The following is a 46,712-nucleotide window of genomic DNA, read 5'->3' as shown; positions in this document are numbered from 1 at the left end:
AGATTGAAGATTTTTGCCTGGCGGCAATAGCGCAGTGGAACCACCTGACCCCATGCCGAACTCAGAAGTGAAACGCTGTAGCGCCGATGGTAGTGTGGCATTCGCCATGCGAGAGTAGGACACTGCCAGGCACCCAATTAAACGGTGATGTGAAGAATCACATGACTGGCTGCGAGGATGACACCTCAGAATAAGCGGCAAAAGATTTAGCGAAAGCTAACCGAATGCGGAGCGGTAGTTCAGTCGGTTAGAATACCGGCCTGTCACGCCGGGGGTCGCGGGTTCGAGTCCCGTCCGCTCCGCCACTAAATTGAAAGGCCTTCCCTGACGGGAAGGCCTTTTTGCTTTCTGGCGTCTGGATAAGAGATTAGGGAACAAGAGGCAACCACCAGGGCTGCGACTTGCCACTGGCAACTCGATCCTGCTCTGTTGTCCCTTGTGCTTGAGCCGGATTTTGTCCGTCCCTGCGTCCGTTATGCCACTAACAAGAAGCCCAGTCGACAGACTGGGCTTTTTTTCGTCTCCACGGTCTCCTCTTCGATCTTCGCAGCAGAAGCATTGCCTTCTTGAGCCGTGAGCTTGCTAGTAATAGACGCAGAGCCAGACGGTTGTCTCGGTCGGATGGGTCCACTCCACCCTGTGCTGAAGGTGCGCCGGGATGTTGATGTAATCCCCCGGCCCCAGATGGACGCGTTCCTGTACCCCGGTATCCGGTGTGATGAAGACCAGGATGGCCTCTCCCTGCACCAGCAATACCCATTCGTGTTCATCCTGATCGAACCACTCTCCGGTAGGGGTCTGCTGCCCCTGGGAGAGAATGCGCTCGATACGAACATTGTTGGTACTGACCAGATCCGCGAACACTTCACTGGGCAGGGGGGAGGGGATCTGGCCAAGCAGGTTGCCTGTGTGCATGGGCTTCTCTCCGGTAGATGGGAACGTGGCTAGCTAAGAGTGTAGAAGCTTGGGATGGGCCGCTCTCATGGAAAATGAGGCCTCCAACGAGCCCTTTTATGAAAAACTTCGGGGAAATGGGGGCTTATCCGCTGCAATCTCGCCAAATTCTTGCTATTTTGCGCGCCAGCAAGCAAACGATTTCCTTCACACTTTCAGGATGAACTATGGCAACGCAACAAACGACGGCCCGCGCCGGCAATGGCGGGTTTCTGGATTCCTATTTCTCCATCAGCCAGCGTGGCAGCACGGTGCGACAGGAGCTGCTGGCCGGGTTGACCACCTTCCTGGCGATGGTCTACAGCATCATCGTCGTGCCGAACATGCTGGGCGCAGCCGGTTTTGAGCAGGGCCCGGTGTTTGTGGCGACCTGTCTGATCGCCGCCTTCGGCTCCCTGCTGATGGGGCTCTGGGCCAAGCTGCCGATGGCCATCGGTTGTGCCATCTCTCTCACCGCCTTTACCGCCTTCAGCCTGGTGCTGGGTCAGGGGCTGAGCATTCCGGTCGCGCTGGGCGCCATCTTCCTGATGGGAGTGCTGTTCACCCTGATCAGCGTCACCGGCGTGCGCCAGTGGATCCTGGACAACCTCCCCTCCGGCATCGCCCACGGTACCGGCATCGGTATCGGCCTGTTCCTGCTGCTGATCGCCACCAACGGGGTCGGCATGGTGATCAAGAATGAAGGAGCGGGCCTGCCGGTGCAGCTCGGCGAGATCACCGCCTTCCCGGTCATCATGACGGTGCTGGGTCTGGCTGCCATCTTCGGCCTGGAGCGCCGCAAGGTGCCGGGCGGCATCCTGATGGTGATCATCGCCATCTCCATCCTCGGCCTCATCTTTGATCCGAAAGTGACCTGGCAGGGCTTCTTCGCCATGCCGAGCCTGAGTGGCGAGAATGGCTCCCTGGTGGGCAGCATGGATCTGCTGGGCGCCCTCAATCCGGTGGTGATTCCGACCGTGTTGGCGCTGGTGATGACCGCCGTGTTTGACGCCACCGGCACCATCCGTGCCGTGGCCGGTCAGGCTGGCCTCATCAACGAGCGTGGTCACATCATCAGCGGTGGCAAGGCCCTGACTGCGGACTCCGTCAGCAGTATGGTGGCGGGCGTGGTAGGTGGTGCTCCGGCAGCCGTCTACATCGAATCTGCCGCAGGGACCGCTGCCGGCGGCAAGACAGGTCTGACCGCCACTCTGGTCGGCGTGCTCTTCCTGCTGATGATCTTCCTCTCTCCGCTGAGCTATCTGGTACCGGCCTACGCCACCGCACCGGCCCTGATGTATGTGGGCCTGCTGATGCTGGGCAACGTCACCAAGCTGGACTTCAACGACTCGGTCGATGCCCTCTCCGGCATGCTGTGCGCCGTCTTCATCGTGCTCACCTGCAACATCGTCACCGGCATCATGCTGGGCTTCGTGGCCCTGGTGGTCGGCCGCCTGTTTGCCGCCGAGTGGAAGAAGCTCAACATCGGCACCGTCATCATCGCCGTGGCCCTGGTGATCTTCTACGCCGGTGGCTGGGCCATCTAATCTTCACACTATCGAGAAGGGCCCTGCGGGGCCCTTTTTCATGGCTGTGAGGCGGCTAACACTTTCCCGGATCTTCCCCATCCGCTCGTTTCAGATTGAAACGTCAGGCTTTGTTTGCTGTTTCAGATCCGAACTGAAACCCCTGTCATTTTTATCCCCCTATGGCTCGCTAGACTGGCTGCATCAACCATCTGTCCACCCGTGTGGTGGCAAGCCAAGGAGTGAGCCATGAAGAAGCTGATCAATGCTGTCGATGCCGTGGTCCGTGAACAACTGATGGGGATGGCCGCCGCCCACCCCGAGCTCAAGGTGCGAATCGAACCCCACTACATCACCCGCGCCGACGCCCCCGTGACGGGCAAGGTGGCGCTGGTTTCCGGTGGCGGCAGCGGCCACGAGCCCATGCACGGTGGCCTGGTGGGCAAAGGAATGCTGGATGGTGCCTGCCCCGGCGAGATCTTCACGTCCCCGACCCCGGATCAGATGTACGAGTGCGGTCAGGCCGTCGACGGCGGCGCGGGCGTGCTGTTTCTGGTGAAGAACTACACCGGCGACGTGCTCAACTTCGAGACCGCGGTCGAGCTGCTGCACGGTGACGGGGTCAAGGTGGGCTTCGCCCTCATCGATGACGACGTGGCGGTGAAGGACAGCCTCTACACCGCTGGCCGCCGTGGGGTTGCCACGACAGTGCTGTGCGAGAAGCTGGTCGGTGCCGCCGCCGAGGCGGGCTACGATCTGGCGCGCTGCGAGGCGCTGGCCCGCCGGATCAACAACCAAAGCCGCACCATAGGCGTGGCCATGCACGCCTGCACCGTCCCTGCTGCGGGCAAGCCCTCCTTCACCCTGGCGGACAACGAGGTGGAGTTCGGCGTGGGCATTCACGGTGAACCCGGCATTGAGCGCCGTCCCTTCACCGACCTCAACGCCCTGGTGGACGACATGTTCAAGGAGCTGACCGACAACAGCCCCTATGGCCGCACCCTGCGCCACTGGGACAGAGCCACCGGCTGCTGGCAGGAAGAACACACCTTTATCGAACCGCTCAATGGGGGTGACCGGGTCATCGTCCTGGTCAACAGCCTCGGCGGCACCCCCATCTCCGAGCTCTACGGCGTCTATGGTCGCCTCGCCACCCTGTGCGAAGAGGCGGGCATCCATCTGGTGCGCAACCTCATCGGCCCCTACTGTACCTCTCTCGACATGACCGGCATCTCCATCACCCTGCTCAAGGTGGATGACGAGCTGATGACCCTGTGGGATGCCCCCGTTCACACCCCCGCCATGCGGCGCGGCTGCTGAGGAATATTCATGTTAAGCAAGCATCAGATCGTCAACTGGCTGCTCGACTGCGAGCACATCTTCACCGAGCAGCGTGACTACCTCACGGCGCTGGATACCGACATCGGCGACGGCGATCACGGCCTCAACATGCAGCGCGGCTTTGCCAAGGTGGCGGAGAAGCTGCCCGCGGTGGCGGACAAGGACATCGGCCAGGTGCTCAAAACCACCGGCATGACGTTGCTCTCCTCGGTCGGTGGCGCCAGCGGACCCCTCTACGGCACCTTCTTCATCCGGGCCGCGGCCAGCAGCGATGCCTGCCAGAGCCTGACCCTCGGCCAGCTCGGCAAGATGCTGAGCGACGGGGTGGAGGGGATCGTCTCCCGCGGCCGCGCCGAGCCGGGTGACAAGACCATGTGCGACGCCTGGTGGCCCGCTCTGGCCGCCCTGCAGCAGGCGGAACAACAGGGCCTGCCGCTCCCCGAGGCGCTGGACAAGGCGGTGGCAGCCGCTGCAGCCGGCACCGAGGCCACCATCCAGATGCAGGCCCGCAAGGGGCGCGCCAGCTATCTTGGCGAGCGCAGCATCGGCCATCAGGATGCGGGGGCCACCTCGACCCTGCTGCTACTGACCGCCCTGCGTGACAGAGCGAGGTTGTGACATGATCGGCATCGTAGTTGTCTCTCACAGCGCCATGCTGGCAGCCGGCTTGAAAGCCCTGGCCGACCAGCTCGGTAGCCCGGCCCGATTGCTGCTGGCGGCCGGGGTCGATGACCCCGCCCATCCCATCGGCACCGACGCCATCGCCGTGATGAGTGCGATGGAAGAGGCGGATGACGGCAGCGGGGTGCTGGTGCTGATGGACTTGGGCAGCGCCCTCCTGAGCGCCGAGACCGCCCTCGAGCTGCTGCCCCCCGAGCTGAGCGCCCGGGTGCGGCTCAGCCCCGCCCCGTTGGTCGAGGGCACTCTGGCCGCCGTGGTGGCCGCTGGCGCAGGCCTGACGCTGGACGAGGTCGCCGCCGAGGCGCTTGGCGCCCTGGGCCCGAAACAGGGAATGCTGCCTGCCAGTGCGGCGCAGGCTACCACGGAGGCAGCCCCCGTTGCCGACGACGGCTGGCTGCGCTGCGAGGTGGTGGTGGAGAATCCCCACGGCCTGCATGTGCGCCCCGCCGCCCGACTGGTCGCGGCACTCAAGCCCTTTGCCGCTGAACTCAGGCTGCAAAAGGGGGAGAAAGAGGCGAATCCCCGCAGCCTGAGCCGGCTCGCGATGCTCGATGTGCGCCAGGGGGACAGGCTCATCCTGCTGGCGCGAGGGGAGGATGCCGGGGCGGCGCTGAGCTGCTTCCAGCAACTGGCGCAGGATCGCTTCGGCGACTGAAACATTCCCCCATCCGGGCCCCGTCACGACGGGGCCCGCTTTTTTTGAGGGGCGTTCTGGTCAGTGGTGGTAGTCGGCGGGATCGATGTCGAGCAGTTTGAGCCGCCGCCAGAGGGTGGTGCGGCTGATCCCGAGCTGGCGCGCCATCTGGCTGACCTGGCCATTGCTGGCACGGGCGGCCCGCAGGATCGCCTGATGCTCCAGCTCCGCCAGTGTGAGCAGCGGCTGCCCCACCACCTCGTCCACCAGCAGGCAATGGCCCTGGCGGATGGCGGCCGGGAGCGCCCGGGGCGGGATCTGTGCCTCACTGCAATGAAGCTGGGCGTACTCGATGGCGCTGCGCAGCTCCCCCAGGTTGCCGGGCCAGGGGTAGGCCAGCAGGCAGTCGAGGGCGTCAGGGGTGAACTGGCGCCCCGGCTCGCCCCCCTGCACCGTCAGGTGCTGGCGGATGAGTCCGGGCAGATCGGCGCGGCGCTCCCGCAGGCTCGGCAGCCAGAGTTCGCACCCTTGCAGCGCATAGAGCAGCTGGCGACCGAATTCTCCCTCCTGCACCCGCTGCTCCAGCGGGGCGCTGCTGGTCGCGATGATCCTCACCCTGAGGGGCAGGATGCGGGCGGAGTCGAAGCGCTGGATGCGCCCCGTCTTGAGCAGTTGCAACAAGGCGGCCTGCATGGGGGCGGGCAGGCACTCCACCTGCTCCAGCACTAGCGTGCCACCGTGAGCCAGCTCGAACTTGCCGGCCCGCTCCTGCCCCGCCTCGTCGGACCCCATGAGTTCCAGCGCCATCCGCTCCCTCGGCCATGCCTGGCAGTTGAAGATGACCAGGGGGCCGGCGGCTCGCTCGCTGCCAAAGTGGATGGCCTCCGCCAGCTGGGCCTTGCCCACCTCCTCCTCCCCTCGCAGCAGGACGGGGCCCTGTCCCCTGGCCGCCTGGCGGGCGTGGCGCAGCAGTTTGCGCATGGCGCTCGACTCCCCCACCAGGGCGGAGAGCTCGGGCACCGTCTGGCGCAATTGATGAATGGCGCGCAATCGATCGGTGGGATGGAGCAGGACGATGAAGCTGACCCCGTCCGGCCCCGGGAGGGGCTTGAGGCTCACCAGGGCGTCGATGAAGGCCTCGCCCCGGGTCTCTCGCCGCTCCAGCATCACCTCCACATGGCTCAGGGGGGTCATCTCCGCGATGGCCAGACGCAGGCGCTGGGGCATCAGCAGATGGTGATCGAGGGGCTGACCCAGGCAGACAGCCGGGTCGAGTTGCAGCCGACTGGCCGCCAGGGCGTTGAGGTAGCGCAGCCGCCCCTGGGGATCCCAGGCCAGCACGCCGTCTTCCATGCCATCCAGCAGGGCATAGAGCTCGCTCAAGTGGTGCTGGGACTCCTGCATCAGGCGCTCCATCTGCAGCAGATTGGCCAGCTCACGGCCGGCGCTGACGGTGAGCGCGAGATCCCCCGGTGCTGCCTCTTCCACCCGGCAGATCAGGGCCACGATCGCCACCTGGCGACCGGTGCTGTTGTAGACAGGGCTGGCACAGCAGTGCCAGGGGTGGAGACGCTGGTTGAAGTGCTGGGGGCCGCTGACGCAGAGCGGCACCCCCTCCAGGGCCGCCAGGTTGACGGCATTGGTGCCGATGCGTCCCTCGCTGAAAAACGCGCCTGGGCCAAAACCGAGTGCCGCCAGCGCCTGCAGGGTATCGGGGTGGCCGGTCCGGGCCAGCAGGCAACCGCTCTCGTCGGTGAGCAGCAGGGCGCAGGGGCGCCCCTCCATGAACTCGTAGAGATCCTCCAGCGCCATCTCGCCGGTGGTGAGCAGGTCCCGCTTGCGCTGGCGCAGGCTCTCCAGGGTCTGCCCTCTGGCGCAGTGGGGAGGATACCAGAGGGACGCGCTGGTCTGGTGGGCACAGCGCAGCCAGGAGGCCTGCAGGTGCTCGGGCCAGGACGAGAGGGGCTGGGGAACGGATGGCATGGTCACGGCGATATCCGGCAAGAGGGAAGGGGCCATTTAATCACCCTTGCCGCCCCGATTCAGTGACCGCTCTCAGAGTGTCGCGTCCTGGTCCCGGGTGACGGCCTCTGCGGCAAACTGCTGCTGGAGCCATTGGCTCACCGCCCGGCACTGGGGGCTGCCTTCGCTCTCCTGATGGATCAGCATGTTCCAGTTCGGCCCGGCCACCCGGTGGGATGAGAGGGGCAGCAGCCACCCCTGTCGGCGTGCGTCGCGAGAGAGCAGCTCGCTCGCCAGCGCTACCCCGAGCCCGGCGCTGGCCGCATCCTGCAACAAGCCGGGATCGGAGAAGTTGAGCCCCTGGGTCTGCAGGTGCAGATCGTCGCCGCCCTTGAGGGTCCAGTGGTGCCAGTCCATCTCCCGCTCCCCGTGCAGGGTGGTGCGCTCCTGCGCGGGCTGTGCCAGCACGGCCGGGCTCGCCACCGGCAGCAGCCGATCCGCCAGCAGCGGCTGATGGCGGCATTCCGCCTGGGGAGCCAGCCCCCAGCGCAGCGAAATGTCGATGGTCTGCTCGGCCATGTTCGGCGTGTCGTCGCTGGTGAACAGCCAGAGATCGATGCCCGGATGCTGGGTGTGAAGGTCGGCCAGCCGGGGCAGCAGCCAGAGGCGGGCGATGGTGGTGCTGGTGTTGAGCACAAGCTGGTTCGGCTTGCGGTACTGCTCGAGGCGCTGTATTCCCACCGCCAGTTGCAGCAGCACCTGCTGGGTCGTCTCCAGCAGATCCTGGCCCGCGTCGGTCAGGGCGACGGAACGTCCCTGGCGGTGAAACAGAGGCTGGCCAAGCAGCTCCTCCAGCGAGCGGATCTGCTGACTGATGGCAGACTGGGTGAGGTGCAGCTCCTGGGCCGCCTGATGAAAGCTGCCGAGCCTGGCCGCCGCCTCGAAGCCGCGCAGCACGTTGAGAGGGGGCCAGTGTTTGAACATCATTGATTAGCTCCGCTTATCACTTTTATCGAAAATCGATCGTTTGTTACCCAACAGCGGGGAGAATAGTCTATTCCCATCGTCAATAACCTTAATAGTACCTAATCAGAGAGGCTGAGATGCGCGAGCAGGGAATGAGGGCTGCGGGCTGGTTCATGCCAGCGGAGTGGTGCCGGCACGCGGCGACCTGGATGGTCTGGCCGCACAACAAGGCGCTGTGGGAAAACGGCTGGGGCGTAACCCTGCCCCAGGTCCAGCAGGACTTCGCCCGGGTGGTCAATGCCATCGCCCGCTTCGAACCGGTGAACCTGGTGGTGGATCCCGCCGCACAGGCGGAGGCTCGCACCCTGTGCGGCGACGGGGTGCGCTTCATTCCCCTGCCGGTGGATGACAGTTGGTGCCGTGACTCCGGCCCCACCTTCATCTGCCATCCCGAGCTTGGCACCGCCGGGATCAGCTGGCGTTTCAACGCCTGGGGCGGCAAGTCGGCCCACGGTCTGGATGAGGGGCTGGCGCGACGCGTTCTCAACAGCCTGGAGCTGGAGTGCATCGGCAGCTTCCTCGCCAACGAAGGGGGCGCCATCCATGTGGATGGGGAGGGCACCCTGATCACCACGGAGTCGGTGCTGCTCAACAGCAACCGCAACCCCGGCATGACCAAAGTGGAGATCGAACGGATCTTCAGCCGCCTGCTCGGCATCGAGAAGACTATCTGGCTGCCGGGGGATCCGGACCACGTCACCGGCGACATGACGGACGGTCATGTGGACGGGGTCTGCGCCTTCAGCCGCCCCGGCCACCTGCTGGTGGATGCCACCCTGGACGGGAACTCCACCTATGGCCGCGTGGTGCGGGAGAACCGCCGAGCCCTGGCCCTGGCCACCGATGCGAGAGGTCGCTCCTTCGAGTGCCTCGAGCTGTTCGAGGCGAGCGAGGCGGTGGACGCCGAGGCGGAGGTGTTCTGCGCCTCCTACACCAACTTCTACCTCGCCAACGGCGCCATCATCATGCCCGCCTACGGCGTAGGCGCGGACGAGGCGGCGGGGGAGGTGCTGAGGCGCGCCTTCCCGAACAGGCAGCTGGTGCCGGTGCGCATCAACCAGTTGGCCCACGGCGGGGGCGGCATTCACTGCATCACCCAGCAGCAGCCGGCCTGGCCGGTGCAGGGGTAAGCGTTTGGAGCGGCCTCGTCAGGCGTCTGCGAGGCCTCATGACGGGATCAGGGAGGAGAGATTCATGAACAAGGTCGTCGCAACCATGCAGTTTGCCTGTCAGTGGGAACGCGTGTCAGGGAGGGTATCCGGATGAGCAAGATCGTTGTCGCCACCACACAATTCGCTTGCAGCTGGGAGCTGGAGCGCAATCTGGACACAGCGGAGAGCCTGGTACGGGACGCCGCCGCCAGGGGGGCCAACCTGGTGCTGTTGCAGGAGCTCTTCGCCACCCCCTATTTCTGCATCGAGCAATACCACGGCCATCTGGCGCTGGCGGAGTCGTTCGAGCAGAGCCGGGTGCTGCGCCGCTTCTCGGCCCTGGCGCGGGAGCTGGGGGTGGTGTTGCCCATCAGCTGGTTCGAGCGCGCGGGCAATGCCTACTTCAACTCCCTGGCGATGGCGGATGCGGATGGTCGCCTGCTCGGGGTCTATCGCAAGACCCATATCCCGAACGCCATCGGCTATCAGGAGAAGGAGTATTTCAGCCCGGGGGATACGGGGTTTCGGGTCTGGGACACGGCCGCTGGCCGCATCGGGGTCGGCATCTGCTGGGATCAGTGGTTCCCGGAGGCGGCCCGCGCCATGGCGCTGCAGGGGGCCGAGCTGCTGCTCTATCCCACCGCCATCGGCTCGGAGCCGGGGGCAGAGGGGCTCGATTCCCGGGATCACTGGCAGCTGACCCAGCGCGGCCATGCCGCCGCCAACATCATGCCGGTGATCGCCGCCAACCGGGTGGGCCACGAGGTGGCGACCCGGGATCCCGCGTTGCAGATGCGCTTCTATGGCTCCTCCTTCATCACGGATCACAAGGGGGCCCTGCTGGCCGAGGCGGACAGGGATACCCCGGGCGTGCTGGTGCGGGAGCTGGATCTCGCCGCCATGGCCGAGGAGCGGCTGGCCTGGGGCATCTATCGAGATCGCCGCCCCGAGATGTATGGCGCCTTGCTGAGCCTGGATGGGCAGGGCCAGCGGGGAGGGCGTCCATCATGAGCGCCTTGACCAAGATAGCCACGGCACTGGCCCTGCTGCTGGGTCTGGGGGCCCAGGCCGCAGAAGGGGCGGGGGAGGCGACAGAGGAGAAGGTGCTGCGCCTCTACAACTGGTCCGATTATTTCGCCCCCGATACCCTGAGCGAATTCACCCGGGAGACCGGGATCCGGGTCATCTACGACGTGATGGACAGCAGCGAGACCCTGGAGGCCAAGCTGATGGCGGGTCGCAGCGGGTATGACCTCATCTTCCCGGGGGACACGGTGGCGGAGCGGCTGATGCGGGCGGGCAGCCTGCAGCCCCTCGACAAGGGCAAGCTGCAACACCTGGGGGACATAGACCCCGGCCTGGCGCGGTTGCAGCAGGCCTATCCCCATGCGAAGGAGGCCGTGGTGCCCTACACCTGGGGCACCATAGGGCTCACCTACAATGCGGACGCTATCAAGCAGAGGATGCCGGATGCCCCGGTGAACAGCCTGGACATGCTGTTCAAGCCCGAGCTGGCGGCGAAATTTGCAGATTGCGGCATCTCGGTCATCGACTCCCCGGACGAGGTGCTGGCGGTGGTGCTGCACTATCTTGGGCGGGATCCCCGCAGCGGCAAGGCGGACGATCTGGAGGCGGCCCTGGCCCTGCTCAAGGGGATCAAGCCCTATATCCGCAAGTTCCAGTCCCAGCCGGTGACCCAGCTGGTGAACGGGGATCTCTGTCTCTCCCTGGGCTACAGCGGTGACATGACCCAGGCCAGGCGCGCCGCCGCCGAGGCGGGCAAGCGGGTCGACTTCGAATACCGATTGCCGAAGGAGGGGAGCACCATCTGGATGGACACCATGGCGATCCCGGCGGATGCCCCCCATCCTGACTATGACTATGACTATGCCTATGCCTTTATCAACTTCGTGATGCGCCCGGCCAACATGGCAGCCATCACCAACAGCACCGGCTATCCGACTGCCAGTGCCAAGGCCAGACCCATGGTGGATGCCACCATGACGGCCAACCCGGATATCTACCTGGACGAGGCCAGCTACCAGCGGCTCATTCCGGGTCAGGATATAGCACAATCCCAGATGCGTGCCCGCATGCGAGCCTGGACTCGCTTCAAGAGCAGCCTCTGAACCCAGGAGTAGAACGATGTTTTCCCGACGCCACGTATTGAAACAACTGGTCGCCCTCGGCGCCATTGCCGGGTTTGGCAGCCTGCCCGGTGCCCGCGCGGCCTTCGCCGCCAGCGAACCCGGCGCCGCTGCTCGCTACCACATGCCGGAGGAGTCCTCCCCCCAGGCCCTGGTGTGGGTGGCCTTCGGGGCCACCAGCGAGATCTGGGGTCGCCACTACAAGGAGGTGCAGGCCACCATAGGGCGGCTGGTGCAGGCCATGGTGCCCTACACCCGGGTCAACGTGCTCTGCCACGAGGATGACGAGGCGCTGGCGCGCCAGTTATGCGGCGAGCGCAACACCCACTTCGTCCACGCCGAGATGGATGACATCTGGCTGCGGGATACCGGCGGCGTCTTCGTGCAGGACGAGCAGGGAGGGCTCGGGCTGGTGGACTTCAACTTCAACGGCTGGGGTGACAAGCAGGAGCACAGCCATGACGCCAGGGTCGCCGCCCTGGTGGGCCGGCAGACCGATGCCTATTACCTGCAGAGCGAGCTCATCGGTGAGGGGGGCGGCATCGAGGTGGATGGCAACGGCACCGCCATCATGACCGAGAGCAGCTGGATCAACAGCAACCGCAACCCCGGCCTCACCAAGGCGCAGGTGGAGGCGGAGCTCAAGGCCAACCTGGGGCTGCGCAAGATCATCTGGCTGCCGGGGATCAAGGGCAAGGACATCACGGATGCCCACGTGGACTTCTACGCCCGCTTCGTGCGCCCCGGGGTGGTGGTGATCAACATGGACAACGATCCCGACTCCTACGACTACAAGGTGACCCGCCAGCACCTCGCCATCCTGCAGCAGGCCACCGACGCCGACGGCAACAAGCTGGAGCTGCATCAGCTGCCGCCGCCCCTGGGCGGGCGGGACAACAAGTTCAGCCGCAGCCCGGACTTTGCCGCCGGTTACATCAACTACCTGCCCATCAACGGCGCCGTCATCGCTCCCCAGTTCGGGGATGCCAGGGCCGACCGCCATTGCCGGGATCTGCTGGCCCGCCTCTATCCGGGGCGCAAGATAGTGCAGATAGACATAGACCCGGTGGCGGCCGGGGGCGGCGGCATCCACTGCATCACCCTCCATCAACCTGCCTGATCTTACGCGCAGGCCGCCTCTGGCGGTGTGACGCAGGACAAGGGGCGCCTCGGCGCCCCTTGTCCTTGCTGGCGTTCCATGGCGCCTCGCTCATATCCCCGTCATGCCGATCTCGTCGAGCTGGACGTGAGGGGGTTGGCGCAGGGTGTAGAGCACGGCCTCGGCCAGATCCTCCACCTGCAGCCAACCGGGCTTGCGATCGCCCGGACAGGCCGGGGGCGGCACCTGCACCAGTCCGGGACAGAGGGTGTGGACCCGGATGCCCTGGTGCTGCACCTCTTCCCGCAGTGCCCGGGCGAACCCCAGGACCGCAAACTTGGCGGCGCAGTAGACGCTGGCCCTGGCATAGCCGTGCCTGGCGGCCTGGGAGGCGATGTTGATGACGGTGCCGTGGCGGTTTGCCAGCATGTCCGGCAGGCAGGCCCGGGTCAGCAGGAAGGTGCCCTTGGCACAGGTATCCATCACCCTGTCCCACTCCGATTCCGGCAGATCCTGCACCAGGTGGTCGCTGCCGACCCCGCTGTTGTTGATGAGCAGATCGACGGGGCCGAGCCGCTCCCGGATCCGGGCATGGCCGTCCCGCACCTGATCGCCGTCGCACACATCCAGCGCCAGTGCCATGACTCGCACCCCGTATCGCGCCTCCAGTCTGGCCGCTTCCTGCTCCAGCAGCCCCAGACGGCGGGAAGCCAGGATCAGCTCCACCCCCTGGCTTGCCAGGGCCTCGGCGATGGCCAGTCCGATGCCGCTGGCGCCGCCGCTGATGAGGGCCCGTGTTGCTCTCAGTTCGTTCATCTTGTCTTCTCCTCCAATGGTGCAGGCATTGTGGCGGGCGCCTTCGGCAGGGAACAGGGGAGGGGAAGGAGTGATTCGAACCCTGGTTCGTGTTTTGGCGTTCCGGTTCGAACTTTGGTTCTAAACGCCGCGACCAGCCGTCGGTTCGATTAGCCGTAAGGGGTAATCGGACGTTCGCGTAAATCAATTCTCCCGCTATAACAGCCATCCATATTTCCCTGCTGCAGATGCCGATGATTCATGGACACACCGGACAGCGGCATCTCGATCGTCCGATTACGCTTCGCTAATCGAACCTACATGGGACGGTAATAAACAAAAGAGCCGCCCTGGGGCGGCTCTTTGCATCGGGGATGAATGAATCGTCACGGCGCCTTGGGCGGCTCCACCAGAGCGCTCGCCGGTTGGTCATCTTCCTTGATCCAGGCATCCAGCAGGGTGTAGCCCACCGCCAGCACCACGGGGCCGATGAAGAGACCGATGATCCCCATGGCCAGCAAGCCGCCGATGACCCCCACCAGGATCAGGATCAGCGGCAGATCGGCCCCGCGCTTGATGAGGAAGGGGCGCAGGAAGTTGTCCATGGTGCCCGCCAGCAGGGACCAGACCAGCAGGAAGGTGCCCCAGGTGGTGTCCCCGCTCCAGTAGAGGTAGCCGACGCTAGCCAGCAGTACCGGGAAGGGGCCTATCTGGGCGACGATCAGCAGGAACATCAGCACCACCAGCACCATGACATAGGGAATGCCGGCGATGAGCAGGCCCAGGCCCGCCACCGAGGATTGCACCAGGGCGGTCACCACCACCCCCATGGCGACGGCACGGATGGCCTGGGAGGCGAGCACCACCGCATTGTCACCGCGCTGGCCCGCCAGACGGTGGGCGAAGCGGCGAATGCCTTCTGCCGCCTTCTCTCCCGAGTGGTAGAGCAGGCCGCAGATGGCCACGGTCAGCAGGAAGTGGACGAACAGCAGGCCGAGGTTGCCCGCCTGGGCCGCCAGCCAGCGGGCGGTCTGGCCGAAGTAGGGGGCCAGCTTGGTGAACAGTACCTGGCCGCCGCTCGCCAGGATCTGCTGCCAGAAGTCGTAGAGCTTGTCGCCCACCAGGGGCACTTGCTGCAACCAGAGCAGCTCGGGGGGCGGGGATTGGCTGAGCTCGGTGCCCAGCTCGATGAGCATGGGGGCCTTCTCCGCCACGTTGGCCAGCGTCATGAAGAGGGGAATGACGAAGATGAGCAGCAAGATGCTGGTCATCAGCAAGGCCGCCAGGGTGCGCTTGCCCCACAGCAGGCGCTGGGCCATCTGCATCAGGGGCCAGGTGGCGATGGTGATCATGGTCGACCACACCAGGGCGGGCAGGAAGGGGCGCAAGACCATGAAGCACGAGATGATGAGCAGGCTGAGGAACAGCAAGCCCAGGGTGATCTTGGCCAAATCCACTTTTTTCATATTCATGGCATTCCCTTAACGAGGGGTTGAGCGCCCGGTTCGGGCACCGTGACGGATAGCGGACAACGACCACCAGAGCCCGGCGCTGAGCCAGAACCCCAGGCCGCCAAAGAGCCACCCTTGTCCCGCGAGGATCAGCAGAGAGCTGCTGGTGAGCGCGGGCACCAGGAACAGGAGCCCTGCCACGACCAGTCCCCCTGCCAGGGTCAGCAGCGCGGCGGGCAGGGCGGGGGTGGGGCTCCGTTCGAGTGATAGCAGATTACCCGATACCAGCCCCAGGGTGAACATGGCAAGCCCGGCCAGGGCGGTGGACTGGGTGAGCCAGGCCGAGAGGGCGCTGGCGATGAGCACCCCGGCCCAGGGGAGCGGGCGTGCCGCCAGCTTCGCCAGCGTGGCGCGCAGTGCCAGCAGCAGGGCCCCCAGAGCAAGGCCGGCCACCACATCCGAGAGGAAGTGGACCCCCAGCCAGACCCGGGCCAGCCCGGCCACGCCGGCCAGCAACAGGGCCAGCAGGGCCCCCTGCCATGCCCGCAGCGCCGGCAGCCAACCAAGCAGCAGGCCCCAGTAGAGCAGGGTCGAGGCGGCGTGGCCGCTCGGCATGCCGAAGCCCTGGGCACTCTGGCGGGCCAGCTCGGGTTGCAGGTGGAAGGGCCTGGGCCAGCCGATGCCGGCCTTGAGCAGGTTCACCACCAGGGTGAGCAGCACCATGGCAAACAGCAGGTGGCGCAGCCTGGACCAGCCGAGCAGGGGCAGCAGCAAGGGCAGCAGCGCCAGCTGGAAGGGGGCCGAGCCCAGCAGATTGCCCGCCCTGGGCCAGAGCGCATCCGGCCCTAGCCACCGTTGCAGGCGCTGGTTCAGTGGCAACTCGGCGCGGTGCAGCGCACTGGCCGCGTCGCTGAAATCCGTCACCCACAGCACCTGGCTCTCGGGCACCTCGGCCAGCCTCGGGGCTATCCAGTCGAGCTGCGCCGGGAAGCGACGCTGGTCAGGGGGCAGGTCGGCGGCCGCGATCAGCCTGGCGTTCAGGATCTCGCCACCGAGATCCGGGGCCTGGAGCAAGGAGACAAACCCCGTCCCTCGCTGGACCCGCAGGGGCTCCAGGGTCTGGCAGGCGAACACCCTGGCCCGTTGCCAGCGCCCCAGCTCGCCGGTGACGCGACCCTGGAGGCCGGTCTCCTCGAACAGCTCGCGCAGGGCCGCCTGCTCCGGAGTCTCCCCCCTGTCGATGTAACCGCCGCTCAGGCTGTAGCGCGAGGAGAGCCTGTCCTGCACCAGCAGGATCCCTTGCTGGTGGCGGATCACGCAGGCGGCCGCAGAGGGAGGGGATTCGGCGCGGGAGGCGGGCAGGGCACAGCCCAGCAACAGCAGCAGGCAGAAGACGACTCGAAACATGATGACACCCAGGGGCAAGGAGTGGGGACAAGGGTCACAGAAATCAGACGGCCGGGCAATGGCTTGCAGGGGGCACCGACCCTGTGGGGGACGCAAGGATTGCCGTCTGCGCGGGCAGTCCCTAGTATTGGCGGCTATTGTTCTTCTCATTCACTACATTGTGGGGCTCTTCATGCGACAGTTCGGTTTCTTTCTGGGGATTGCCATCGGCGTCATCCTGATACTGTTTGGCAGCATCGTCATCTTCCAGGCCCTGCCTGCGGCGCTGGACGTGCTGGAGATGCCGAGCCGGATCCCCTTCGTGCGCGAGGTGTATACCTGGCTGATGAGCAGCGCCAACGGGCTCACCGCCCAGCTGGAGCAGAACTTCCTGGAGGCCTTCCAGACGGTGCTCAAGCTGATCCTGCTCATCACCTTCATGTGGGTCTGCGTCAAGCTGGTCAACATGGGGGTGCTGATCATCCGGGCCGGCGTCGACCTTATCCGCACCGCCATCGAGCACAGCGAAGAGAAGGGTGCCAAGCCCACCGAGCAGGACCGCCATTTCTGATCTTCCCCTGCCACGGGTCAGATAAACAACAGGCCATCATGTGATGGCCTGTTTTTATGGTGGCATGACGCTTAAAAAAGTCAGTTAAGCAGTTTTTCCAGCTCCGCTTCGGCATCCGCCCTGGCCTGATCGCTCAGGGTGCCGGAAGTCGCTTCCCGCTTCTCGCCCTGTTGCTGCACCGCCTTGGCGGCTTGTTGCTGCGCCGTGGTTGCGGCACTGATGGCCGCTGCGCTGCTGACGGCCTGCTTGGCGCTGTCGCTCGCCGCCTTGGTGGCTTGTTGCTGCGCTGTGGTTGCGGCACTGATGGTCGCGGCACTGCTGACGGCCTGCTTGGCGCTGTCGCTCACCGCCTTGACGGATTGTTGCTGCGCCGTGGTTGCGGCACTGCTGGCGGCCTGCTTGGCGCTGTCGCTCACCGCCTTGGCGGCTTGCTGCTGCGCCGTGGTGGCGGCACTGATGGCGGCGGCACTGCTGGCAGCCTGCTTGGCGCTGTCACTTACCGCCTTGGCGGCTTGTTGCTGCGCTGTGGTTGCAGCACTGATGGTCGCTGCGCTGCTGGCGGCCTGTTTGGCGGTGTCGCTCACCGCCTTTTCGGCTTGCTGCTGCGCCGTGGTTGCGGCACTGATGGCGGCGGCACTGCTGGCGGCCTGCTTGGCGCTGTCGCTCACCGCCTTGGCGGTTTGCTGCTGCGCCGTGGTGGCGGCACTGATGGTCGCTGCGCTGCTGGCGGCCTGTTTGGCCGAGTCGCTCGCCGCCTTGGTCGCTTGTTGCTGCGCCGTGGTGGCGGCACTGCCGATCACCTGTCTGGTGGAGTCGGACAGGGCCTTGCTGGCGCTCTGTTGCAGGCCCCCCATCATGGTGCCCAGCAGAGAACTGCCCGCGCCCGTGAGCCCCTGACCGGCACCGGTCAGGGCCGTGGCGGCCGGGGTGGCCTGGGACTGCCAGCCCTGCATGGCGCTGGGCCAGGTCGGGGTGGCGGCCGTCAGGTTTTCCCCGAAGACCTGGGTCGCCCCGTCACCTTTTTGCACCATGACGGCGAGCTGGTTGGTGTCGGCGTTCCAGACCATGCCGGCCTGCTTGGCTACGTCCGGCACGGGGGCGTAGCGGGAGACCACGTAAAAGAGCGGTCCCTCCTGTTGCAGCTCGTCGGCGGTCTTGAGCAGCTGCATGGTGCTCTCGTAGTTGGGCCCCAGCATGGCGGTCATTCTGTCCTTGATCAGCGGTTGCTCGAACAGGTTGGCCTCGTTCGGATCGAAACCGACCAGCGGCTTGAGCAGGGCCCACATCAGCTGGCTGGTGGGGCTCATCATCAGCAGGGGGGCGACACAGGCGGACAACATCAGGCTCAGGCAGGCAGCCTTGAGCAACGGCATGATACGCATTGACAACATATCCAGTTAATTATCTGATTATTAAGGGTTATTCATTACCGCATCCCGGCGATGCCGGTGGGGGCCCACGGCAGCGCCCTGACAGGCCTTTGCGGGCGCAGGCAGGCTATCATATTGCTTCCGGAATGCCAGATGAGCCGACATTTATTGGTCAAGTCGAGGGCTCTGCTGGTCGCTTTACACTTTCACTCCCCCGTGACAGGAATTCCCATGATCCGTTGTGCAGGTTGTCTGCTGGCCCTTGGCTGGCTCTTCCCCGCGTTGGCTGCCCCGGCGTCCAACACCCTCAGCCACTCGGTGGGCACCGAGCTGGTGCTGCCCCTTGGTTCGCTGCCCGAGCGGGTGTGCTGGTATCAGGATCAGAAATACTCCCAGGGGGCCCGCATCCAGCAGGGGGATCTCTGGCTGGAGTGCGGGCCGCAACAGGTGATGGAGACCAATGGTCCCCTGATCTGGCGAGAGGTGACGACGCCGTCACAGAGTGGTGAACCGGAGGACAACCAGCGGACGATCCGGGTAGGCCAGTGAGCCTTTTCTTGATCCAGCTACAGACACGGGCGTGATCTCTATCGCATAATGCGGCTCTTTCTTCTCTTGACTGGGATCTAAGCAATGGCTCGTCGCTCTTCCAATGCACAACGTCGTCGCAGTAGCTGGTGGTACAAACGCTTGTTGGCAAGGGAGCGGGAAGAGCGCGAAGCGCGTTCCGTCCGGGATTGATACCGCATTGAAATCGGAGCCTCGGGCTCCGTTTTTATTGGTGACTAAACGTGCATTACCGCAGGCAGGTTTATTACCACAGGTGGATAATGATGCCGCTCTGTCAGTGCACAACGTCGTTGCCGTCGTGAGCTGGCGGTACAACCCCTTGTTGGCAAGGGAGGGAAGCGCGCGAGGGCGCTGCGTCCGGGATGGATACGGCATGGAAGAACGGAGCCTCGGGCTCCGTTTTTATTGGTGAATATAAGTGCATTACCACAGGCAGGTTTATTACCACAGGTGGATAATGATGCCGCTCTGCCAGTGCACAACGTCGTTGCCGCCGTGAGCTGGCGGTGCAAATCCTTGTTGGCAAGGGAGGGAAGCGCGAGGGTGCTGCGTCCGGGATGGATACGGCATGGAAAGACGGAGCCTCGGGCTCCGTTTTTATTGGTGACTAAAAGTGCATTACCACAGACAGGTTTATTACCACAGGTGGATAATGGTGCCGCTCTGCCAGTGCACAACGTCGTTGCCGCCGTGAGCTGGCGGTACAAACCCTTGTTGGCAAGGGAGGGAAGCGCGCGAGGGCGCTGCGTCCGGGATGGATACGGCATGGAAAAACGGAGCCCTGGGCTGCGTTTTTCATTCATCAAGACCGTCATGCGAGAACGGGGGCCATCAGGCCCCCGTTTTGCTTTTGCAGAGGTTGGCTGCCTGCGACTCAGCGCTGCAGGGCGGCCAGGGCCAGCTCGACCCGTTTGGCGTACTCGGGGTCGGCCTGCTCGAAGTGCCTGAGCTGGGCCGCGACGATGGCGTCATCCTCCACATTGATGAGGGAGCGGGCCAGGTTGGCGGCGAGGCGGGCGCGCTGTCCCTCGTCCATCAGGCGGAAGAGATCCCCCGGCTGGCTGTAGTAGTCGCTGTCGTAGTCACGAAAATCGTAGTGCAGGGCAGCCCCTTCCAGACTCAGGGCCGGTTCGTGCTGCTCGCTCGGCTGCTGGGTGCCGAAGCGGTTTGGCTGGTAGTTGGGGCTGGCACCACCGTTGCTGTCGGCCCGCATGGCGCCGTCGCGGTGGGCGCCGTGGTGGAACGGGCAGCGCGGGGCGTTGACCGGCAGCAGGCCGTGGTTGACGCCGAGGCGGTAGCGCTGGGTGTCACCGTAGGAGAAGAGCCGCCCCTGCAACATGCGATCCGGCGAGAAGCCGATGCCGGGCACCACGTTGGCCGGGGTGAAGGCGGCCTGCTCCACGTGGGCGAAGTAGTTGTCCGGGTTCTGGTTGAGCTCCAGCACGCCCACCGGGATGAGCGGGTAGTCCTTGTGGGGCCACACCTTGGTGAGATCGAACGGGTGGATCGAGTAGGTCTGGGCCTTGGCCTCTGGCATCACCTGCACATAGACCTTCCAGCGCGGGAAGTCCCCCCGCTCGATGGCGTTGAACAGATCTGCCTGGCTGGTCTCTCTGTCCTGACCGACGGCGGTGGCCGCCTCTTCATCGGTGTAGAAGCGGTGGCCCTGCTCGGTCTTGAAGTGGAACTTGACCCAGAAGCGCTCGTTGGCCGAGTTGATGAAGCTGAAGGTGTGGCTGCCGTAGCCGTTCATCTCCCGCAGGCTCCTGGGGATGCCGCGATCGCTGAAGAGGATGGTGACCTGGTGCAGGGATTCCGGGTGGCGTGACCAGAAGTCCCAGGCGGCGGTGGCGCTGCGCAGGTTGGTGCGGGGATCCCGCTTCTGGGTGTGGATGAAGTCGGGGAATTTCAGGGGATCGCGGATGAAAAAGACCGGGGTGTTGTTGCCCACCAGATCCCAGTTGCCCTGCTCGGTGTAGAACTTGAGGGCGAAGCCGCGCACGTCGCGCTCTGCGTCGGCGGCCCCCTTCTCGCCGGCCACGGTGGAGAAGCGCAGGAACACCGGGGTCTGCTTGCCGACGGCGTTGAACAGGTCGGCCTTGCTGAAGGCGCTGATGTCGTGGGTCACGGTGAAGGTGCCGTAGGCGCCCGAGCCTTTGGCGTGCACCACCCGCTCGGGAATGCGCTCGCGGTCGAAGTGGGCGAGTTTCTCCATCAACCAGATGTCTTGCATCAGGATGGGGCCGCGGGGGCCGGCGGTGAGGCTGTTGTTGTTGTCGACGACGGGGGCGCCGTTGGCGCTGCGCAGGGTCTTGTCGGTCATGGCAGGTCTCCTTGTGATGAGTCGCCAGACTAGGGGAAGTGGGGGAGCGGCTCCAATGGAGTGTGCCTAACCCTTTGATTGGTTTCGCTGATGGGGGTGGAAACAGACGCCAGCCTTGCGGCAAGATGGGATTCAGCCAATCAGGAGGTCTCATGTCCATCACCATTCGCCGCGCCGGGCCGGAAGATGCCGCCGCCCTGCGGGATCTTCACGCCATGCCCCATGCCCAGGCGGGCACCCTGCAACTTCCCTTCCCCTCCCTGCAGCAGTGGGAGCAGAAGCTGACTCCGCGGGATGGCATCTACAGCCTCCTGGCGGAGTGGGAGGGGGAGGTGGCGGGCGCGCTGGTCCTGATGGTGGAGCCTGCCCCCCGTCGCCGCCACGTGGCGAGCATCGGCATGGCGGTACACGATGACTGGGCCGGGCGCGGGGTGGGCTCCGCCCTGATGCAGGCTGCGCTGGATCTGGCGGACAACTGGCTCGGCTTGACGCGGGTGGAGCTGACGGTCTGGGCCGACAACCAGGCGGCCCTGGCCCTCTATCGCAAGGCGGGCTTTGTGGAGGAGGGCGTAGCCCGGGATTACGGCCTGCGTCATGGGGTGCTGGTGGATGCCCTCTACATGGCCAGGGTGCGCCGATGATCGACTATCGCGAGCGCCTGACGCCGGTGCTGCGGGCACTGGAGCAGGATCCTGATCTCTCCATCGAGGCGCTGGCGAGTCGCGCCTGCCTCTCCCTCTACCATTTCCACCGGGTGTTCACCGCCGTGGTGGGGGAGGCCCCCGGCGAGATGTGCCGCCGCCTGCGGATGCAGCGGGCGGCCTGGCAGCTCTGCTACACCGATGCCAGCGTCACCGCCATCGCTCTGGGGGCGGGGCTTGGCAGCTCCCAGGCTTTCGCCAAGGCGTTTCGTCGTCACTATGGTTGCACCCCAGGGGCGTTTCGCCGCGACAAGGGCAAAAACGGACACCTGGATCGCAAGGAAGGACACGCATGGCAAGGGGCACTCCCTTATGCTGAAGGCCACTCATCAGCAAGGAGCAACACCATGAACACCGTCGAGATGGACGCCCGCACCCTGGCCTATATCCGCGTGACCGGCCCCTATGGCGAAGGGTATGACGCCGTCTGCCATCGCCTTCACCAGTGGGCCGCGCCCCGTGGCCTGGAAGGGGGAGAGTGGATCTTCATCTACCACGACAACCCCGAGGTGACGCCGCCGGCCCAGTGCCGCACCGATATCGGCATCAGCGTACCGGTGGGGACCCGGGGAGCGGGGGAGGTGGAGATCCAGCACATCCCCGCCGGACGCTACGCCCAGTCCCGCTATCTCATCACGGATCGCAGCCAGTACGGGGAGCGCTGGCAGGAGCACATCGGCGATATCGTCGCGGCCGGGCTCGCCTTTGGGGACGGCCCCTGCTTCGAGCTCTATCACAGCGTGAGCAATGACCCCCTGCGCGATGACGTGAGCTTCTGCTCCAGCGTGCGCTAGGCAGGCGGCAATAAAACGAGGCGCCTTTGGGCGCCTCGTTTTATTTGGGGTCCATGACCACCGCAGATATCAGGGCTGGCTGGGCACCTTGTTGCGGCGGGACTTCCACCACCAGCGAAGCCGGATCTGGGAGATGAGCATCCCCGCCAGCATCAGGGCGCAGCCGACCACGGCCCGTTCGTCCAGATGTTCCCCCAGCAGCAGGACACCGCCGATGGCGGCGAACACCGTCTCCAGGCTGAGGATGATGGCGGCGTGGGCCGGATGGGCACCGCGCTGCCCCACCACCTGCAGGGTATAGCCGATGCCGACCGAGACCAGACCGGCATAGAGCAGCGCCTGCCATCCCGCCACGGCACCACTCGCCGTCGGGGTCTCGATGACGAAGGCCGTGGCCAGGCTGAGCAGGCCGCACACCACGAACTGCACCCCGGCAAGACGAATGGGGGCGACCCGGTTCGAGTAGTGATCCAGCACCAGCAGATGCACGGCCCAGAACAGGGCCCCGATCACTTGCAGCAGATCGCCGTAGCCGATGGTGAACTCCTCGGTGACGCTGAGGTAGTAGAGCCCGGCCATGGCGATGAGGGCGCCTACCCAGGTGTTGGCCCCGGTCTTGTGGCGCAGGGCCAGGCCGATGACGGGGACCAGGATGATGTAGAGGCCGGTGATGAAGCCCGCCTTGGCGGCCGTGGTGTAGAGCAGCCCCACCTGTTGCAGGGAGGCGGCGGAGAAGAGCACGGTGCCGGCGATGAGGCCCCCGGTCAGCAGCAGGCGGTGATCACCGGCAGGCTGGGGCGGCTGGCGTGACTTGAGCCACCACAAGAGCGGCAGCAGGGAGAGGGCGCCCAGCAGGAAGCGCAGGCCGTTGAAGGTGAAGGGCCCCATGTGATCCATCCCCAGACGCTGGGCGACGAAGCCCAGCCCCCAGATGGCGGCGGCCATCAATAACATCATGTTTGAACGCATACGGAATCATCCCTGAGAAAGAGTCTCGGCGGCACTCGGGCCCCGCCATTACGATACCTGCGAGAAGGGGCGTTTGTCGTCAGCCATTTGTTGCCGGGCGAGGGCAGGATCAGCGGCTGGCCAGCTTGGCGAGCAGGGGCAGCAGGGCGAGCAGCAGCAGGTTGCCCCTAAGGATCCAGATCACCCAGAACTGCTGCTGGGTGGAGACAAGGGGAGCCCGTCCCTGGCGCAAGGATCGGCGCCAGTGGTGGAACAGCCGGCTGGGGTAGCCAAAGCTGATGGCCATGGCGAAGAACATCAGCAGCTTGGTGCGGTAACCCGGATTGGCAAACAGGATGGCCGGTGGCTGGGGATGGGCGACCACCAGCAGCACTCCCGTGATGAAGATGAGCAGCAGGGCCAGGGCGGCCAGGCTGTCAGCCAGCAGCAGCTTGCGCACCTGCTCGATGGACATGCCGCGTCGGAACAGGAAATACTCCGAGGTGATGGCACCGGTCAGGGTGATCACGGCGCAGTAATGGAGGGCAGTCAGCAGTTCCGGTTTCAACATCCAGGCCAGTTCCTTCTCGTTGGCCACCTGATGCGCTTCCTTTTGGACGCCATCAGGTGGGGCTGATATTCTGACACTACACGATGTCAGGGGATAGCATGGAGTCAGGGTTGGATAAGCGAGCAGTCTCCAAAAAGACCTGGTCCCTGGTGGCACGGATGCGCCTGGGCCTGCTTCTGCTCTTCATTCCCGTCCTGATGCTGGGCGCCATCTACTACCTGCACATGGAGCGCAGCCTGCAGCGAGAGCTGCAACAGCGCCTGCTCGCCACCAATCACCAGTTGCGCCACGTCTTCATCGAGCCCTACCTGAACGAGATGGAGCGTCAGTTCTCCCTCATCTACGACCAGATCAAGGTGGAGGACATCAGCGGCCCCCGTCTGCGCAACACCGACTCCTATCTCAGGGAGTGGCGTCTCTACAAGGGGGTGATGGCGGATCTCATCTACATCTATGTGGGCACCGCCGAGCGCCAGATGCTGATCTACCCCGAATGGCAGGCGGATGCGGACTTCGATCCCAGGGTGCGCCCCTGGTATCAGCTGGCCAGCCAGCATGTGGGCAAGATGGTCTGGACCGAACCCTACTACGACTACACCAACGGCACGCTGGTGATCGCCCTGGCGCGGGCCATCACCGACAAGGAGGGCAAGGTGCGGGGGGTCTTCGCGGTGGATGCCATCCTGGCCCCCTTCTCCGCCCAGCTGAACCGGCAGTGGAACAGCGGCTACCAGATGATCGTCAACCAGTCGGGCAAGGTGCTGGCCCACCCCGATCCCTCACAACTGCTCAAGCCCATGATGCACCCGACCTGGCTCTCCCGCTTCAGCGGAGAGGACGGCATCTTCCTGGATCAGGCGTCTCGCCAGTTCGTGGCCTACAGCCGCCTGCCGGACCACAACTGGGTGCTGATCAGCGTGTTGCCCGCCTCCAGCATCCAGGCGGTGGTGGCGAGTGCCTCCCTCAACGTGCTCGGGATCATCGTGCTGGCCAGCGTGCTCTACATGGTGCTGGCACTGATCTGGTCCCGTTATTTCAGGCGGATGCTGGACGAGATCTCCACCGTGATCCGGGCCAGCCGGACCCAGCCTGACGAGGTGCACCAGGGGGGGATGCGCGAGCTCAGGCACGTCTATGCCGAGCTGGCGGAGGTGAGCAAGGACTACCACGAGGTGCGCCAGCAGGCGAACCTCGACAAGCTGACCGGCCTTTACAACCGGCGCTTCTTCGACGAGCGGTTGAATCGGCTGCTGCTCGATCAGGACCGCTTCTGCCTGGCCATGATCGATCTGGACGGTTTCAAGCGGATCAATGACACCTATGGTCACCAGACCGGGGACGTGGTGCTCAAGCGGGTGGCCAGCTTTGGCGCCAAGCTGCTGGGGGATCATGGCTGGGTATGCCGCTATGGCGGGGAAGAGCTGGTGGTGCTGTTTGCCAATCCCGATATCCACTTCTGCCAGATGCTGCTGGAGCAGTACAGGATTGGGGTGGCCTCCCTGCACTGGCGTGAACCCGGTCTTGGGATCACCTTCAGCGGCGGCCTGGTGGCGAGTGCCCCCGGGCTTGGGGCCAGGAGCCTGCTGACCATGGTCGATGCCGAGGTCTATCGCGCCAAGGGTGACGGCAAGAATCGCATCTACATGGTGGATCCCCTGGCCCCCCGGGACGACTCGCCCTCAGGGGATGGCATGTTGAGCAAAGAAGAGGCCTGAGGGCCTCTTCTTCATTGCGCGGATCAAGGGTGCAACTGCCAGGTCCAGAGGGGCCAGCCCAGCTCCTCGGCGCACTGGCGCAGGGCGGGGGCCGGATTGACCGCATGGGGATGGCTCACCGCCTGCAGCATGGGCAGATCGTTGTGGGAATCGCTGTAGCCGAAGCTCTCCTGCCAGAGGTGTTCCTTTCCGGCAAAGAGCTGGTTGATGCGGGCCACCTTGCCTTCGCGAAAACTCAGGGTGCCGCGGGTCTGGCCGGTCAGCATGCCGGCTTCCTCGTCGAGCAGGATGGCCACGCAGTGATCCATCCCCAGCATCTGCGCCATGGGGGCCACCAGATGCTCGCCGGAGGCGGAGATGAGCACCAGCTCGTCTCCACGCTGGCGGTGCCACTCGATGCGGACCAGCCCCTCGGGATAGAGGCGCTCCCGCAGCACCTGTTCGGCAAAGCGGGTGCAGAGGGAGTCGAGCCACTGGCGCGTCTTGCCTGCCAGCGGTTGCAGGGTGAAGGCCATGTACTGGTGCATGTCCATCTTGCCCTGGTGGTAGAGGGACATCATGGCCTGCTCCTCGGCCACCATGCCCGCCGGGGCCAGCTCCTGGGCCACCATGTACTCCAGCCAGAGGCTGGCGGAATCCCCGGCAATAAGGGTCTCGTCCAGATCAAACAGTGCCAGGGCCATGGCTGCTCCTCGGGTTGGCTGCCAGCATCGGGGTACTGGCTGAAAAATGAATGGGATTCATGGCGTTATGCTACCTCACAGAGTTGATCCCGGGCCACCACCAGGGTCACGGTGCTGCCTACCGGCAGCAGATCGCCGGCACGGCGGTTGAGGCAATCCACCGTCAACAGCCCCGCCTCGCACTCCACCTGATAGCGGATGACGTTGCCGAGCAGCTGTTGCTGGCGAACGATGCCGGGCAGGCTGGGCTCGTGGCTGACCGCCCCGGCGGGCAGCAGGGTGATGGACTCCGGCCGCAGCGCCAGCTTGCCGCGAAAGCGCGGGCCGAACAGGGATTTGGCCTGCTCGCCACCCAGCAGGTTGTAGTTGCCGATAAAGCCCGCCACGAACTCGCTGGCGGGGCGGGTGTAGATCTGCTCCGGCGTGCCGCTCTGGACGATGGAGCCCTTGTTCATCAGGAAGATCCGATCCGACAGGGTCAGCGCCTCCTCCTGATCGTGGGTCACGAAGATGGTGGTGAGCTCGAGGCGCTGCTGGATCTCGCGGATCTGCTGGCGCAGGCTGCGGCGGATGCGGGCATCCAGCGCCGAGAGCGGCTCATCCAGCAAGAGGATCCGCGGCTGCACCACCAGCGCCCGGGCCAGCGCCACTCGCTGGCGCTGGCCGCCGGAGAGCTCGGCTGGATAGCGGCGCTCGAAGCCGGTCAGCTCCACCAGGGCCAGCGCCTCTTGCACGCTGGCGGCGAGATCCCGCCCCGGCTGGGGCTTCATCTTGAGGCCGAAGGCGACGTTGTCCCACACCGTCATGTTGGGAAACAGCGCATAGCTCTGGAACACCATGCCGATGCCCCGCTTCTGGGGTGCCTGCCAGGTGATGTCCTCACCGGCCACCCGCACCTGACCGCCATCCACCGGGGTGAGCCCGGCCAGCGCCCGCAGCAGGGTGGATTTGCCGCAGCCGGAGGGGCCGAGCAGGGTCACCAGCTCCCCCTTGCGAATGCCGAATTCAATTCCCTCGAACACCTTGGTGTCGCCGTAGGATTTGTGCAGTTGATTCACTTCTAGATGGAACATGTTGATTCACCGATGAAATCTGTTGGCTGCCCAGGTGAGCAGCAGGGTCAGCAGGAAGTAGCTCATCACCAACGCGCTGGTGAAGTGGCCCGAGGTGGCACGCATGTTGTAGAGGTAGACCTGCAGGGTCTCGTAACGGGTGCCCACCAGCATGTTGGCAAACACGAACTCGCCGAGCAGGAAGGAGAGGGAGAGAAACAGCGCCGCCAGCAGCCCCTTGCGCAGGCAGGGGATCACCACCAGCAGGAAGGCGCGGGCGCTGCTCGCCCCCAGCAGGTGGGCGGCATCCATCAGATCTTTCAGCGGTACACCCTGCAGGCTGTTGGCCAGCGCCCGGTACATGAAGGGGAGCACCACGGTGAACCAGGTCCCGATCAGGATCCAGGGCGTGCCGATGATGGGCAGCACGTCGTCGGCGTAGATCTGCAGCAGCCCCACCGAAGAGACCACGGGCGGCACCGCGAAGGGGAGCAGGATCAAGAGGTTCATCCAGGGATCCAGCCTGGGGAAGTAGTAGGCCACCACCAGCACGGTGGGCACCAGCACCAGGGTGCCCAGCAACAGGGTGGCGAAGCAGACCAGGAGGCTGCGGCCAAAGGCCGCCAGAAAGCGCGGGTCGCCCCAGAGCTTGAGATACCAGTCGAGGGTGAAGCCATCCGGCAGCAGGGTCGCCCCCCAGAGGGTGGAGATGGAGTAGAGAAAGGTTGCCAGCAGCGGCAGCAGCAGGGTGGCGACCAGCGCCCCCAGCACCCATCTGGGCCAGCGCGGCGTCAAATCATGCATGGGATTGCCCCTTGTTCACATAGCTCTTTTTCAGCAGCCACTGGTTGGCGGCTGTCACCACCCCCAGCAGTACCATCAGGATCACCGCCAGCGCCGCCGCGAGATTCGGCTCGAGGAAGATGTCGCCGGAGACCAGACTGGCCACCCGGATGGTCACCAGGTTGAAGTTGCCGGTGGTGAGAGCGTAGGCAGAGGCATAGGCCCCCACTGCGTTGGCAAACAGGATGATCAGGGTGCCGAGCAGGGCGGGCGTCAGCACCGGCAGCGCCACGTGCCACACATACTGCCCCCTGCTCGCACCCAGCAGGGCGGCGGCCTGGGGCCACTCATCCTGCAGGGCGTCGAACGCCGGGTAGAGCAGCAGCAGGGCGAGGGGGATCTGGAAGTAGGTGTAAATCAGGATAAGGCCGCTGCCCGAATAGAGGTTGAAGTCGTCGATGAGGCCCCAGGATTTGAGCAACAGGGTAACGGCGCCATTGATGCCGAGAATGATGATGAAGGCGAACGCCAGCGGCACGCCGCTGAAGTTGCCGGTCATGGTGACGAAGGCCAGCAGCACCCGCTTGACCCGCTCGCCGCTGTGGCGCAGGGCCGCGGCCCCGAGGGTGCCGATGGCGAGCCCCGCCAGGCTGGCGATGCCGGCGATGCGCAAGGAGTTGCCGAAGGATTGCAGATAGAAGGGGGAGCCCAAAATCTCCCGGTAATGGTCGAGACCCCAGCCATCGGTTGTCTGGACGCTGCCCACCAGTACCCACACCATGGGGGCGAGCTGAAACAGGATCATCAAGAGGACAAAGGGCAGCAGCACCAGGGCCGGCAGCCAGTGGCGGCGCACCCGGCGTGGCTTCACCTGTTGATCCGCGAGGATCTCGGTGGTGGCAGGCATCATCAGTGCACCTCGCGCATAAAGGCCGCCTTGAGCAGCGGGGGGGCTGCCGGCTTGTCGTGGGGAACTCCCAGCAGATCCGCCATCAGGGCGCAGAGCTGGGTCTGGGCGATCGCCACCCCATCCGGCCAGCGCTCGACGAAGGCATCGCCAAAGAGCCAGAGTGGCACGGTGCGCTCCTCGGCCAGGGTGCCGCCATGGCTGAGATCGTTGTTCATGCCGTGATCCGAGGTGATCATCACCTGATACCCCTCTGCCAGCCACTGGGGCAGCAGCTCGGCCAGCAGGCTGTCCATGCGGCGAGCCTGATTGCGGTACTGGCGGGAATCGAGGCCAAACTGGTGGCCCGCATCGTCCACCCCCATGGGGTGGATCAGCAGAAAATCGGGGTCGTACTGGCTGCGCAGCCACTCGCCGTCCATCAGCAGATGGCTGTCGGGGTAGCCGTCATCCCAGTAGAAGCAGCCGTGCTGGATGGGCAGTTGCTCATCGTGAGTAAAGCGATCGCGGGCCGCCAGCCAGGGGCTCTGGTTGTAGAGCTCGCTCACCCAGTGGTAGGCCGCCGCTGCGGTGCGTTTGCCCGCGGCCCGGGCCAGATGGAAGATGGCGTCGTGTTGGCTCAGGCGCGTCACCCCGTTATGGGTGATGCCGCTCGCCACCGGCGGCACGCCGGTCAGGATGCACTCGTAGAGAGGGCGGGAGAGGGAGGGCAGGGCGGCACTCAGGGTCGTATGCAGGCCGCGTTCTGCCTCCACCATGCCACAGAGGTAGCCCATGCAATGGGCTACCTCTGCTGCCAGGCCATCCACAAGTACCACTATCACCTTGTGTTGCACTGGCCACTCCTTACTGCATGTTGATCATGACGGTTTCCTGCCACTGGCGCGGCAGGGCCTTGGAGCTCTGCTCCCAGGCGGCGTGATCCTGCACCGGCTTGGCGTTGGCATACTGCTCGGCCGGCAGCAGCTTGGCCTTGACGTCATCCGGCAGGGTCACGTTGCTGCGAATGGGGCGGGCGTAGCCACGGGCCAGGTTGATTTGACCTGCATCGGAGAGGATGTATTCCCGCGCCAACTTGGCGGCGTTGGGGTTCTTGGCCCACTTGTTGATGATGGTGGTGTAGCCGGCGATGACGGAGCCGTCGCTCGGGATCACCACATCAAACTTCTTGGGGTCGATCTGGTCGCGGTAGTTGAGGGCGTTGAAGTCCCACAGCACCCCCACTTCCACTTCGCCTTTCTCGATGTTGGCGATGGTCGGGTCGTTCAGCGACAGACGGCCCTGCTTGGCCAGCTTGCCGAACAGATCCAGGGCGGGTTTCAGATTCTTCTCGCTGCCGCCGGTGGCATAGGCCGCCGCCAGCACGCCGTTGTTGGCCTGGGAGGCGACGCCCACGTCACCCAGGGTCACCTTGTAGTCGCCACCCAGCAGGGATTGCCAGCTGGTGGGGGCGGCCTTGACCAGATCCTTGTTGATCAGGAAGGCGATGGTGCCGGTATAGGCCAGCATCCAGTGGCCATCCGCATCCTTGGCCCAGTTGGGAATGTCGGCCCAGGTGGAGGGCTTGTAGGGCTGGGTGACCCCCTGCTTGACCGCCACCGGGCCGAAGGCGCCGCCCACGTCGCCGATGTCGGCGGTGGCATTGGCCTTCTCGGCGGCGAACTTGGCGATCTCCTGGGCGGAGCTCATGTCGGTATCCTGATGCTTGATGCCGTAGATGCTGCCGAGCTGCTGCCAGGTATCCTTCCAGTTGGCCCAGCTGTCCGGCATGCCGACGCTCTGGAGCTGGCCCTCACCGCGGGCGGCTTTTTCGAGATCCGCGATGTTCTCGGCGGCAAACAGCGGTTGACTGATGGCCACCAGGGCCAGTGCACTTGCGATCACGCTTTTCATCATCCCATCCCTCTGGACTAGGTCAGTTAAGGTTCGAGAGGGATGCTAGAGGGGAAATATGACGGTGGCGGGGCGCTTTGATGGCAGTTTCGTGACAATCGCCCTGTCATGGCGCTGTCATCAGGGGCGGTTACAACTCGGGGTCGACAACCTCTGGTCTACTCCAGTGGTGTGCAAACCCGAATGACCGACAGGGACGTGACAGTGACAGAGCGATTGAGTGAACAGGGGATGGCCGATGGCCGCACACCCTCCAAGTGCGAACAGATTTGCCGGACCCTGCGCCGCTATATCGGCAGCGGACACCTGGCGGCGGGGCAGCAGCTGCCCGCCGAACGGGCCCTGAGCGAGCGATTCGCCACCACCCGCATCACCATCAAGGAGGCGCTCTCCAGCCTCGAGGCGGACGGCCTCATCTACCGGGCCGAGCGGCGCGGCTGGTTCGTGGCGCCGCCTCGCCTCACCTACGATCCCGCCATCCACACCCACTTTCACCAGTGGATTGGCGAGCAGCAGCGCACCGCCGAGACCCGGGTGCTGGCCCATGGCAACCAGCTTGCCAGCAGCGAGTTGTGCCGCTGGATGGGTCTGGAACCCTTTACGCCGCTCTACGAGATCCGCCGCCAGCGGCTGATCGATGGCCGCCCCGTGCTCCACGTCAGCCATCACCTGCTGGCGAGCCGCTTCCCCGGCATCGCCAGCGCTCCCCTGGCCAGCTCCCTCACCGAGCTTTACCGGCAGCGCTATGGCATAGGCCAGGGCTGGGCGAGCCTCGAGATCACCCCCTCGGCGGCCCGGGGAGAGATAGCCCGCGCCCTCAACCTGGCCCAGGGGAGCGCCGTGCTGCGCTTGGTGCGGGTCAATCATGACGAGGAGGGGAAGCTGGTGGATTGCGACATCGAGCACTGGCGACCGGACGCCATCCGCATCTGCCTGGATACCCGGGCACTGCAACCGCTCGCCACCGGCGCGCGGCAGGTGCAACTGGCAGAGTAGCGGCGTTCTGGCGCTGACATGGCGGATCCCGCAGGATCCACCGGGATCAGTTGTCGATGTTGGGGATCAGATCGTCGAAGCTCTGGTAGCCGCAGTCGGCCAGTTGCAGCGACATGGTGTAGGTCTTGCTGCCCTCCCGCTGGCCGATGGCGGGGCGGTTGAGCTTGAGCTCCTGATGCCAGTACTCCTTCATGCGATCGATCAGCGCCATGGCCTCGCTCTCTCCCAGATGGAGCTGGCACAGGGCCATGTAGTTGTTGGGCCTGTGCATGTTCTCCACCAGATAGTCCCCCAGCACCGACATGGCCTGGCGCGCCTGCTGGCGGGCGAAGCGGCTGTGCTGCTCGAAGCTGATGCGCTCGCTGATGAGGAAGTGGTAGCTGTTGTCGATGCCAAGCTGCAGGATGCCGAGTTTCTCCAGCTTGCGTAGATAGAGGTAGCAGGAGGCATCGGTCAGGCCGTACTCCCGCTTGAGATCGATGAGGGTCTTGTCGCGCCAGAAGATGTTGGCGAGAAAGGCATAGAGCCCCGGCTCCTTGTGAAACGCCTCATCCTGCTCCTGGGTAAAGACGGCCCGGCGGCTCTGGGCATCCTGGGTCCGGTCCAGCAGCTCTTCGAAGGAGAGTCCCACCAGATGGCAGATCTCCAGCAGGGTGTCGAACGGCAGGGAGGGCTTGTTCATCATGCGCTTCACGGTGGCGATGGAAACTCCCATGGCTTCTGCCAGGGTTTGATAGCGGATCCCCTTGTCGGTCAGGGTTTTCTTCAGGGTGTCGAGGATGTGATTGGCCAGTGTCTGGCTGTAGGTCATGCAACTATTCCTTTATCTGCATTTTTAGTCGTGTCAGAAATTGAGTGGTTTGTCTGTATTGGGCTCAAATTTTGACACCTAGAAAAACCAGAGGAGGGTAACCCGGTGATAATGGCGGAAATGGCCTGACCAGTTGTGGTGCAAGGTGGCAGAAAATGACACTCGGTGGTGCATATCCTTCAACCTTTCAACATTTTGCTGGTGATGCATATTACATCGCACATAATTCAACACGAATCGGATTCAATACCTTCCTGGTTGAGAAAACGATTGTTTGCTTCCAATTTAAGGGTTTTTTTAACCGCAAGGTTTTATTCTTTCCTGGCATTGAGCGGAACTCGCAAGAGGTCCGCTTTTTTTCTTTTCTCCGAATCTGAGCCCGTCGTCAAGAATGGGGCGCAGTTTTGGTACTTCCTGCGCCACCGACCCCCGAAGGCAGTCCTTTATTCCCCCTGACCGGCAAACAGCTTGGGGATCTCCCGCACCAGCCAGCTCTTGGCCTTGCCCATGGTGTCTCGCCGCCAAGCCAGCACGACCTGGATCTGGTGGCGATATTCGGGACTGATCACCTTGAGTCTGCCCGCCTTGATGTCCTCTTCAATCCAGCGTTGCGGCATGGTGCCGATGCCGAGCCCCGCCAGCAGGGCGTCCCGTTTCTCCCCCATGGTGCTGACGGTCAGGCGCGGCTGCTTGTCGAGCAGGCGGTAGGTGAGCACCGGCTTGCGCAGCGCCGTGTCGGCCACCGCGATGGCGCGATAGCGGCGCAGGGTCTCGTCCGCCAGGGGCTCGGGTTCCTGATGCAGGGGGTGATCGGGATGGGCGACGTAGAGCATCACCTCCTCCCTGAGCACCTGGTGCTTGATGCCGGTCATGGCGATATCGGCATTGAGGGAGGAGATGAGCAGGTCGGCGCGGCCATCCTCCAGGCACTCCCAACTGCCCGCCAGCACCTCGGCGCGAAACCTCAGCCGGGTATCGGTCTGTTCGGCCAGCCGATCCACCAGGGGGTAGAGAGCCTGTACCGGCATCAAGGCATCGACGGCGATGGTGATGTCGGTCTCCCAGCCACGGGAGAGGGCCCGGGTCTCCCCCACCAGGTGCTCGGCCGCCTCCAGCAGCACCCGGCCCCGCTCCAGTAGCATGCGGCCCGCCGGGGTGAACTTGGTCCTGTGGCCGCTGCGGTCGAACAGCATGGCGTCCAGCTCGTCTTCCAGCTTTTGTACCGTGTAGCTCAGCGCCGAAGGCACCTTGCCCAGCTCGTCGGCCGCCGCCGCGAAGCTGCCACGACGGTCGATGGCGTCCAGCACCCGGATCGCCTCCAGGGTCAGCGCCCGCTCCTTGTTCGATTCCTTGGCCATATCCAACCTTCAATTTTTTTGAATGTGTTTACCAGATTATCTCGCTAACAACTTAGGGGAAGTCACTTTAATATTCAATCAACGCTTAGGCAGGAACGCCTGGCAGCCAAATAAAAGGTAGTTCCGGGCTGAGACATCCCCAAACACGATGTCTGATGTCAGCAAAAGAACAACATAGTATTTGAATGATCTCTTGCATGGATGCATTGATTCTGGCCCAAGGGGCCTTGGCAATGACATAAAACCCAAGAGAGTGAATGAACATGAAAAACGCAATCAAGATGCTGGCCGTTGCAGGCCTGATGACCGCAGGTGCCGCCCAGGCTTCCGTTCCCGCTGACTTCAATGCCGCCCCGGGCGTGCTGTTCGTCACCTGGAGCGCCGCCGCCGCGATGGACGGCAAGGCCAACCCCATGCTGGAGGTGCGCGACGAGTCCGGTGATCTGCTGGCTTCCGTCCACGCCAACCTGATCGGCACCCAGCTGGTCGCCATCCCGAGCCGCACCCAGGGCAAGCTGACGGTGAGCCTGGGCAACGAAAGCAGCAGCTACCGCATCCCCTTCGGTCTGGGTGACGGTCGCCAGCGTTAATGAACCAACTTGGTCAGTGAGGAGCACACCATGATGAAATTGAGAGCCGCAGAAGCACGGGGCAAGGCCAACTTTGGCTGGCTGGATGCCCGTCACAGCTTCTCCTTCGGTCACTACTATGACCCGGAATGGATGGGACACTCTGCCCTGCGGGTCATCAATCAGGATCGGGTGGCGCCGGGTGGCGGTTTCGCGACCCACCCTCACGCCAACATGGAGATCCTCACCTGCGTGCTGCAAGGCACCATAGAGCACAAGGACAGCCTCGGCCACGCCGAGCAGATCCCGGCGGGGGATTTCCAGCTGATGAGCGCAGGGTCCGGCATCCGGCACAGCGAGTACAACCCCTCGCAGACCGAGCCGCTCTCCCTGCTGCAAATCTGGATCGAGCCGAATGAACACGGCACGACCCCGGGTTATCAGCAGAAGAAGATTGAAAACAAGCCCGGGATGACGCTGGTGGCGTCACCGGACGGCGAGGCGGGATCCTTCAGGATCCGCCAGCAGGCCAGAGTGTGGCGTCTGCAGCTCGCAGAAGGGGAGACCCTGGAGTGGGCACTGCAAGGGCGTCATGGTTACCTGCACATGATTTCAGGGGAGCTGACCGGCAACGGTCTGGCTGCCCGACCCGGCGACGGGCTGCTCAGCCGCGACGAGTCGAGCTGGGTGCTCACCGCCTCCAGGGGGAGTGAAGCCCTGCTGTTTGACCTGCCTTGATAGAAAAATCTTGGCGAAATGAATGAGTTAACAATTAGCTTTTACACTGTAAATACCATGATGGTAAGCAAAGGAATATGACGATGGACAAGATGAAAGATGTGGCACTGCTGGTGGGTCGTGTACTGCTGGCGCTGATGTTCGTGATGGCTGGCTGGGGCAAGATCGGCGGTTACGCCGGTACCCAGGGTTACATGGAAGCCATGGGCGTGCCCGGGTTCATGCTGCCCCTGGTGATCCTGCTGGAGCTGGGTGGCGGTCTTGCCATCATGCTGGGCCTGTTTACCCGCAGCCTCTCCGTGCTGCTGGCCGGTTTCACCCTGATGGCCGCCTTCATCTTCCACTATCAGCCTGCCGAGCAGATGCAGATGCTGATGTTCATGAAGAACGTCTCCGTGGCCGGTGGTTTCCTGGCCCTGGCGGCGGCCGGTGCAGGGGCTTTCAGCCTGGATGCCCGCCTCGGCAAGCACTGGTAATACCCTGACGTTTCAAGTTTTCCAACGCCTTTTGGCCGGTGCCCTGCACCGGCTTTTTTGTGCCCGCTTCCCGGGGATGTCATCGGTGTGACGGCGCGCAGTCCGGACGCCACAAGTGCCTTTTGCATCTTATCCCCCGATCCCCGACAATCCCGATTCGCGTGCCGTGACGGGAATGCCAGAGAGTGTCCCCCCGCGCACCCCCTCTTCATGAAATTGGCGGGAGTCGTCCATGTTTACCCTCTACCACTCCAATCAGCTGGATCTGCTCAAGGAGCTGCTGGTGAACCGCATCCGGCAGGCTCCGCTCTCCCACCCCTTCGATCGGGAGCAGATCCTGGTGCAGAGTCCCGGCATGGCCCAGTGGCTCAAGCTGGAGCTGGCCAAGGCGTTCGGCATCGCCGCCAACATCGACTTTCCCCTGCCCGCGAGTTTCATCTGGGAGATGTTCACCCGGGTGCTGGCGGACGTGCCCCGCCAGAGCCCCTACAACAAGGGGGCCATGAGCTGGCAGCTGATGACCATTCTGCCCACTCTGCTCGGCAGACCCGCCTTTGCGCCCCTCGCGGCCTATCTGGGGGGCAGTGACGGGGCGGTGCCGGAGCAGGTGCGGCTCTGGCAGCTCTGCCAGAAGGTAGCGGATCTGTTCGACCAGTATCTGGTCTACCGGCCGGACTGGATCGCCCGCTGGGAAGAGGGGGAAGGATTGAGCCAGGAGCTGGCCGGGGTGAGCGGTCAGGATTGGCAGCCCGAGCTCTGGCGCGAGCTGGTGGCCCGCACCCTGGCCCTCAGCCCCAGCGGCTACCACCGCGCCAACCTCTACGAGGCCTTCATCCACGAGCTGGAGCGCACCCGGGATCTGCCGGGCAGGCTGCCGCAACGGGTCTTCGTGTTCGGCATCTCGGCCCTGCCGCCCCGCTATGTGGAGGCCCTGCTGGCCCTCGGCAGCCGCCCCGAGGTGGAGGTACACCTGTTTGTGACCAACCCCTGCCGCTACTACTGGGGGGATCTGCTCGATCGCAAGACCCTGGCGCGCCTCGAAAACAAGCTCAAGCCCGGCACGGATCTCGAGACCCTGCAGGGCCCCGCCAACCCCTTGCTCGCCTCCATGGGCAAGCTGGGGCGCGACTACCTGCACCAGCTGATGGAGCTGGAGGTGCCGCAGATCGAGGCCTTCGTCGACATCGAGGATCGCGACGATGAGGGCAAGGCCACCTTGCTGCGGGCCATCCAGAAAGACGTGCTGGAGCTGGCGGAACGGGGGGCCGGCGAGTTCAATCTCGATGCCAGCCACCACAAGAGCCCTGTCAGCCGGGATGACGGCACTTTGCAGATCCACGCCTGCCACGGCCCCATGCGGGAGCTCGAGGTGCTGCATGACCGGCTGCTGGCCCTGTTCGAGCAGGATCCCACCCTCACCCCCAAAGACGTGGTGGTGATGATGCCGGACGTCAACAGCTACGGCCCCTACATCCAGGCCGTCTTTGGCAAGGAGGGCGGCAAGGGGCGGGGCGGGGCCCGCGGCCAGATCCCCTTTGCGATCTCCGATCGGGCGGCGAGCCAGGAGAGCCCGCTGCTGCAAAGTTTCCTCGCCCTGCTCAGGCTGCCGAACGCCCGCTTCGGAGCGGGGGAGCTGCTCGCCATCCTGGAGGTGCCCGCCGTGCTGCGCCGCTTCGAGCTGGACGACGACGAGTTCAACGTGCTGCGACGCTGGGTGCAGGAGACCGGCATCCGCTGGGGACTGGATGACGACTATCCCGAGCGCTTCGCGCTGCCGCGTCTGTCCGGCAACAGCTGGCTGTTCGGCCTGAGGCGCATGCTGCTGGGCTTTGCCATGGGGGACGGGGAGCCGGTGGCGGGGATCCTGCCCTATGCGGACATCGAGGGGCAGCAGGGGCTGATCCTCGGCAAGCTCGCCTGGTTCGTCGACTCCCTGGCGGAGTTTCTGCCCCGGCTGCAACAGGCGCAGCCGCTGGCCGAATGGCACGCCTGCCTGCTGGCGCTGCTGGAGCGCTTCTATCTCGCCGACGAGGATGAAGAGCGCCAGCTCCAGCTCATTCGCAGCCAGCTCACCGACTGGCAGGCCCAGCTCGGCGAGGCCCGCTTCGAGCAGGCCATCAGTGCCGACCTGTTGCAGGACTACCTCGGCAGCGTGCTGGGGGAGTCCCGCTCCAGCCAGCGCTTCCTCGCCGGTCAGGTCAACTTCTGCACCCTGATGCCGATGCGCTCCATTCCCTTCCGCCAGGTCTGCCTGCTCGGCATGAACGACGGCGTCTACCCGCGCACCCTGCCCCCCATGGGCTTCGATCTGATGGCGGTGGCCTCGCGGCGAGGGGACCGATCCCGCCGGGATGACGACCGCTACCTCTTCCTCGAGGCGCTCCTCAGTGCCCAGCAGGGGCTCTACATCAGCTATCAGGGGTTCAGCGCCCAGGACAACAGCGAGAAGGTACCCTCCGTGCTGCTGGCGGAGCTCATCGACTACGTGCGCCAGGGCTTCGTGCTGGCGGGGGATGAAGATCTCGACGACGACACCTCGGGCCGGCGGCTGCTCGAACACCTGATCGTGGCGCACCCCCTCACCCCCTACAGCCCGGCCTACTTTTACCCCGAACCCGGCTCCGGTCTCTTCACCTATGCCGCCGACTGGCTGCCGGCCCTGAGCCCCGAGCGGGGGGCCGCCAACTTCCAGAGCGGCGATCTGCCCCTGCCTGCTGAGTGGGGCAGGGAGCAGGGGCTGGAGCTGGCGGAGCTGCTGCGCTTCTATCGCCAGCCAGCCAGGTACTTCCTCAACCGCCGCCTCAAGGTGTGGTTCGAGCTGGAGGAGGCGACCATCGAAGACAGCGAGCCCTTCGAGCTGGACGGCCTGCAGCACTATCAGCTCAAGGCGCTGCTGCTGGATGCCCATCTGACCGAAGGGGAGAGCGAGGCCCGTCGCCACCGGCTGCAACTCTCCGGCCTGTTACCGCAAGGGTGGTTCGGCAGCCTGCTGCTGGAGGAGATCGACGGCGAGATGGGCAAGCTGGCGGCGCGGCTGCGTCCCTGGACGGGGGACAAACAGGCGGTGGAGATCGACATCGCCCTGGCCCAGGGGCAGCTTCAGGGCTGGATAGACACCCAGAAGGGACGAGCGCTGGTGGTCAAACCCGGCAGCTTCAACGGCAAGGATCTGCTGCTGGCCTGGATCCAGCACCTTTGCCTCTCATTGAGCAGCGCCCCCGGCGACACCCTGTTGTTCGATGCCAAACAGAGTCTGCGGCTGCCAAGGCTTGCGGCGGACGAGGCGCGGCCCAGGTTGGCGGCCCTGGTGGCCCTCTGGACCCAGGGGATGAAGCGGCCGCTGCCCTTCTTCCCGAGCACCGCCTGGGAGTGGCTCAAGGCGATCGAGAAGGATCCGGCAAAGCCGGAGGAGGCCGACAAGGCGGCACTTGCCCGCTTCAACGGCGGCTACATGGTGACGGGAGAGGGGCAGGACGTCTATGTCGCCCGCTGCTTCCCGGAACTCGATGACGAGGTGCTGGCCCAGTTGCAGGGGTTGGCCCGTGAACACCTGACCCCGCTCCATCAGGCGCTGGAGGAGTTGCAATAATGGCTAACCCGCTCAATCCCCTGCGTTTTCCCCTCTATGGCGAGCGGCTGATCGAGGCCTCCGCCGGGACCGGCAAGACCTATACCATCGCGGGCCTCTATCTGCGCCTCTTGCTGGGCCACGGCCCGGTTATCGAACAAGCAGGCGAGGAGGGGGGAGACGCCGGTCAGCCCTGTGCCCACGAGCGGCCCCTGTCGGTGACCGAGATCCTGGTGGTGACCTTTACCGAGGCGGCCACCGCCGAACTGAGGGGGCGGATCCGCGCCCGCATCCACGAGGCGCGTCTCGCCTTCATGCGCGGCCACAGCACGGACACCCTGCTGGCCCAACTGCTGGCGGAGGTGGAGGATCACGACCTGGCGGCCCGTCGCCTGCTGGCCGCCGAGCGGCAGATGGACGAGGCGGCGGTCTTCACCATCCACGGCTTCTGCCAGCGGATGCTCAGGCAGAACGCCTTCGAGTCGGGCGCCCTCTTTGAAACCGAATTTTTGACCGACGACAGCCGGCTCCGGCTGCAGGCGGTGAGTGACTACTGGCGCGCCGAGTTCTATCCGGTGGATCAGCCCCTGGCCCGGGCGGTGCGAAGGCTCTGGCCGAGCCCCGCCGCCCTGCTGCGGGAGATGGGGTGCTGGCTCGACAACGACGAGCTGGAGATCCGCCCGGTGGCGGGGGACGAGACCCTGGCGGCGCGGCACAGCGTCGCCATGGCCCGCATCGGGGCAGTGAAAGCCGGGTGGCTGGCGCAGACGGACGAGATCCGCCGCCAGACCGAGGGGCAGATCAGCCGTTACACCGGCAAGAACTACGAGGGCTGGCTTGCCAAGATTGGCGACTGGGCGCAGGACGAGACCAGCGGCTACGTCCTCCCCAAGGAGCTGGAGCGCTTCGGCCAGCAGGCGTTGGAAGAGAACCTCAAGAAGGGGGGAACGGTGCCCACCCTGCCGCTCTTTGGCGAGATAGACGCCCTGCTGGCGAGCCGACCCGGCATCCGGGATCTCGTCTTGCAGCGGGCGGCCAGGGTGGTGCGCAGCCGGATGCAGGAGAGCAAGCGCCAGGCCCATCAGCTCTCCTTCGACGATCTGCTGCGGGATCTCGACGGGGCGCTCGGCTCGGGCCTGGGGGAGCGGCTGTGCGAGCGCATCCGCGCCACCTACCGGGTCGCCATGATCGATGAATTCCAGGATACCGACCCCCAGCAGTACCGCATCTTCCATCGCCTTTACGGCGGTCACCAGGACACGGCGCTCCTGATGATCGGCGACCCCAAGCAGGCCATCTACGGCTTTCGTGGCGCCGACATCTTTACCTACATCCAGGCGCGGCGAAATGTGAGCGCCCACTACACCCTCGGGCGCAACTGGCGCTCAAGCCGCGCCCTGGTGGCGGCGGTCAACGGCCTGTTCGAGCGGGCGAAGGATCCCTTCATCTACGAGGCGGACATCCCCTTCCTGCCGGTGGAGGCGCAGGGCAAGAGCCGGGCACTGCTGATCGAGGGGCAGACCGCCCCCGTGCTGCACTGCTGGCAGCTCACCGGTCAGCCCACCTTCAACAAGGGGGAGTACCAGAGCAGGATGGCCCGCGCCACGGCGGCGGAGATCCATCGCCTGCTCACGCTGGCCCGGGAGGGCAAGGCGATGCTCGGCAGCGAGCCGGTCAGGGCCGGGGATATCGCCGTGCTGGTGCGCACCGGCGCCGAGGGCAAGCTGGTGCAGCAGGAGCTGGCGCGCCTTGCCATCGCCTCCGTCTATCTGTCGAACCGCGAGAGCGTGCTGGCCCAGGTGGAGGCGCGGGAGATCCTGCTGATCCTGCACGCCTGCCAGAACCCGAGCGATGAGCGAAGCCTGCGGGCGGCGCTCGCCACCGGCCTGTTCGATCTCGATGCCAGGGCCCTGGACGCGCTGGCCTCGGACGAGCGGGCCTGGGAGAGCGCGGTGCAGGAGTTCATGGGATACCGCGCAGTCTGGCATCGCCACGGGGTGCTGGCCATGCTGCGGGCCCTGATGCATGGGCGCAACCTCGCCGCCTCCTTGCTGGCGAGCCCCTACGGAGAGCGGCGGCTGACCAACTTCCTCCATCTCGGCGAGCTGCTGCAACAGGCGAGCGGCGAGCTGGACGGGGAGTACGCCCTGCTGCGCTGGCTCGGGGAGGCGGTGAGCCAGCCCAACGGCCAGGACGGGGAGCAGATACTTCGCCTGGAGTCCGAGCGGAAATTGGTGCAGATCGTCACCATCCACAAATCCAAGGGGCTGGAGTACCCGCTGGTCTTCCTGCCGTTCATTTGCAGCCACCGCGCCGCCGACACCCCCCTGTTCCACGAAACGGGGGAGGCGGGCAATCGTACCGTGCTCGATCTCACCGGCGCCGAAGAGTCCCTGGCCGAGGCCGACAAGGAGCGCCTCGCCGAAGACCTGCGCCTGCTCTACGTGGCCCTGACCCGGGGGGTCTATGCCACCTGGCTCGGGCTGGCGCCGGTGCGCTCCGGGGCGGGCAAGTCGGAGAAGACCGACCTGCACCGCACCGCCATCGGCTACCTGCTGCAAAAGGGGGAGGAGGGGGACGCCGGGACACTGGCGACCGCCCTCACCGACCTGGCCCAGGCCCTGCCGGGGGTGGCTGTCGGTGAGCCCTCGCTCACCCGCCCGGCCCCGCTGCCCGCCGAAGCGGAGACGCAGGGGGAGCCCACCGTGCGCGCGTTCCAGGGGCAGCTTGAGCGGGACTGGTGGATCAGCTCCTACTCCGGGCTCGCGGCTCAGGGCAACGGCCATGGCAAGGGGGTGCTGGCCAACCCCGGCTTCGATGACGAGGTGGCCACCGAGGCTGCCGTCACCGTGCAGGAAGAGGAGGCGCCCGCCCCTTCCATCTTCACCTTCCCCAAGGGGGCGCGTCCCGGCACCCTGCTCCACAGCCTGTTCGAGACCATCGACTTCGAGCATGCGAAGGGCGAGTCGCTGGCACAGCACATCGCCGCCCTGCTGACCCAGGAGGGGTTCGACGAAGGCTGGGCCCCCGTGCTGCAACAGCAGGTGGAGGCGGTGCTGGATACCCCCCTTGAGACCGGCCTTGGGGATCCGGTGCGGCTGCGGGATCTGGCCCCCGAGTGCAAACAGGTGGAGCTGGAGTTCTTCCTGCCCATGGGGCGGGTGACGGCACCGGCGCTGACCGCACTCTGTCAGCAGCACGACCCCCTGTCGCGGGGCGGCAAGCCGCTCGGCTTTGCCACCGTGCAGGGGATGCTCAAGGGCTTTATCGACCTGGTGTTCGAGTGGCAGGGGCGCTGGTATCTGCTCGACTACAAATCGAACCACCTTGGCATGAGCCCCGCCGATTACGGCCGCCCGGCCCTGGAGCGGGCCATGCGCGAGCATCGCTACGATCTGCAATACCAGCTCTATTCCCTGGCCCTGCACCGGCTGCTCGCCTTGCGGCTGCCGGGCTACGATTTCGACCGGCATTTTGGCGGGGTCTTCTATCTCTTCCTGCGCGGCATGCCCCAGGGGGGCATTTTCCATGCCAGGCCCTGTCGGGAACTGGTGCTGGGGCTGGACGAGTTGTTTAGTAAAGGTGTGATGTCTGACGATCATCGTTTAGAAAAATCGAACAAGGCAGAGGCATAAGGGGCGAGATGAAGGGCGAAACCATGATAGAGCGGCTGAAAGCCTTGGCGCTGGCGGGGCGCATCCGCCAGCTTGACCTGCAATTTGCCAGGCTGGTGGCCGACCTTGGCGGCAGCCCCGAGCTGGTGCTGGGGGCCGCGCTCGCCTGCCATGAGCTGGGGCGCGGCCATGTCTGCCTGCCGCTGGCGATGCTCGCTCAGGGCGGTGACGGGCAGGGATCCTCGCGTCCCTTCGGGCTGGATCTGGATCAGAGCCGGGATCTGCTGGCGGATCTCGCGGATCCTGCAAGCTGGCCCGCCCTCTTTGCGGCCAGCCCCCTGGTGGGGAGCGAACAGGAGGAGGGGGAGATCCCCCGCTGGCCCCTGCGACTCTGGGGGGATCGCCTCTACCTCACCCGCTACCACGACTTTGAGCTGGGGGTGGCCCGCCACCTTAGCGCCTTGAGTGAACGGGCCGAATGGCCGGAGATTGCCCCGGCCCTGTCACGCCTCTTTGCCCGCGACTACGGCCTGGTGTTCGGGGCCCTGCTCAAGGCCCGCCTCGCACCGGATTTCTCCGTCCGCCACTTTGTGGAGAAGTACCTGGATCTGGTCTTCCCCCATGAGGTGGAGTGGCCTGCCGTCGAGACCCTGCTAAAAAGCGCCCAGGCGGCCAGCGAGCTGGAGCGGCTGGATACCCTGGTGCCCGAGGCGCTCTGCTGCAACGGCCAGAAGCTGGCGGCGGCCACGGCGGCGGCGCGCCCCTTCGCGGTCATCTCCGGCGGCCCCGGCACCGGCAAGACCACCACGGTGGCCAAGCTCCTCGCCATCCTGGTGGAGACCGGCCTGCAAGGGGGCAAGGCCCCGGCGATCCGGCTGGTGGCCCCCACCGGCAAGGCGGCGGCGCGTCTGACCGAGAGCATAGGCGCTGCCCTGCAGGCCCTGGATCTGCCCCCCGAGTGGGTGGAGGCCATCCCCACCGAGGCGGGTACCCTGCATCGGCTGCTCGGGGTGATCCCCGGGCGCAGCCAGTTCCGCCATCACAGAGGCAACCCGCTGCACCTCGACCTGCTGGTGGTGGACGAGGCCTCCATGGTGGACCTGCCCATGATGGCGCGCCTGCTGGACGCGCTGCCCCGCCATGCCCGCCTCATCCTGCTCGGCGACAAGGATCAGCTCGCCTCGGTGGAGGCGGGGGCCGTGCTCGGGGATATCTGCAGCTTTATCGAACAGGGCATCAGCCCGGCGCAGGCGGATTGGCTCTCCCGCCAGACCGGCTATCGCCTGCAAGGCACGCCCGCCGGGGCACCGGTACGCGACAGCCTCTGCCTGCTTTCCAAGAGCTGGCGCTTTGACCAGCATTCGGGCATCGGCCAGTTGGCGCGGGCCTGCAACAGCGGCGACGGGGCGGCGGTGGAGGCGGTCTGGGGCGCAGGATTTGGCGACATCCGCCTGCACCCCTGGGCGGGGGAGGCTTACAACGCCCTGATTGCCGAGGGGGTGGCCGGTTATGGCAGCTACCTCAAGGCGGCCCGGGCCGGCGAGGACCCGGCTGCGGTGTTCAAGGCGTTCAACGGCTTCCAGATCCTCTGCGCCCTGCGGGACGGCCCCTTCGGGGTGACGGGGCTGAACGAGCGGCTCGAACTGGCCCTCGCCAAGGCAGGGCTGATCCAGCGTGACGGCGACTGGTATGCGGGCCGCCCGGTGATGGTGGTGCGCAACGACCACGGGGTCGGCCTCTACAACGGCGACATGGGGCTCTGCCTGCCCGATGACATCGGGCGGCTCAAGGTGTGGTTCGAGCAGCCGGACGGCACCCTGCGGGCCCTGCTGCCCAGCCGGTTGCCCCCCCATGAGACGGTCTACGCCATGACCATCCACAAATCCCAGGGGTCGGAGTTTGCCCACACCGTGCTGGTGCTGCCCGACAGCCCCAGCCCGCTCCTGACCCGCGAGCTGGTGTATACCGGCATCACCCGCGCCAAGGCCCGCCTCGATCTCTACGGCGATCGCGCCCTGCTGGCACAAGCCGTGCGGAAAAAGACCGAGCGTTATTCCGGATTGGCGGAGAGGTTGGGGGAGTGAACTATTGGACGGCGGTAAAGGGATTTACCGGTATTTGATTAGGCCTGGCTAATTAAACCTACAAACGTGATGCAATGAAACGCTGGTATAAATATTTATATGGGTACGAAATTATAAAATAATTCTGTAAGGGAATTTATAATGAACATCGGCAAGAGGTTTAAATGTAATATTTGCGGTGAAATTATTGACTGTAGAATTGGCATGTCAAATAGAGATGTTCAGCCATTCCAGTTTGCTTGCCCTAATTGTGAAGAGCGAATTACATTTGTTCTTGGTTCGGGTGCCGGAAGTTTAGAGGGGGCTGAAGAGATTGTTAATTTTGATGGGCCTTTTAAAGGTGAATATCCATTTGTAGATTTACATCTTGATTTCCCCGTAGATTTTGGCGCCTACAAATTAGGTGAGACCACTTTCTTTAAAGTTTTGGAAAGGATTGGGCGTGAGGCTTTGGAGGATTTAAGTCTGCGTCTAAATATACTAAATACACTATATAAAAAAGAAAATGATCTTAGAAGATTGATAACTCAGTATATCAGAAATGATATACAAGGTTTTGAACGTGCTTGCAACGTGATAGATATACCAAACGTAAAATTAAAAACACATAAAAAAGAAGACGTGCTTGCAGCACTGTATTCAGCTACATCGATTATGTCGTCACCATTCACGATATATGAACACAATAAAGAATTAAGCACGGAATTCCCAAGCTTACTCAAGTATCTTAATGAGACAGAATACGACAAGACACGTGATTTCATTAGTGAGTTAATTAATAAGTCATTCTTGAAAAATCTGCATCATGATTGTTTGAAATTATATCCAAAGATGATTTCTTTAGGGAAGGTGCGAACAAGTCCCTGATATGAGGTCATGTTTGTCATCTGGAGCCATGGAACAGGGTTCATCATGAGTCATCAACTTACCTTCGCCGACAGTGAATTCAGCAGTAAGCGCCGTCAGACCAGAAAAGAGATTTTCTTGTCCCGCATGGAGCAGATTCTGCCATGGCAAAACATGGTGGAAGTCATCGAGCCGTTTTACCCCAAGGCTGGTAATGGCCGGCGACCTTATCCGCTGGAAACCATGCTACGCATTCACTGCATGCAGCATTGGTACAACCTGAGCGATGGCGCGATGGAAGATGCTCTGTACGAAATCGCCTCCATGCGTCTGTTTGCCCGGTTATCCCTGGATAGCGCCTTGCCGGACCGCACCACCATCATGAACTTCCGCCACCTGCTGGAGCAGCATCAACTGGCCCGCCAATTGTTCAAGACCATCAATCGCTGGCTGGCCGAAGCAGGCGTCATGATGACTCAAGGCACCTTGGTCGATGCCACCATCATTGAGGCACCCAGCTCGACCAAGAACAAAGAGCAGCAACGCGATCCGCAGATGCATCAGACCAAGAAAGGCAATCAGTGGCACTTTGGCATGAAGGCCCACATTGGTGTCGATGCCAAGAGTGGCCTGACCCAC

Annotated in this window: 39 protein-coding genes, 1 tRNA gene, 1 rRNA gene and 1 pseudogene; 24 read left to right on the top strand and 18 right to left on the bottom strand. The window is 64.5% G+C overall.

Annotation, left to right across the window (positions count from 1 at the left end; translation table 11 throughout):
- Positions 1–16 precede the first annotated feature (16 nt).
- A 5S ribosomal RNA gene (gene rrf / locus C3418_RS09670) occupies positions 17–131 on the top strand.
- A 97-nt stretch (positions 132–228) separates the two neighbouring features.
- Positions 229–305: transfer RNA gene (locus tag C3418_RS09665), tRNA-Asp, on the top strand.
- Positions 306–582: 277 nt separating this feature from the next.
- Here the strand turns inward: C3418_RS09665 and C3418_RS09655 are convergent.
- Entirely contained in the window at positions 583–915 is a 333-nt protein-coding gene (locus C3418_RS09655) for a cupin domain-containing protein (protein WP_010675945.1), read from the bottom strand.
- A 206-nt stretch (positions 916–1,121) separates the two neighbouring features.
- On the opposite strand from C3418_RS09655, the gene C3418_RS09650 reads away from it, so the two are divergent.
- The 4 genes from C3418_RS09650 (at position 1,122) to dhaM (ending at position 5,136) form a co-directional block, all read left to right on the top strand.
- Positions 1,122–2,480 carry an NCS2 family permease gene (locus C3418_RS09650; protein ID WP_010675944.1) on the top strand — a complete coding sequence of 453 codons (1,359 nt, stop codon included), beginning with the start codon at positions 1,122–1,124 and terminating at the stop codon, positions 2,478–2,480.
- Positions 2,481–2,708: 228 nt separating this feature from the next.
- A complete protein-coding gene (dhaK, locus tag C3418_RS09645; protein ID WP_103858361.1) occupies positions 2,709–3,779 on the top strand; it encodes a dihydroxyacetone kinase subunit DhaK in 1,071 nt (356 codons plus the stop codon).
- 9 nt (positions 3,780–3,788) lie between these two features.
- Entirely contained in the window at positions 3,789–4,418 is a 630-nt protein-coding gene (gene dhaL, locus C3418_RS09640; protein ID WP_005306235.1) for a dihydroxyacetone kinase subunit DhaL, read from the top strand.
- A 1-nt stretch (position 4,419) separates the two neighbouring features.
- Positions 4,420–5,136, top strand: a complete 717-nt coding sequence (gene dhaM / locus C3418_RS09635) for a dihydroxyacetone kinase phosphoryl donor subunit DhaM (RefSeq protein WP_103858360.1) — start codon at positions 4,420–4,422, stop codon at positions 5,134–5,136.
- Positions 5,137–5,196: 60 nt separating this feature from the next.
- Here dhaM and dhaR read toward each other — a convergent pair whose 3' ends face one another.
- Both dhaR and C3418_RS09625 read right to left on the bottom strand, forming a co-directional pair.
- Positions 5,197–7,098, bottom strand: coding sequence for a dihydroxyacetone kinase operon transcriptional regulator DhaR (gene dhaR / locus C3418_RS09630; protein ID WP_103858362.1), 1,902 nt, complete (start codon positions 7,096–7,098; stop codon positions 5,197–5,199).
- A gap of 72 nt (positions 7,099–7,170) precedes the next feature.
- Complete coding sequence (locus tag C3418_RS09625; RefSeq protein ID WP_103858359.1) at positions 7,171–8,064, bottom strand: LysR family transcriptional regulator; 894 nt, start codon at positions 8,062–8,064, stop codon at positions 7,171–7,173.
- A gap of 116 nt (positions 8,065–8,180) precedes the next feature.
- On the opposite strand from C3418_RS09625, the gene C3418_RS09620 reads away from it, so the two are divergent.
- The 4 genes from C3418_RS09620 (at position 8,181) to C3418_RS09605 (ending at position 12,521) form a co-directional block, all read left to right on the top strand.
- Positions 8,181–9,233 carry an agmatine/peptidylarginine deiminase gene (locus tag C3418_RS09620; RefSeq protein ID WP_103858358.1) on the top strand — a complete coding sequence of 351 codons (1,053 nt, stop codon included), beginning with the start codon at positions 8,181–8,183 and terminating at the stop codon, positions 9,231–9,233.
- A 132-nt stretch (positions 9,234–9,365) separates the two neighbouring features.
- A complete protein-coding gene (gene aguB / locus C3418_RS09615; protein WP_103858357.1) occupies positions 9,366–10,265 on the top strand; it encodes an N-carbamoylputrescine amidase in 900 nt (299 codons plus the stop codon).
- Positions 10,262–11,383, top strand: a complete 1,122-nt coding sequence (locus C3418_RS09610; RefSeq protein WP_103858356.1) for an extracellular solute-binding protein — start codon at positions 10,262–10,264, stop codon at positions 11,381–11,383. Before aguB ends, C3418_RS09610 begins: the two co-directional genes overlap by 4 nt.
- Positions 11,384–11,399: 16 nt before the next feature.
- On the top strand, positions 11,400–12,521 hold the full coding sequence (locus C3418_RS09605; protein ID WP_103858355.1) for an agmatine/peptidylarginine deiminase: 1,122 nt from the start codon (positions 11,400–11,402) through the stop codon (positions 12,519–12,521).
- Between the two features lie 90 nt (positions 12,522–12,611).
- Here the strand turns inward: C3418_RS09605 and C3418_RS09600 are convergent, their stop codons facing one another.
- From C3418_RS09600 to C3418_RS09590, 3 genes are all read right to left on the bottom strand, one after another.
- Positions 12,612–13,316 carry an SDR family oxidoreductase gene (locus C3418_RS09600; protein WP_042864806.1) on the bottom strand — a complete coding sequence of 235 codons (705 nt, stop codon included), beginning with the start codon at positions 13,314–13,316 and terminating at the stop codon, positions 12,612–12,614.
- A 365-nt stretch (positions 13,317–13,681) separates the two neighbouring features.
- Positions 13,682–14,767 (bottom strand): AI-2E family transporter YdiK, encoded by a 1,086-nt coding sequence (ydiK, locus tag C3418_RS09595; protein ID WP_164884708.1) that lies wholly within the window; start codon positions 14,765–14,767, stop codon positions 13,682–13,684.
- 9 nt (positions 14,768–14,776) lie between these two features.
- On the bottom strand, positions 14,777–16,153 hold the full coding sequence (locus C3418_RS09590) for a phosphatase PAP2 family protein (RefSeq protein WP_103858353.1): 1,377 nt from the start codon (positions 16,151–16,153) through the stop codon (positions 14,777–14,779).
- A gap of 172 nt (positions 16,154–16,325) precedes the next feature.
- Here C3418_RS09590 and C3418_RS09585 point away from each other — a divergent pair, with 172 nt between their 5' ends.
- Positions 16,326–16,703 carry a hypothetical protein gene (locus C3418_RS09585; RefSeq protein WP_010675931.1) on the top strand — a complete coding sequence of 126 codons (378 nt, stop codon included), beginning with the start codon at positions 16,326–16,328 and terminating at the stop codon, positions 16,701–16,703.
- An 80-nt stretch (positions 16,704–16,783) separates the two neighbouring features.
- Here C3418_RS09585 and C3418_RS09580 read toward each other — a convergent pair whose 3' ends face one another.
- The gene (locus C3418_RS09580) at positions 16,784–18,085 is read right to left on the bottom strand and encodes a hypothetical protein (RefSeq protein ID WP_103858352.1); all 1,302 of its coding nucleotides are present in this window, start codon (positions 18,083–18,085) and stop codon (positions 16,784–16,786) included.
- Positions 18,086–18,304: 219 nt separating this feature from the next.
- Between C3418_RS09580 and C3418_RS09575 the strand changes: the two genes are divergently transcribed.
- Positions 18,305–18,622 (top strand): YnjH family protein, encoded by a 318-nt coding sequence (locus tag C3418_RS09575; RefSeq protein ID WP_103858351.1) that lies wholly within the window; start codon positions 18,305–18,307, stop codon positions 18,620–18,622.
- Between the two features lie 895 nt (positions 18,623–19,517).
- Here the strand turns inward: C3418_RS09575 and C3418_RS09570 are convergent.
- Positions 19,518–20,966, bottom strand: a complete 1,449-nt coding sequence (locus C3418_RS09570; RefSeq protein ID WP_103858350.1) for a catalase — start codon at positions 20,964–20,966, stop codon at positions 19,518–19,520.
- Positions 20,967–21,118: 152 nt separating this feature from the next.
- On the opposite strand from C3418_RS09570, the gene C3418_RS09565 reads away from it, so the two are divergent.
- Both C3418_RS09565 and C3418_RS09560 read left to right on the top strand, forming a co-directional pair.
- Positions 21,119–21,607, top strand: a complete 489-nt coding sequence (locus tag C3418_RS09565) for a GNAT family N-acetyltransferase (protein WP_103858349.1) — start codon at positions 21,119–21,121, stop codon at positions 21,605–21,607.
- The gene (locus C3418_RS09560) at positions 21,604–22,461 is read left to right on the top strand and encodes a GyrI-like domain-containing protein (protein ID WP_103858348.1); all 858 of its coding nucleotides are present in this window, start codon (positions 21,604–21,606) and stop codon (positions 22,459–22,461) included. Before C3418_RS09565 ends, C3418_RS09560 begins: the two co-directional genes overlap by 4 nt.
- 69 nt (positions 22,462–22,530) lie before the next feature.
- Here C3418_RS09560 and C3418_RS09555 read toward each other — a convergent pair whose 3' ends face one another.
- Both C3418_RS09555 and C3418_RS09550 read right to left on the bottom strand, forming a co-directional pair.
- Complete coding sequence (locus C3418_RS09555) at positions 22,531–23,430, bottom strand: DMT family transporter (RefSeq protein WP_042864813.1); 900 nt, start codon at positions 23,428–23,430, stop codon at positions 22,531–22,533.
- Between the two features lie 109 nt (positions 23,431–23,539).
- Positions 23,540–23,980 carry a DUF2214 family protein gene (locus tag C3418_RS09550; RefSeq protein WP_029314852.1) on the bottom strand — a complete coding sequence of 147 codons (441 nt, stop codon included), beginning with the start codon at positions 23,978–23,980 and terminating at the stop codon, positions 23,540–23,542.
- A gap of 110 nt (positions 23,981–24,090) precedes the next feature.
- Between C3418_RS09550 and C3418_RS09545 the strand changes: the two genes are divergently transcribed.
- On the top strand, positions 24,091–25,695 hold the full coding sequence (locus tag C3418_RS09545) for a sensor domain-containing diguanylate cyclase (RefSeq protein WP_103858347.1): 1,605 nt from the start codon (positions 24,091–24,093) through the stop codon (positions 25,693–25,695).
- Positions 25,696–25,718: 23 nt separating this feature from the next.
- Here C3418_RS09545 and C3418_RS09540 read toward each other — a convergent pair whose 3' ends face one another.
- The 6 genes from C3418_RS09540 to C3418_RS09515 form a co-directional block, all read right to left on the bottom strand.
- Positions 25,719–26,378, bottom strand: a complete 660-nt coding sequence (locus C3418_RS09540; RefSeq protein WP_103858346.1) for an HAD family phosphatase — start codon at positions 26,376–26,378, stop codon at positions 25,719–25,721.
- Between the two features lie 65 nt (positions 26,379–26,443).
- Complete coding sequence (locus tag C3418_RS09535; protein WP_103858345.1) at positions 26,444–27,451, bottom strand: ABC transporter ATP-binding protein; 1,008 nt, start codon at positions 27,449–27,451, stop codon at positions 26,444–26,446.
- Between the two features lie 6 nt (positions 27,452–27,457).
- Positions 27,458–28,234, bottom strand: coding sequence for an ABC transporter permease (locus C3418_RS09530; protein ID WP_103858344.1), 777 nt, complete (start codon positions 28,232–28,234; stop codon positions 27,458–27,460).
- A complete protein-coding gene (locus C3418_RS09525; protein WP_103858343.1) occupies positions 28,227–29,123 on the bottom strand; it encodes an ABC transporter permease subunit in 897 nt (298 codons plus the stop codon). Before C3418_RS09525 ends, C3418_RS09530 begins: the two co-directional genes overlap by 8 nt.
- On the bottom strand, positions 29,123–29,956 hold the full coding sequence (locus C3418_RS09520) for an alkaline phosphatase family protein (protein WP_103858342.1): 834 nt from the start codon (positions 29,954–29,956) through the stop codon (positions 29,123–29,125). Before C3418_RS09520 ends, C3418_RS09525 begins: the two co-directional genes overlap by 1 nt.
- A 10-nt stretch (positions 29,957–29,966) precedes the next feature.
- A complete protein-coding gene (locus C3418_RS09515; RefSeq protein ID WP_010675915.1) occupies positions 29,967–31,013 on the bottom strand; it encodes an ABC transporter substrate-binding protein in 1,047 nt (348 codons plus the stop codon).
- 183 nt (positions 31,014–31,196) lie between these two features.
- On the opposite strand from C3418_RS09515, the gene C3418_RS09510 reads away from it, so the two are divergent.
- Complete coding sequence (locus C3418_RS09510; RefSeq protein ID WP_039040129.1) at positions 31,197–32,009, top strand: UTRA domain-containing protein; 813 nt, start codon at positions 31,197–31,199, stop codon at positions 32,007–32,009.
- Positions 32,010–32,055: 46 nt separating this feature from the next.
- Here the strand turns inward: C3418_RS09510 and C3418_RS09505 are convergent, their stop codons facing one another.
- Together C3418_RS09505 and C3418_RS09500 are read right to left on the bottom strand one after the other, a co-directional pair.
- On the bottom strand, positions 32,056–32,820 hold the full coding sequence (locus C3418_RS09505; RefSeq protein ID WP_010675913.1) for a helix-turn-helix transcriptional regulator: 765 nt from the start codon (positions 32,818–32,820) through the stop codon (positions 32,056–32,058).
- A 443-nt stretch (positions 32,821–33,263) separates the two neighbouring features.
- Positions 33,264–34,178, bottom strand: a complete 915-nt coding sequence (locus tag C3418_RS09500; RefSeq protein WP_010675912.1) for a LysR family transcriptional regulator — start codon at positions 34,176–34,178, stop codon at positions 33,264–33,266.
- Between the two features lie 257 nt (positions 34,179–34,435).
- On the opposite strand from C3418_RS09500, the gene C3418_RS09495 reads away from it, so the two are divergent.
- The 8 genes and pseudogenes from C3418_RS09495 to C3418_RS09460 all read left to right on the top strand — a co-directional run.
- Positions 34,436–34,768 carry a hypothetical protein gene (locus C3418_RS09495; protein ID WP_103858341.1) on the top strand — a complete coding sequence of 111 codons (333 nt, stop codon included), beginning with the start codon at positions 34,436–34,438 and terminating at the stop codon, positions 34,766–34,768.
- Between the two features lie 30 nt (positions 34,769–34,798).
- Positions 34,799–35,485, top strand: a complete 687-nt coding sequence (locus C3418_RS09490; protein ID WP_010675910.1) for a pirin family protein — start codon at positions 34,799–34,801, stop codon at positions 35,483–35,485.
- 83 nt (positions 35,486–35,568) lie between these two features.
- Complete coding sequence (locus C3418_RS09485) at positions 35,569–35,961, top strand: DoxX family protein (protein WP_010675909.1); 393 nt, start codon at positions 35,569–35,571, stop codon at positions 35,959–35,961.
- Between the two features lie 232 nt (positions 35,962–36,193).
- The gene (gene recC / locus C3418_RS09480; protein ID WP_103858340.1) at positions 36,194–39,550 is read left to right on the top strand and encodes an exodeoxyribonuclease V subunit gamma; all 3,357 of its coding nucleotides are present in this window, start codon (positions 36,194–36,196) and stop codon (positions 39,548–39,550) included.
- Complete coding sequence (recB, locus tag C3418_RS09475; protein ID WP_103858339.1) at positions 39,550–43,164, top strand: exodeoxyribonuclease V subunit beta; 3,615 nt, start codon at positions 39,550–39,552, stop codon at positions 43,162–43,164. The genes recC and recB overlap by 1 nt, the downstream gene beginning before the upstream one ends.
- Positions 43,165–43,172: 8 nt before the next feature.
- Positions 43,173–45,227, top strand: a complete 2,055-nt coding sequence (recD, locus tag C3418_RS09470; RefSeq protein ID WP_103858338.1) for an exodeoxyribonuclease V subunit alpha — start codon at positions 43,173–43,175, stop codon at positions 45,225–45,227.
- Between the two features lie 141 nt (positions 45,228–45,368).
- On the top strand, positions 45,369–46,094 hold the full coding sequence (locus tag C3418_RS24040) for a hypothetical protein (protein ID WP_146054099.1): 726 nt from the start codon (positions 45,369–45,371) through the stop codon (positions 46,092–46,094).
- 45 nt (positions 46,095–46,139) lie between these two features.
- Positions 46,140–46,712 (top strand): annotated as a pseudogene (locus tag C3418_RS09460) (IS5-like element IS5B family transposase); the annotation flags it as partial.

Origin of the sequence: Aeromonas sp. ASNIH8, assembly GCF_002919855.1 — a bacterium.
In the GTDB taxonomy this organism is placed as follows: Bacteria; Pseudomonadota; Gammaproteobacteria; order Enterobacterales; family Aeromonadaceae; genus Aeromonas; species Aeromonas caviae.
Note: the sequence above shows the minus strand (reverse complement) of the source record. Positions and strands in the feature narration are given on the sequence as shown.

What these genes read in the sequence shown, in the direction of transcription:
- C3418_RS09485 (WP_010675909.1), top strand. Translation starts at nt 35,569, where the DNA reads ATGGACAAGATGAAAGATGTGGCACTGCTGGTGGGTCGTGTACTGCTG.
- C3418_RS09505 (WP_010675913.1), bottom strand. Translation starts at nt 32,820, where the DNA reads ATGACCTACAGCCAGACACTGGCCAATCACATCCTCGACACCCTGAAG.
- C3418_RS09650 (WP_010675944.1), top strand. Translation starts at nt 1,122, where the DNA reads ATGGCAACGCAACAAACGACGGCCCGCGCCGGCAATGGCGGGTTTCTG.
- C3418_RS09605 (WP_103858355.1), top strand. Translation starts at nt 11,400, where the DNA reads ATGTTTTCCCGACGCCACGTATTGAAACAACTGGTCGCCCTCGGCGCC.
- C3418_RS09490 (WP_010675910.1), top strand. Translation starts at nt 34,799, where the DNA reads ATGATGAAATTGAGAGCCGCAGAAGCACGGGGCAAGGCCAACTTTGGC.
- C3418_RS09540 (WP_103858346.1), bottom strand. Translation starts at nt 26,378, where the DNA reads ATGGCCCTGGCACTGTTTGATCTGGACGAGACCCTTATTGCCGGGGAT.
- C3418_RS09600 (WP_042864806.1), bottom strand. Translation starts at nt 13,316, where the DNA reads ATGAACGAACTGAGAGCAACACGGGCCCTCATCAGCGGCGGCGCCAGC.
- C3418_RS09515 (WP_010675915.1), bottom strand. Translation starts at nt 31,013, where the DNA reads ATGAAAAGCGTGATCGCAAGTGCACTGGCCCTGGTGGCCATCAGTCAA.
- aguB (WP_103858357.1), top strand. Translation starts at nt 9,366, where the DNA reads ATGAGCAAGATCGTTGTCGCCACCACACAATTCGCTTGCAGCTGGGAG.
- C3418_RS09580 (WP_103858352.1), bottom strand. Translation starts at nt 18,085, where the DNA reads ATGCGTATCATGCCGTTGCTCAAGGCTGCCTGCCTGAGCCTGATGTTG.
- C3418_RS09550 (WP_029314852.1), bottom strand. Translation starts at nt 23,980, where the DNA reads ATGTTGAAACCGGAACTGCTGACTGCCCTCCATTACTGCGCCGTGATC.
- C3418_RS09525 (WP_103858343.1), bottom strand. Translation starts at nt 29,123, where the DNA reads ATGATGCCTGCCACCACCGAGATCCTCGCGGATCAACAGGTGAAGCCA.
- C3418_RS09570 (WP_103858350.1), bottom strand. Translation starts at nt 20,966, where the DNA reads ATGACCGACAAGACCCTGCGCAGCGCCAACGGCGCCCCCGTCGTCGAC.
- C3418_RS09655 (WP_010675945.1), bottom strand. Translation starts at nt 915, where the DNA reads ATGCACACAGGCAACCTGCTTGGCCAGATCCCCTCCCCCCTGCCCAGT.
- dhaR (WP_103858362.1), bottom strand. Translation starts at nt 7,098, where the DNA reads ATGCCATCCGTTCCCCAGCCCCTCTCGTCCTGGCCCGAGCACCTGCAG.
- C3418_RS09500 (WP_010675912.1), bottom strand. Translation starts at nt 34,178, where the DNA reads ATGGCCAAGGAATCGAACAAGGAGCGGGCGCTGACCCTGGAGGCGATC.
- C3418_RS09535 (WP_103858345.1), bottom strand. Translation starts at nt 27,451, where the DNA reads ATGTTCCATCTAGAAGTGAATCAACTGCACAAATCCTACGGCGACACC.
- dhaK (WP_103858361.1), top strand. Translation starts at nt 2,709, where the DNA reads ATGAAGAAGCTGATCAATGCTGTCGATGCCGTGGTCCGTGAACAACTG.
- C3418_RS09590 (WP_103858353.1), bottom strand. Translation starts at nt 16,153, where the DNA reads ATGTTTCGAGTCGTCTTCTGCCTGCTGCTGTTGCTGGGCTGTGCCCTG.
- C3418_RS24040 (WP_146054099.1), top strand. Translation starts at nt 45,369, where the DNA reads ATGAACATCGGCAAGAGGTTTAAATGTAATATTTGCGGTGAAATTATT.
- C3418_RS09575 (WP_103858351.1), top strand. Translation starts at nt 18,305, where the DNA reads ATGATCCGTTGTGCAGGTTGTCTGCTGGCCCTTGGCTGGCTCTTCCCC.
- C3418_RS09610 (WP_103858356.1), top strand. Translation starts at nt 10,262, where the DNA reads ATGAGCGCCTTGACCAAGATAGCCACGGCACTGGCCCTGCTGCTGGGT.
- dhaM (WP_103858360.1), top strand. Translation starts at nt 4,420, where the DNA reads ATGATCGGCATCGTAGTTGTCTCTCACAGCGCCATGCTGGCAGCCGGC.
- C3418_RS09495 (WP_103858341.1), top strand. Translation starts at nt 34,436, where the DNA reads ATGAACATGAAAAACGCAATCAAGATGCTGGCCGTTGCAGGCCTGATG.
- dhaL (WP_005306235.1), top strand. Translation starts at nt 3,789, where the DNA reads ATGTTAAGCAAGCATCAGATCGTCAACTGGCTGCTCGACTGCGAGCAC.
- recD (WP_103858338.1), top strand. Translation starts at nt 43,173, where the DNA reads ATGAAGGGCGAAACCATGATAGAGCGGCTGAAAGCCTTGGCGCTGGCG.
- C3418_RS09585 (WP_010675931.1), top strand. Translation starts at nt 16,326, where the DNA reads ATGCGACAGTTCGGTTTCTTTCTGGGGATTGCCATCGGCGTCATCCTG.
- C3418_RS09625 (WP_103858359.1), bottom strand. Translation starts at nt 8,064, where the DNA reads ATGATGTTCAAACACTGGCCCCCTCTCAACGTGCTGCGCGGCTTCGAG.
- C3418_RS09555 (WP_042864813.1), bottom strand. Translation starts at nt 23,430, where the DNA reads ATGCGTTCAAACATGATGTTATTGATGGCCGCCGCCATCTGGGGGCTG.
- C3418_RS09530 (WP_103858344.1), bottom strand. Translation starts at nt 28,234, where the DNA reads ATGCATGATTTGACGCCGCGCTGGCCCAGATGGGTGCTGGGGGCGCTG.
- C3418_RS09565 (WP_103858349.1), top strand. Translation starts at nt 21,119, where the DNA reads ATGTCCATCACCATTCGCCGCGCCGGGCCGGAAGATGCCGCCGCCCTG.
- ydiK (WP_164884708.1), bottom strand. Translation starts at nt 14,767, where the DNA reads ATGAATATGAAAAAAGTGGATTTGGCCAAGATCACCCTGGGCTTGCTG.
- C3418_RS09510 (WP_039040129.1), top strand. Translation starts at nt 31,197, where the DNA reads ATGACCGACAGGGACGTGACAGTGACAGAGCGATTGAGTGAACAGGGG.
- recB (WP_103858339.1), top strand. Translation starts at nt 39,550, where the DNA reads ATGGCTAACCCGCTCAATCCCCTGCGTTTTCCCCTCTATGGCGAGCGG.
- recC (WP_103858340.1), top strand. Translation starts at nt 36,194, where the DNA reads ATGTTTACCCTCTACCACTCCAATCAGCTGGATCTGCTCAAGGAGCTG.
- C3418_RS09560 (WP_103858348.1), top strand. Translation starts at nt 21,604, where the DNA reads ATGATCGACTATCGCGAGCGCCTGACGCCGGTGCTGCGGGCACTGGAG.
- C3418_RS09620 (WP_103858358.1), top strand. Translation starts at nt 8,181, where the DNA reads ATGCGCGAGCAGGGAATGAGGGCTGCGGGCTGGTTCATGCCAGCGGAG.